We start from the raw sequence: 55,799 nt of genomic DNA on the forward strand, positions 1-55,799 counted from the left end.
GCTCACGTGTTACTCACCCGTTCGCCGCTCGAGTACCCCCGAAGGGGCCTTTCCGCTCGACTTGCATGTGTTAAGCACGCCGCCAGCGTTCGTCCTGAGCCAGGATCAAACTCTCCATTAAGGTCCATCGCGACGACCCCAGGGGGCGAACCCCGGAACCGCCAAACCTTGAAAGGATCGAAATCCCAGCAAATGCGACCACCGATATGGTGGCCGACTTGCCTCAAAGAAATCCCCACCGACACCCGAAAGCGTCGGCACGGGGTGATCGAGTCTGTGCTCGATCGTTAAAGGCACTGGCTTTTAACACGCTGTTGAGTTCTCAAGAAACGGACACCCACCGCGCCTGTTCCGCTTACGCGGCCCCAGGCTCCGGGGCAACCCTTCTAACTTACCTGCTTCACCGTGCTTGTCAAGTCGATCTACTAGAGATCGTTTCGACGATGACGGTTCGACCGGTTCCCACGACTCTGCGGCCGGCACGGCCTGACGGCCATCGGCTGAGATTCGTTGGGAGCGCCCTCCGGGCCGGCCGCCTTGCGGCGTCCTGCATCCCGTCTCGGGCTGACCTGACCATCGTACAACAGTCCGAGTGAAGCTCGGTCCGTTTTCTGGTCGGTCTCCCCCGGAGGCCGGCCGCCTCGTCGGCGTCCCGCATCCCCTTGGGGCATCGAGAACATTAGGGGCGGTCTCGAAGAGCGTCAAATCGGGAGCACCCGGTTCCCAGGGGCCGCGGCCGGGGTCTCCGTTTCCCTTGCCAGAAGGGCATAGCGGCACAGAAGGCGTGCTACGTGCCTCAGCTCACATTGCGGTACGGTTCGCACCAGTCGCGTCCCACCATGCACGGACGAGGTGATCTCGCCTCGTCGGGACGCCGGCCGTGGACCGCCCGGATCGATGCCGGGCGAGGTCAGGAGAGGACGCCTCGTGAGCGCATCGGTGACCGGGCATTCGGCGGAGCGGCTGGTCGTGGCGGGGACCATCGGCCCGGCGATCCATGACGTGCACGCCTGGCGTTTCAAGGTGGTGTCCGGGGCGATCGAGGTGCACGCCGATCCGGCGAGGTTCCAGGCGCCGCACGATCCGGCCGGGCGCGGTCTGCATCTGAGCTGCGGCGCCGCGCTGGTCAATCTGCGCCTGGCCGCCGCGCTGCTCGGGCGCGGGGCCGTGGTGCGGCTGCTGCCCGACCCGTCCCGTCCGACCGTGCTGGCCGCCGTGCGGCTGGCGGGGCGGCACCGGGTCAGCCGGTCCGAGCGGCTGCTCTACGCCGCGACGCTGCGTCCCTTCCCCCCGCGCATGACGGCTGCGGGAGACGCTCCGCCCCTTCCCGTCGTGAACGAGCTCGCCGAGGCCGCCCGGCTGGAGGGTGCGACGCTGCACCGGCTTCCCGGGGAGGGTGTCCAGAAGGCGGTGCTGACGACCAGGGGCAACTCCCCCGCCGAGTGGCTGCGGGCGGGCCAGGCGCTGCAGCGGGTGCTCCTCGCCGGCACGATCCGCTCGGTCGCCACGTCGTTCCTGTACGAGCTGGTCGACGTCCCCGGGATCGGGAGGCTGTTCGAGGCCGGTGACGTGCCGCAGGTGATGCTGGAACTGTGCCAGGCGCCGCGGCCGCTAGCGGTAGACCGACAGCACGAAGGACAGCGGCACCGGGAACGGGTCGGGTAGCTTCGCGATCCGCCGCCGCAGTTCGTCCGGCGGTACGTGGTGCGCGCTCGGTCCCATGCCGACGAGTGTCTCGATCTCCTCGTGGCCGAGCGGCGCCTCGGTCTCCAGGTCGTGCCTGCGGTCCAGGGTGAAGTGCCCGGCGAGGGCCTTGTCGGTGCGTTCGGTCTTCTGCCCGTCCACGGAGATGAGCCCGAGTTCGCCGATGAGCGGGCCGAAGTGGCGCGGTGAGGGCGTCACCGTGTAGAGCGCGCCGCCCGGGGACAGCACCCGGCGGTATTCGGCGGGGTTACGCGGCGCGAAGACGTTCAGGATCGCGTCCATCGCACCGCTGCGCACCGGCAGGGGGCGCCACAGGTCCGCGACGACGGCGCCGATGCGCGGGTGGGCGCGGGCGGCGCGGCGCGCGGCGTGCTTGGAGATGTCCAGGGCGAGGCCGGTGGCGTCCGGGGCGGCGTCGAGCACGGCCTTCAGGTAGTGGCCGGTGCCCGCGCCGGCGTCCAGGACGTGGGTCCGGTCCGCCAGGGTCTCGGCGATGAGGCCGGTCAGCGCGGCGAAGCGGCCGGCGCCGAGGAAGCGGTCGCGGGCCGCGACCATCTCGGGGGTGTCGGCCGTGCCGGGCCTTGCATCGCCCGGCAGGAGGTTGGCGTACCCCTGCCGGGCGATGTCGAAGGCGTGGCCGGCCGGGCAGCGCAGGCCGCGGCCGGTGAGCGCGAGGTCCCCGGTGCAGACCGGGCACACCAGGTGGTCGACGACGTCGGACAGCATCGGTCCATCATCGGCCATCGGCGGGACGGGTCAGGACTTCTTCATCCGGCGCCGCACGTCGTCCATGTCCAGCTCGCGGACCTGGCCGATGACGTTCTCCAGGACGGCCTCGGGCAGCGCGCCCGGCTCGGCGAAGACGATCACGCCGTCGCGGACGGCCATCAGCGTCGGGATCGAGGAGATCCCGAAGCGCTCGGACAGCTCCGGCTCGGCCTCGGTGTCGACCTTGCCGAACACGATGTCCTCGTGCTTCTGCGAGGACTGCTCGAAGACGGGGGCGAACCGGCGGCACGGGCCGCACCACTCGGCCCAGAAGTCCACCAGGACGATGCCGCCGCTCTTGGCGACCTCGTCGAAGTTCTCCGTGGTCAGTGTGACCGTCGCCATGTCGTTTTCTCCTCGGTGTGGGTATCAGGTCGGTAGAGCCGCTTCGGAGGCCGCAGTATTCCCGAACCGGGAATCACAGAGGGGTAATTAGCGTTGTCGTCTTAGGGAGATCGCACCGGAGAAGGGTCAGGATGGCTGCAACCCGTACCAAGGGCACCAGGATCGACACGCCGGACAAGGATCTCGTCGGGGCGTACCTCGACCGGATCGGCCGTTCCCCTCTGCTGGACGCGGAGGAGGAGGTCGATCTGGCGAAGGCGATCGAGGGGGGCCTGTATGCCGAACAGTTGCTGGAGGAGGGCCGGCTCCCCGCAGGGGCCACCCGGGACGAGCTTGAAGAGGTCATGGCGGCGGGGCTGCGCGCCAAGCAGCGTTTCGTCGAGGCCAACCTGCGGCTCGTCGTCTCCATAGCCCGTAAGTACCCAACCGATTCGCTTCCACTGATCGACCTCATTCAGGAGGGGAATCTGGGGTTGATGCGGGCGGTGGAGAAGTTCGACTACCGCCGTGGTTTCAAGTTCTCGACCTATGCGACGTGGTGGATCCGCCAGGCGATCGGGCGTGGGCTCAGCCACACGGCCCGCACGATCCGGTTGCCGGTCCATGTGGAAGAGGAACTGTCGCGGTTGCGCCGTGCCGAGCGGCAGCTGAGCCGTGAGCTCGGCCGGGAGCCGAGCCGCGAGGAGCTGGCCGAGGTCGTGGGCGCCGCGCCCGAGCATGTGGACGAGCTGCTGCGCTGGCGGCGCGACCCGGCGAGCCTGGACGCGACGGTCGACGACGCCGGTGAGACGCCGATGGGCGACCTGCTGGAGGATCCCGACGCGGTGACGCCGGAGGCGGAGATCCTGGCGCTGGACGATCTGGAGGGTCTCGGCCGGCTGCTGCAGCGCCTGCCCGACCGTGAGGCGGCGATCCTGCGCGCCCGGTTCGGGATGGACAGCGGGCAGCCCCTGTCGTACGCGCAGATCGGCGCCCGGTACGGGCTGAGCCACAACCGGGTGCGGCAGATCACCGACCGGTCGCTGCGGCGGTTGCGCCAGCTGGCGGCCGAGACCGACCTGTCCGGCCGGTGGACGCTGGCCGCGGCCGAGCCGCTGGAGCCGGCGGCCCGTGAGACGGCCGGGCGCCGGGCGGCGTAGCCGGCGGTGGTGCCCGGACGGCCGGGCGGTCCTCCCGAGGGGCCGCCCGGCCGTCGCATGCCGGGCGTCCCGTGTTCTTCCGGGCGCTTTGGAACGGACCCGAGCCGATGGGTCACACCCGGGTGCCGTCGGCCGCACAGTGCCATAGCCTTGGGAACCGTGAGTACTTCAAGCGTCACGGGGGCGCTCGACGCCTGGCGCGACCTCCCCGCCGTTCAGCAGCCAGACTGGGAAGACCCCGCCGAGGTGCGGGCCGCGGTGAGCGAGCTGGCCAAGCAGCCGCCGCTGGTGTTCGCCGGCGAGTGCGACCAGCTCAAGGAGCGGCTCGCCGAGGTGGCCCGCGGTGAGGCCTTCGTGCTTCAGGGCGGCGACTGCGCGGAGACCTTCGAGGGGTCCAACGCCGACGCGGTCAAGAACAAGCTGAAGACCCTGCTGCAGATGGCGGTCGTGCTCACCTACGCGGCCAGCGTCCCGGTGGTGAAGATCGGCCGGATGGCGGGGCAGTTCGCCAAGCCGCGGTCCAAGCCGACCGAGACGCGCGGCGGCGTGGAGCTGCCCGCCTACCGCGGCGACGCGGTGAACGGCTTCGACTTCGACGCGGGGTCGCGGCGCAACGACCCGCGCCGGCTGCTGCAGGCCTACCACTGCTCGGCGGTCACGCTGAACCTGTGCCGGGCGTTCACCAAGGGCGGCTACGCCGACCTGCGGCAGGTGCACGCCTGGAACCAGGACTTCGTGGCGCAGTCGCCGGCGGGCCGCCGCTACGAGCAGCTGGCCGGGGAGATCGACCGGGCGCTGACGTTCATGAAGGCGTGCGGCGCCAACCCCGACGAGTTCCACGGGGTGGAGTTCTACTCCAGCCACGAGGCGCTGCTGCTGGAGTACGAGCGGGCGCTGACCCGGATCGACAGCCTGAGCGGGCTGCCCTACGACGTGTCGGCGCACTTCCTGTGGATCGGCGAGCGCACCCGGCAGATCGACGGCGCGCACGTGGACTTCCTCAGCCGGATCCGCAACCCGATCGGGGTGAAGCTCGGCCCGACGACGACCGCCGACGACGCGCTGGCGCTGATCGACAAGCTGAACCCGGCCGGTGAGCCGGGCCGGCTGACGTTCGTCACCCGGATGGGCGCGGACAAGATCCGGGACGCGCTGCCGCCGCTGATCGAGAAGGTGCACCGCAGCGGCGCGCCGGTCGCGTGGATCTGCGACCCGATGCACGGCAACACCTTCGAGGCGCCGAGCGGGCACAAGACGCGCCGGGTCGACGACGTGCTGGACGAGGTGGCCGGGTTCTTCGAGGTGCACCGCTCCCTCGGCACCCACCCGGGCGGCATCCACATCGAGTTCACCGGCGACGACGTGACCGAGTGCGTCGGCGGCGGGCACGAGATCGTCGAGGGCGACCTGCACCAGCGCTACGAGACCGCGTGCGACCCGCGGCTGAACCGGGGCCAGTCCCTGGACCTGGCGTTCATGGTCGCCGAGCTGTACCGCAAGAACGGCTGACGGCACGCCGCAGGGGCCCCGCGCGATCGCGCGGGGCCCTTCGCGTGTGCGCGCCGGCGGGCGGCGCGCGTCAGATGCTGACCTCGGCCCAGACGACCTTGCCGCCGGTCACCGGGTCGGCGCCCCACCGGGAGGCGAACCGGTCGACGATGAACAGGCCGCGGTGCGACTCGTCCAGCGGGCCGGGGACGGTGAGCCGGGGCATCTGCGCGGCGCGATCACGGACCTCGACCCGGATCCGCCCGGCGCCGCGCAGCAGGCGCAGCTCCAGCGCGGTGCCGGCGTGCCGGACCGCGTTGGCGACGAGCTCGGCGACGATCGCGGTCACCAGCTCCTCCCGGTCCAGCAGGGACCAGGTGCGCATGGTGCGGGCCGCGAGCCGGCGCGCGTACTCGACCGCCTCGGTCTGGGGGGCCGCGCGGAGCGTGGTCTCGGTCATCGGATCGGTCACCAGGCTGCGCGGGGTCGCGGCCCCGCGTGTGCGTCGGTCATGTTCCCACCCCTTCTCCGGCTGCGCCTCCGATGAGGAAGCGGTCGAGCCCGGTGGTGCGCAGTACGTTCTCGACCCGGCCGTAAGCCCCGGTGACGGTGAGCGTCGCGTTCTGTGCCCGTGCGTGCTTGTAGGCGCGCACGAGGACGTTCAAGCCGGAGGAGTCGCAGAAGTCGACCGCGGTGAGGTCGACGACCACCTCCCGCTCGCCCGCGTCCACCAGCTCGGTGAGCCGCGACCGCAGCTCGTCCGAGGAGTGCAGGTCAATGGAACCGCGCGCGGCTATCGTCGCGCGGCCGTCCTGTCGTGTCGTGTGCAAGGCCAGCCCCACGCCACCCCACCTTACCGATTGTTGAGCTTCATCATGACGCCCGTAGAACGATGAGGGCAACGTCGTCGTTCGAGGGTTCGGGCCCGAAGTCGCGCACGGCCCGCTGGACGCGGGCGGCGACCGCGCCGGCCGACAGGCCGGTGCAGTCGGCCAGGATGCTCTCCAGGCCGTGCCCGTCACCGAGCAGCCGGGCACCGGCTCTCCGCTCGGTGACGCCGTCGGTCACGCACAGCATCACCTGTCCGCGCCGCAGTTCAAGGGTGTCGGTGTGGAACTGCACACCGTCGAAGACGCCGAGGAGGGGCTGCGGGGTCGCGGCCTCGTGCACCTCGCCGTCGGGGTCCAGGACCAGCGGCAGGGGGTGCCCCGCGCTGGTGAGCTCGATGGTCACGCCGTCGCGGCGGGGCCGCGTGGTGATCTCGCCGTGCAGCAGGGTGAGCAGGCGGGCCCGCTCCCCCTCGGCGAGGATGAGGCGGTTCAGCCGGTTCAGCACGTCCGGGACGGACATGTCCTCGGCGGCCAGGATGCGCAGCGCGTGCCGGGCGAGGCCGGTGACGGCGGCGGCCTGGGGGCCGGTGCCGCACACGTCGCCGATGGCGAACCGCCAGCGGGAGGAGCCGGTGGGGGTGTTCGCGCCGGCGCTGGCGAAGACGTCGTAGAAGTCGCCGCCGACCTCGCTGCCCTCGCCGGCCGGCTCGTACACCACCGCGACCTCCAGGCCGGGGATGTCGGGGATGGCGGGCGGCAGCAGGCTGCGCTGCAGGGCGCTGCTCATCGTGGTCTGCGCGGAGTACAGGCGGGCGTTGTCGACGGCGAGCGCGGCGCGGCGGCTCAGCTCCTCGGCGAGCTCGATCGCGCTGCGCGGGAAGCGGTCGCCCTCGGGGCGGCCGATGATCAGGGAGCCGATGCGCCGGCCGCGGGCGATCAGCGGGAAGGCGTAGGCCTGGTCGGCGGCGGTGTCGCCGGCCGCGGCGCGCACGTCGCCGGGGGCGGCGGCGAGGCCGCCCCAGGGGCCGGGGGCCTCGGTGGGCGGGACGGCGCCGGCGCGCTCCAGCAGGTCGCGCAGCGCGTCGGCGCGGTTCTCGTCGGCGTGCCAGACGTAGGCCAGGCGGGCGCTGTCGCCCTCGCCGTCGGTGTAGACGGCGCACCAGGTCGCCAGGCGCGGCACGACGAGCTGGGCGACCAGCGCCATCGTGCGCTCCTGGTCCAGGGTGCCGGCGAGCAGGTCGCTGGCCTCGGCGACGAAGCTCAGCCAGCCGCGCCAGGAGCGTTCCAGCTCGCCGATGCGGGCCTTCTCCAGCGACAGCGACATCTCGTCGGCGAGCCGGCCGAGGCGGGCGCCGTCGGCCTCCTCGAAGCGGCCGGGCACCGCGGCGACCGCGACGACCAGGCCGGTGAGCCGGCCCTGGGCCTCCAGCGGCGCGGCGGCCAGGGAGCGGGCGTGCAGCGCGGCGGCGACGGGGTCGGAGGAGTCGGAGGACACCCAGGGCACGCCGGCGCGGGCGTCAGGGCCGAGGCTCACCACCGACAGGTCGCCGAGCGGCAGGCCCTCGGGCAGCCCGGCCGACGCGCCGAGGACGAGCCGGCCGTCGCGTTCGGTGAGGAGCACGGCGGCGGCGTCGGCCTCCAGCAGGTCCCGGGCGGTGGTGACGGTGTTCTGCAGGGTCTCGCGGGCGGCGGGCGAGCGCAGCAGCCGGTCGCCCGTCGCGGGGACGGCGGCGTCGGCGGCGGGGACGGCGGGCGCGGCGCGGGCGCCGGCCGGGGCGGCGGCCGGCTCGTCGTCGTGGACGCGGCCGGTGGTGTCGCCGGGGCGCGGCAGGCGGAACCACACGCCCTTGGCGCCGTGCTCGTAGGTGATGCCCCAGGACGCGGCGAGCCGGGCGACCGACGGCAGGCCCCGGCCGCTGGAGGCGTACATGCCGGGCATCGCGATGGCGCGGGTCGGGTGCAGGTCGCGGACCTCGATCTGGACCTCGCCGTCGGCCAGGTGGCAGACGACCTCGAAGGAGGTCCCGGCATAGGTGACCGCGTTGGTGGCCAGCTCACTGGTGGCCAGCACCGCGTCGTCGGTGCAGGCCTCCATGTCCCAGTCGGCCAGGACGCGCCGGACGAAGCGGCGCGCCTCCGCCACCGAGGACGCGGCGGACGGGAAGGTGCCCGACACCGTCTGCCGATCCAACAGTCTTTCCCTCGTTCGATGCTTCAACTACCGGGCCTGGCTATCGTGACAGACGGGGCTGACGTTCTGCCACGCAGGGCATGACCGCGCGTGGGCCGGTCCGGGGTGGGGCCTGCTCGCGGCGCCCGCAGTGGCGCGCGGGCGGTTCCGCTGCCATGTCACGACCGACCGTAACACGAAGGCTACCGAGGACGGACTACAGAGAACGGACCGCATGCGCGTACCACCGGGTGCCGGTACACCCGGCGACGTAGAGTACTGGTGCGGCCCGAAAGGAGGTGTCCGTCGTTTCCGGGTACCCCGCACCGCGGGCCAGGAGGATGAAGAGCATGCCCCGTACTTCGCCCCGTCCCCGGCCGAGCGCCCGCTCCGCCGATGACGCGGCTCGCAGCACCGTCCCACGCTACAGCGACGCCGACCTGGAGCCGTTGCTGAAGGCGCTCGCGGCAGTCCGCGACGGGCGCCTGCAAGCCCTGGTGGACATGCCCGGCGAGGGTGCGATAGCACGGGCGGCGGAGATCCTGGAGGAGATCCGGGGCAACGGCGATCATCTCGCCGGTGAGCTGGCGCGGGTGCGGCGGCAGATCGGCCGGGAGGGGCAGCTGTTCGGGCGGCTGACGCCGGGCCCGATGCGGGGCTCGTGGGCGGGTGCGGTCGAGGACTCCAACGCCATCCTGGACAAGCTGACCGATCTGGCCACCGGCATGCACCAGGTGGTGGAGGCGGTCGCCAACGGCGACCTGACGCAGCGGGTGGAGCTGCGGGTGAACGGCCGGCCGATGCGCGGCGAGCTGCTGCGGATGGCCAAGTCGGTGAACTCGATGGTGGAGCTGCTGGACCACTTCACCTGGGAGGTCACGCAGTTCTCCCGGGAGGTCGGCACCGAGGGGCGCCTCGGCGGCAAGGCGTCGTCGCGGGGCATGACGGGCCGGTGGCGGGACGTGACCACCGCGGTGAACGTGATGGCGAGCCGGCTCACCTCGCAGGTCCGCGACATCGCCGACGTGACGACGGCGGTGGCGCTCGGCGACCTGACCCGCAAGGTGACGGTGGAGGCGACCGGTGAGCTGCAGGAGCTGAAGCTCACCGTGAACACGATGGTGGACCAGCTGTCGGCGTTCGCCGACGAGGTCACCCGGGTCGCACGCGAGGTCGGCACCGAGGGGCAGCTCGGCGGGCAGGCGAACGTGCGGGGCGTCAGCGGGGTCTGGAAGGACCTCACCGACAACGTCAACGCGATGGCCAACAACCTGACCTACCAGGTGCGCAACATCGCCCAGGTCACCACCGCCGTCGCCGATGGCGACCTCGGCAAGAAGATCACCGTGGACGCCCAAGGCGAGATCCTGCAGCTGAAGCTGACGGTGAACCAGATGGTGGACCAGCTGTCGGCGTTCGCCGACGAGGTCAGCCGCGTCGCGCGCGAGGTCGGCACCGAGGGGCGCCTCGGCGGCCAGGCGCGGGTCCCGGGCGTCAGCGGCGTCTGGAAGGACCTGACCGACAACGTCAACGGCATGGCCTCCAACCTGACCTACCAGGTGCGCAACATCGCCCAGGTCACCACCGCCGTCGCCGACGGTGACCTCGGCAAGAAGATCACCGTGGACGCCCAAGGCGAGATCCTGCAGCTCAAGGACACCGTCAACACGATGGTCGACACCCTGTCGGCGTTCGCCGACGAGGTCAGCCGCGTCGCGCGCGAGGTCGGCACCGAGGGACGCCTCGGCGGCCAGGCGAACGTGCGGGGCGTCAGCGGCGTCTGGAAGGACCTGACCGACAACGTCAACGGCATGGCCAACAACCTGACCACGCAGGTGCGCGGGATCGCGCAGGTCACCACCGCCGTGGCGCAGGGCGACCTGACCAAGAAGATCTCGGTGGACGCGCAGGGCGAGATCCTGCAGCTGAAGGAGACCATCAACACGATGGTCGACACCCTGTCGGCGTTCGCCGACGAGGTCAGCCGCGTCGCCCGCGAGGTCGGCACCGAGGGACGCCTCGGCGGCCAGGCGCGGGTCCCGGGCGCCGGCGGCATGTGGAAGGACCTGACCGACAACGTCAACGGCATGGCCTCCAACCTGACCTACCAGGTCCGCAACATCGCCCAGGTCGCGACGGCCGTCGCGCACGGCGACCTCACCCGCCGCATCGACGTGGACGCCCAGGGCGAGATCCTGGAGCTGAAGACGACGCTGAACACGATGGTGGACACCCTGTCGTCGTTCGCCTCGGAGGTCACCCGGGTGGCGCGCGAGGTCGGCAGCGAGGGCCGGCTCGGCGGGCAGGCCGAGGTCGAGGGCGTGTCGGGCACCTGGAAGCGGCTGACCGAGAGCGTGAACGAGCTCGCCTCCAACCTCACCACGCAGGTCCGCGCGATCGGCGAGGTGGCGAGCGCGGTCGCCACCGGCGACCTCACCCGCAGCGTCACGGTGGAGGCGCGCGGCGAGGTCGCCGAGCTGAAGGACAACGTCAACCTGATGGTCGCCACGCTGCGCGAGAGCACCCGCGCCAACGAGGAGCAGGACTGGCTGAAGACCAACCTGGCCCGGATCGGCGGCCTGATGCAGGGCCACCGCGACCTGATGCAGGTCGCCGAGCTGATCATGCGGGAGCTGACGCCGACCGCCAGCGCCCAGTACGGCGCGTTCTACCTGGCCGAGGAGGCCGACGGGGAGACCGAGCTGGTGCTGCTGGCCGGGTACGGGGTGCGGCGCGGCGCCGGGGCGGTGCGGTTCGCGCTCGGCGAGGGGCTGGTCGGGCAGGCCGCGCAGGAGCGCCGCGCGCTGCTGATCACCGATGCGCCCGACGGCTACGTCAAGATCCGCTCGGGGCTGGGCGAGGCCGCCCCGGTGAACATCATCGTGCTGCCGATCGTGTTCGAGGACAGCGTGCTCGGCGCGATCGAGCTGGCCTCCTTCGGCCGGTTCACCGACGTGCACCTGGCGTTCTTCAGCCAGCTGATCGAGACCATCGGGGTCACCCTCAACGCGATCAGCGCCAACACCCGCACCGAGGCGCTGCTGGCCGAGTCCCAGCGGCTGGCGCAGGAGCTGCAGGAACGGTCCGACGAGCTGCAGCGCCAGCAGGGCGAGCTGCGGCACTCCAACACCGAGCTGGAGGAGAAGGCGGCGCTGCTGGCCCAGCAGAACCGCGCCATCGAGATCCAGAACTTCCAGATCGAGCAGGCCCGCCGCACCCTGCAGGAGCGCGCCGAGCAGCTGGCGATCTCCTCGCGCTACAAGTCCGAGTTCCTGGCCAACATGTCGCACGAGCTGCGCACGCCGCTGAACAGCCTGCTGGTGCTCGCCAAGCTGCTGTCGGAGAACCCCGGCGGCAACCTCACCGACAAGCAGGTGCAGTTCTCGCGCACCATCCACGACTCGGGCACCGACCTGCTGGAGCTGATCAACGACATCCTGGACCTGGCCAAGGTGGAGGCCGGGAAGATGGACGTGCACCCGCAGCGGCTGTCGGTGCGGGCGCTGGTGGAGTACGTGGAGGCGGCGTTCCGGCCGCTGTCGCTGGACAAGGGCCTCGGGTTCGGCGTGGAGGTGGCGCCGGACGTGCCGGCCACCCTGTACACCGACGAGCAGCGGCTCCAGCAGGTGCTGCGCAACCTGTTGTCCAACGCGGTGAAGTTCACCGCCGAGGGCGAGGTGCGCCTGCGCGTCGAGCGGGCCGAGGACATCGACTTCACCCTGCCGGCGCTGTGGAACACCCCCGACGTGATCGCCTTCCGGGTGGTCGACACCGGCATCGGGGTGAGCGCCGACAACCTCCAGGCGATCTTCGAGGCGTTCCAGCAGGCCGACGGGACCACCAGCCGCCGCTACGGCGGCACCGGCCTCGGCCTGACGATCAGCCGCAACATCGCGCGGCTGCTCGGCGGCGAGATCCAGGTCGAGAGCGAGCCCGGCCGCGGCAGCGTGTTCACGCTGTACCTGCCCGCGCACTTCAGCGAGGCCGAGGGGCGGCGGCGCGCGGCGCTGCCGCTGGAGGAGTCCGACGTCCCGGTCACCGCGTCCCTGGTGGAGGGGCTGCCGCCCGGCGACCCGGCGGGCGGCGAGCGCGCCGCCGAGCCCGAGCAGGTGCTGGCCGGGCTGCCGGCCGACCCGCCCGCCGAGTTCCTGGACACCGCGCTGTCGGGCCGCAAGGTGCTGATCGTCGACGACGACGTGCGCAACGTGTTCGCGCTGACCAGCGTGCTGGAGGGCTACGGCATGGAGGTGCTGTACGCCGAGGACGGGCAGGCCGGCATCGACCTGCTGCACCGCAACCCCGACGTGTCGCTGGTGCTGATGGACGTGATGATGCCGGGCCTGGACGGGTACGCGACCACGGCGGCGATCCGGGAGATGCCGCAGTTCGCCGAGTTGCCGATCATCGTGATCACCGCCAAGGTCATGAAGGGCGACCGGGAGAAGAGCCTGGAGGCGGGGGCGTCGGACTATGTGCCCAAGCCCGTCGACGTGGACCATCTCCTGGAGGTCATGCGCGACTGGCTGAAGCCGTCCGCCGTGGGTTAGGCGGCGGGCCGCGGCGGAGGCCGGCACGGACGGGGACAGGGAGCGGAAAGGGCGCGCGTGGACGACAAGGCGAAGATCCTGCTCGTGGACGATCGCGAGGAGAACCTCATCGCGTTGGAGGCGATCCTCAGCTCGCTCGACCAGGACCTGGTCCGGGCCAGGTCCGGTGAGGAGGCGCTGAAGGCGCTGCTCACCGACGAGTACGCGGTCATCCTGCTGGACGTCGTCATGCCCGGGATGGACGGGTTCGAGACGGCCCGCGACGTCAAGCGGCGCAAGAAGACCCGCGACCTGCCGATCATCTTCCTGACGGCGGTGGACAGCGATCCCGACTACGCCTTCCGCGGGTACGCGGCGGGCGCGGTGGACTTCATCTCCAAGCCGTTCGACCCGTGGGTGCTGCGCGCCAAGGTGTCGGTGTTCGTGGAGCTGCACAAGAAGAACAAGCAGCTGCGCGACCAGACGGCGCTCCTCACCCAGCAGGCCGCTCTGCTGCGCGAGCAGGCGGCGCTGCTGCAGGCGCGGTCCGGTGCGGACGGCGAGGCGTCCGCGAGCGTCCTGGAGCGGCTGAGCGCCGTGGAGGAGCAACTGGACGTGGTGGGCAAGCGGATCCAGCCCGGGGTGGAGGACGACTTCGCCGAGCTGGACCGCCGGATGTCCGCGCTGCGGGCGGCGCTGACCAGCGACGAGGGGTCGCAGGAGTGACCGCCATGCCCTCGCGGGCGTGATCGGCAGGGCGATGCGGTGACGTCCTGCTCACCTCCGGTGACGCTTGGCGTCCGGCGTGGCCGGAAACGGTCTCGCTGCGGAGGTGGGGCCATGGACGCCGCCGGGCTGCTGGCCGCCGGTGCCGGCGCCGGATTGCTGGCCGGGGCCACGTCGTGCGCGGCCGTGCAGCTGGGCCTGCTCACCGGGGCGGTGCGGGGCGCGTCCCGCCCGGGGGCGCCGGTCGCGGCGTTCCTGTCGGCCAGGCTCGCCGTGCACGCCGCCCTCGGCGCGGTGCTCGGGCTGACCGGCGGCGCCGTGCAGCCGGGCCCCCGGGCGCGCGGCGTGCTGCTCGCCCTGGCCGCGGTGGTCCTGGCCCTGTTCGCGCTGGATCTGCTGGGGCTGCGCCCCGCGCGCCGGCTGCTGCGCCGCGGCGCCGATGGCGCCCCGCACTGCGCACCGGCCCCCGCGCCGGATCTTCGGCCGGACCGTGCGCCGCCGCGCGTCCGCCGTCCCGCCGTGCTGGGCGCGGCGACGGTGCTGGTGCCGTGCGGGCTGACGCTGTCGGCGGAGCTGCTGGCGGTGACGTCCCGGTCGCCGCTCGGCGGCGCCGCCGTCATGACGGGGTTCGTCCTCGGCACCGCGCCGCTGTCGGCCCTGGCCGGCGTCGCCCTCGGGCGGACGATGGCGCTGCTGCGCGGCCGGCTGACGGCCCTGCTCGGCGTCGCGCTGCTGGCGGTGTCGGCCTGGACGCTGCTGTCGGGTCTGCGCCTCGGCGGCTGGCTCCCCGACGGGAGCGGCTCGGCGTCGGCGGACGCGGCCCGGTTCGTGCGGACCGACTCCGCGGGCACCCAGGTCGTGACCGTGTGGGCCCTGGACCAGGGCTACCGGCCGTCGCTCGTCGAGGCGCGCGCGGGCCGGCACACGGTGCTGGAGCTGCGCACCCGCGGGACGCGCGGCCACACCCGGGCGTTCACCGTCCCCGCCCGGAACCTGGACGTGGTGCTGCCCGCCGACGGGGTGACCCGGATCGACCTCGGCGCCCCGGGGCCGGGCCGGCTGCGCTTCGTGTGCGCGTCCGGCCACTACCCCGGGGCGATCACTTTCAGGTGAGGCGGGCGCGGGCGGCGGCGAGGCGGGCCAGGGTGCGCTCGCGGCCGAGGATCTCCAGCGACTCGAACAGCGGCAGGCCCACGGTGCGGCCGGTGGTCGCGACGCGGACCGGGGCCTGGGTCTTGCCGAGCTTCAGGCCGCGCTCGGCGCCGACGGCCTCCAGCCGGGTCTTCAGCTCCTCGGTCTCCCACGGGGCGTCGCGGTAGGCCTCCTCGGTGGCGGCCAGGATGTCGGCCGCGCCCTCCTTCATGGCCTTGTTCCAGGACTGCTCGTCGGCGACCGGCTCGTCCAGGAAGGCGAAGTCGATCATGTCCACGATCTCCGACAGCAGCGCGACGCGGGTCTGGGCGAGCGGCGCGAGGCGGTCGAACACCACCATGTCGACCTCGAAGGGCGCCTGCTCCAGGAACGGCAGGCACTCGGCGACGAACTTGGCGGCCGGCAGCGCCCGGATGTAGTCGCCGTTGATCGCGCGCAGCTTCTTGACGTCGAAGAACGCGGGCGAGGAGTTGACGTCCTCGATCCGGAACTCCGCGACCATGTCCTCCCACGGCACGATCTCGCGGTCGCCCGAGGGCGCCCAGCCGAGCAGCATCAGGTAGTTGCGCATCGCCTCGGCCAGGTAGCCCTCGGCGCGGTAGTCCTCCAGCGCGACCTTGTCGCGGCGCTTGGACAGCTTCTGCCGCTTCTCGTTGACGATCACCGGGACGTGCGCCCAGACCGGCGGGGTGCCGCCGAGGGCCTCCCACAGCAGCTGCTGCTTCGGCGCGTTGGACAGGTGCTCCTCGCCGCGCACCACGTGGGTGATGCCCTGGCTCATGTCGTCGACCGCGTTGGCCAGCAGGAACGTCACCGAGCCGTCGGCGCGGGCGATGACGAAGTCCTCCAGCACCGCGTTCTCGAAGGCCGGCTTGCCGCGCAGCAGGTCGACCACGATGGTCTGGCCCTCGTCGGGGGTGCGGAAGCGCAGCGCGCGGCCGGGCCCGGCCTCCAGGCCGCGGTCGCGGCAGAAGCCGTCGTAGCCCTTGTGCTGGTCGCCGGTGCGGGCGATCACGGCGTCGCGGGTGCAGTCGCAGTAGTAGGCGCGGCCCTGCTCGCGCAGGGTGGCGGCGGCCTCGGCGTGCTTGCCGGCGTTGGCGGACTGGAAGTAGGGGCCCTCGTACTCCCCGCCGTCCATGCCGAGCCAGGCGAGGGCGCGGATGATGCCCTCGGTCCACTCGGGGCTGTTGCGCGAGGCGTCGGTGTCCTCGATCCGCAGCACGAGCGTGCCGCCCGACTGCTTGGCCATCACCCAGTTGAACAGGGCGGACCGGGCGCCGCCGACGTGGAACATGCCGGTGGGGGACGGCGCGAATCGTACTCGGATCGAAGACGTGGAAGACATGTTCCAAGCGTAGAGCGCCCCGCCCCCCGCTTGTACCGGATTAAACCCTCAGGCCGCCCGGTGCGGATCGCGTCCCGACAGGCCGAGCAGCCGGTCCAGCAGCGGGGCGTCCGCCGGGACGGGCACCTCGGGCCCGAAGGCGCCGTACTCGCGGGCCATCGCGGCGATGGGGGCGAGCGCGTCGTAGGCGGCCTGGACGAGCTCGGGCGCGAAGTCGTGCGGCTGCCGGGTGGCGACGGCCAGGTCCCAGCCGTGCGTGATCCACTCACCGAAGATCATCCCGCCGATGACGGCGGCGGGCATGCCCGGCCCGGTGCCCGACAGGCTGGTGTCGCCCGTCCAGGCGGCCGGGTCGGCCCACGCCTCGGCGGTGCGCCGGGCCTGCGCGGCGAAGTCCTCGGCCCAGCCGGCGTCCGCGGTGAAGTCGTGGTCCTGCCCCGGTCCGGCGGGGTGCCGCTTGCGGGCGGCGCCCTCACCGCGGCCGGTCCAGTAGACCAGGTGGTTGACCAGGGCGCGCACGTCCCAGTCGGGGCAGGGCGTCGGCCCGTCCAGGGCGTCGCTCGGCACGCTGCGCACGATGCGCGCCGCGGCGTCGGCGGCCTGCGGCATCAGCTCCCTGAGTTCCATGATCTCCCTCCAGCGGGCGTCGGCTCGAATGTGTTTTCGATCTTATGGGGAGAGGCCGCCCCCGTTCTTGAAGAAACGCGACGCGGGCGGCTCCTGAGAGGATGCGGCACATGACCGACCCGCTGCGGGACCTGCCCGCCTTCCGCGAGCTCGCCGCCGCCCGGCTGGCGGCGTTCCCCCGCGCCCGGATCGCCGACTCCCCCGGGACGCGCCGGGCGGGCGTGGTGATCTGCGTGACCGGGCACGAGGGCGAGCTCTCGGTGACCTTGATCAGGCGGGCGTACCGGGGGCGCAACGCGGGCCAGTGGGGGCTGCCGGGCGGACGCGCGGACCCCGGCGAGTCCCCTGAGCAGGCCGCGCTGCGCGAGCTGGAGGAGGAGCTCGGGCTGCGCGCCGGGCCCGCCGAGGTGCTCGGCGGGCTCGACGACTTCCCCGCCTCGTCCGGGTTCTCGATCACCCCGGTCGTGGTGGCCCTGGCCGCGCCGGGGCCGCTGCGCCCGAGCCCCGACGAGGTCCACTCGGTGCACCGCGTGACGCTGCGGCGCCTCGCCGACGACGACACGCCGCGCTGGGTGCCGCAGCTGGACGGCGGCCGCCTGCTGCAGATGCGCCTCCGCCCGGACTGGGTCGTGCACGCCCCGACCGGCGCCATGCTGTGGCAGTTCCGCGAGGTCGTGCTGCTCGGCCGGCACGTGCGGGTGGCCGATTTCCTGCAGCCGGACTGGACCCGTAGCTAGAACGTGCCGCCGTCGATGACGATCCGCTGGTCGGTGACGTAGGAGGCAGCGTCCGAGACCAGGAAGCGCACCACGTCGGCGACCTCCTCGGGTGAGCACACGTGCCCGTAGGGGGACGCCGCGTCCTGCTGCCGGATGTCGTCCACGCCGAGGGTGGCGCGCACCAGGCGCCGTCCCATGTCGGTGTCGACCACGCCGGGCGCGACGATGTTGACGTGCAGGCCGTTGCCGCGCTCCTCCTTGGCCAGGGTGTGCGCGAGCGCCTCCATCGCGGCCTTGCCCATCGCGTAGGGGGCGCTGAACGGCGGGTACATGTCGGTGATCACGCTGGACACGAACACGATGTCGCCGCGTCCGGCCCGCCGCAGCAGCGGCAGCAGCGCCTGGGTGAGCTGGTGCGGCCCGAAGGCGTGTACACCGAGGACGCGGGCGAGCTCGCCCGGATCGGTATCGGCGACGCTCTGCCCGCGGCTGGCGATCCCGGCGCTGTGCACGAGGATGTCCAGCCGGCCGTGCTCGCCGCCGATGCGGGCGGCGAGCGCGCGGCACTGCTCCAGGTCGTCCACCGACGCCTGATAGGCGTGCGCCCGGCCGCCCGCGGCCGCGATGTCGGCGACGGTCTTGCGGGCGGCCTCCTCGTCGCGGCGGTAGGCGATGGCGACCTCGGCGCCGTCGGCGGCCAGGCCGCGCGCGACGGCCCGGCCGATCCCCCGGCCGCCGCCGGTCACGAGGGCGAGACGACCCGCGAGAGAACTCATCGGACACTCCTTGGTGAGGGTTGTGCGGTGCCCGATCATCCTGCCGCGCGCCCCGCCCCGCCGGTAAGTACCCCCTGACGAAGATCAGCGGGGCGTCGCCTCGATCACCCGGTAGCCGGACGGCGGCAAGGGGCCGGTCATCCCGGCGAGGGCGAATCCGGCGCCGGTGAGCAGTTCGGCGAACTCCTGCTCGGAGCGCTCCCGGCCGCCGGTGGCCAGCAGCATGTTGATGTCGCTCATGACGTGCCCGCGGTCCGCGGGGGCGACCACCTCGGGCAGGACGGTCTCCACGAGCAGCAGCCGCGCGTCCGGCGCCATGGCGGCCCGGCAGGCGCGCAGGATCGCCGCGGCCCGCTCGTCGTCCCAGTCGTGGATCACGCTCTTCATGACGTAGGCGTCGGCGCCGCCGGGGACGGACTCGAAGAAGTCGCCGGGCACGATCTCGCAGCGGCCGGCGACGCCCGCCTCGGCCAGCACCCGGTCGGCCGTCTTGAGGCCGGCGGGCAGGTCGAACAGCACGCCGCGGGTCTCCGGTGCGGACCGCAGGATCTCCGCCAGCAGGATGCCCTCGCCGCCGCCGAGGTCGGCGACCGTGCCGAACCGCCCGAAATCGACGGCCCGCGCGACCTCCGGCGCCACCTCCCGGGTGTGCTCGGCCATCGCCCGGTGGAAGGTGGCGCCGAGTTCGGGGTTCTGGTCGAAGAACTCGAACGAGGTCGTGCCGGTCACCTTCTGCCAGGCGGTCTCGCCGGTCCGCAGCGTGGCGGGCAGCTCGCCCCAGGTGCGCCACATCTCGGGGCCGGCGAACAGCAGGATCAGCGCCCGGATCGACCGGGGGTGGTCGGCGCGCAGCCGCCGCCCTTCCGCGGTGAGCGCGAACAGGCCGGGCCCGCGCTGCTCGGCGGCGCCGAGGGTCGTCAGCGCGCCCAGCAGGCGGCGCAGGGACGGCTCGTGCGCGCCGGTCCGCTCGGCGAGGTCGGCGCTGGTGTGCGCGCCGTCGCCGAACGCGTCGGCCAGCCCCAGCTCGGCCGCCGTGTAGACGATCTGGGCGGGCATGTAGCCATAGGTCATGTCCAGCAGTGGCGATTGCGCCATGGTCGGCTCCTTTCGTCCTGAGGCGACGCTAGGAGCCGGGCGGGGCGGCGGTCTTGGACGAATGGGAACCGGCGGGCGGGTCAGCGGCCGAGCGCGGCGAACCAGTCCGCGGCGCGCTCGATGTGCCGTTCGGTGAGCCCCTCCAGCGGGTCCACGGCCACCAGCAGGTGCTCGCCGACGCCGGGCTCGGCGGCGATGCACTCGGTGGCGTCGGGCTCGTCCTCGAACCAGACGAACGGCCGCCCGCCGGTCCAGGCGGCCACGTGCCGGGCCTTCCACGCGCCGAGGGTGCGGCCCTGCTCGATGCCGGGGAACCCCGGGATCGGCACGAACGGCAGCTCGGGCAGCCCGACGCGCGGCGCGATCCACTCGTTGGCGCTGTCGCACCAGTAGCTGGCCCAGGCGATCTCGGCGCCGGCGGCCTCGGCCAGGTCGAGCAGCAGGCGGCCGTGTCCGGGGTTCAGCCAGAGCTTGTAGGTGACGCCGTTGGGCGAACAACGGTGGCGCTGGAAACCGCGGTGCGGGCGCTCGAACGGATTGAGCACGCCGTCGACGTCGAGCAGTACCAGCGGCGACCCCATGAAGCGGACGGTACGTCATGAAGAGGCCCCGCAGAAGACCCAGCGTCCGTCGGGCGGCCGGGCCTGCGCCTTTCCCGCCCGTTACCTGCGCAACTCGAGGTGACAAAGAACACCGGCGTTACAAAGAGATGTTTCTGGGCAGCGTTTTGACACCTTTGGGATAGATGACCGAAACTGCATCGGCTCTTGACCCGAACGAACCGTAGAGAGGCGGTAACGAGGCGTGAGCGAAGAGCAGCTCAGGACGGCGACGCCGCCGGCCGGATCCGCCCATGTCGACACCGGCGACCAGGGGTACGCCAAGTCCCTGAAGTCCCGGCACGTCAACATGATCGCCATCGGCGGGGCCATCGGCACCGGCCTGTTCCTCGGCGCCGGCGGGCGCCTGGCCAAGGCGGGCCCGTCCCTGGCGATCGCCTACGCGGTGTGCGGCCTGTTCGCCTTCCTGGTGGTGCGGGCCCTCGGCGAACTGGTCCTGCACCGGCCGTCCTCGGGCTCGTTCGTGTCCTACTCGCGCGAGTTCATGGGCGAGAAGGGCGCCTACGTCGCCGGCTGGATGCACTTCCTCAACTGGTCGACGACCGGGATCGTGGACATCACCGCGATCGCGCTGTACGTCCACTACTGGAAGATGTTCACCGACATCCCGCAGTGGACGCTGGCGCTGATCGCGCTGGCGGTGGTGCTGGCGGTCAACCTGATCTCGGTGAAGATCTTCGGCGAGCTGGAGTTCTGGTTCTCCATCGTCAAGGTCGGCGCGCTGGTGGCGTTCATGTGCGTCGGGATCTTCCTGCTGGTCACCGGCCACCGCGTCGGCGGCGGGACGCCGAGCCCGATGCTGATGTTCGAGCACGGCGGGATCTTCCCGCACGGCGCGCTGCCGATGCTGCTGGTCGTGCAGGGCGTGGTGTTCGCCTACGCCTCCACCGAGCTGGTCGGCGTCGCGGCCGGCGAGACCGCCGACCCCGAGCGGGTCATGCCGAAGGCCATCAACTCGATCGTCTACCGGATCCTGGTCTTCTACGTCGGCTCGGTCGTGCTGCTCACCATGCTGCTGCCGTGGACGGCCTACAAGGAGGGCGAGAGCCCCTTCGTCACCGTGCTGTCAGGGCTCGGCGTGCCCGCCGCGGGCGACGTGATGAACCTGATCGTGCTCACCGCCGCGCTGTCCAGCCTGAACTCGGGGCTGTACTCCACCGGCCGCATCCTGCGCTCGCTCGGCTCGGCCGGGTCGGCGCCGAGGTTCACCACCCGGATGAGCCGCACCCAGGTCCCCTACGGCGGGATCCTGCTGACCTCGCTGGTCTGCGTGTTCGGCGTCGGGCTGAACGCCGTGGTGCCCGACAAGGCGTTCGAGATCGTGCTGAACCTGGCCGCGATCGGCATCCTCGGCACCTGGACCATGATCATGCTCTCGCACCTGCTGTTCGTCCGCCGCAGCAAGGAGGGCGTGCTCGCCCGGCCGAAGTACCGGCTGCCGCTGTCGCCCTACTCGGAGATCGCCACGCTGCTGTTCCTCGGCGCGGTGGTCGTGCTGATGTGGTTCGACTACGACGGCGAGGGCCACAAGACCGTGCTGGCCGTCCCGGCGATCCTCCTCGCGCTGGTCGTCGGCTGGTTCTGCGTGCGGCGGCGGGTGCGGGCCGTCCAGCAGGCCGGGCCCGACGGCCCGGCGGCGGGCACGCTCGACTGAAACCGGAGCGTTCCGTGACGCGCCGGGGGCTGACGCGCCCCCGGCGCGTTTGCCATGGTGGGGGGATGTGCCGACTCTTCGGGATGACCACCGGCGGGCCCCGTGTACGCGCCACCTTCTGGCTGCTGGACGCGCCGCAGAGCCTGCGCTCGCAGAGCCACCGGATGCCCGACGGCACCGGCCTCGGCTGGTTCTCCCTCGGCGACGAGCCGGTCCGCGACCGCGCGCCCGTCGCGGCGTTCGAGAACGGCGACTTCGACTCCGAGGCCCGCAACGTGGTGTCGCACACCTTCGTGTCGCACGTGCGGTACGCCTCGACCGGCGCGGTCGACGTGCACAACTCCCACCCCTTCGACATGAACGACCGGCTGTTCGCGCACAACGGCGTCGTGCAGGGCCTGGACGTGCTGGACTCCTGGCTGAGCGACGTGGACCGCGCGCTGATGGAGGGCCAGACCGACTCCGAGCTGGTGTTCGCCTACATCACCGCCGAGATCCGCCGGCACGGCGGCGACACCACCGCGGGCCTGGTCGCGGCGGTCCGCCGGATCGCCGCCGAACTGCCGGTCTACGCGCTGAACCTGCTGCTCGCCGAGCCGCGCCGGCTGTGGGCGCTGCGCTACCCCGACCCGAACGAGCTGTGGGTGCTCTCGCCCGACCTCGGCGGGCGCGGCATCCGGCACCTGGGGGCCGGGCACGAGCCCGGCAGCCTGGACGTGGCGTGCGCCGACGGCGACCACGTGCCCGCCTGGGTGATCGCCAGCGAGCCGATGGACGACGACCCCGACTGGCGGCTGCTCGCGCCGGGCGAGCTGCTCGTCGTCGACGGGCTGGAGGCGGTCTCGCTGTTCCCCTTCGAGGCGCCCGCGCACCCCCTCACCACCGCCGACCTGTCCCTGGCCGAGGCCACCTCGCAGGTCTGAACGACCGTCGGTCCCGGCACGTAAAGTGAGCCCAATGGAGACACCCCTGACCCTGATGGCCGTGCACGCCCACCCCGACGACGAGGTCCTCGGCACCGGCGGCCTGTTCGCCCGCTGCGCCGCGGAGGGCGTCCGCACGGTCCTGGTGACCTGTACCAACGGCGAGCAGGGCGACGACCACGGCGGGATCAAGCCCGGCGAGCCCGGGCACGACGCGCAGGGCGTGGCCCGGCGCCGGCTGGCCGAGCTGCGCGAGTCGGCGGGGCTGCTCGGCATCGAGACCGTCGAGCTGCTCGGCTACCGCGACTCCGGCATGGACGGCTGGGAGGGCAACGACGACCCCGAGGCGTTCGCCAACGTGCCGGTGGACGACGCCGCCGCCCGCCTCGCCGAGCTGATCGAGCGGTACCGGCCGCAGGTCGTGGTGACCTACGACGAGAACGGCGGGTACGGGCACCCCGACCACATCCAGGCGCACCGGATCGCGGCCGCCGCCGTCGAGCGGACGGGCATCGCGCGCAAGTTCTACTACACCGCGGTGGCGCGCAGCGGCATCGAGCGGCTGTTCGAGCATGCCAAGGAGGCCGGCATGGACGTCGGCGGCTTCGAGCTGCCCGACGACTTCGGCGTCTCCGACGACAAGATCCACGCCGTGGTGGACGTCGCCTCCTACGCCGACCGCAAGCGCAAGGCGCTGCTGGCGCACGCCAGCCAGGGCGAGAGCATCTTCCTGCTCCAGCTGCCCGAGGAGGTGCAGAACGTCGTGTTCTCCACCGAGAACTTCACCCGCGTCTTCAGCCAGGTCGACGTCCCCGACCACGAGGACGACCTGTTCACCGGGCTGCGGTAGGCCGCTCCGCGGTGCCGCGCCGGGCCTGCGCCCGGTAGTGGTCCAGGACGTCCTGCCGCAGCAGGAATTCGAAGCCCGCGCGCTCCATCCGCAGCCCGAACGCCGCCGCCTCCATCCCGAGCGAGGCGGCGGTGTCGCCGATATGCCAGTCGTGCGCGGCGAGGCGCGTGAGCAGGTATCCGCGCCGCACCTGGGCGTCCGACAGGCGGAAGCTCTTGAGATAGGCGACCCGGGCGTCCGCGCCGACGATGGCCTCGGTGATGTGGTTCTCCTGCCGGAGCTCGAACGAGGGCAGCCCGCGGACCAGCTCGAAGTCCTCCAGATACTGGACGGTCTGGTGCGACCGCTCCCCCGCGAACAGCCCTGCCGCCATGACCTCGTCGTGGAAGTCGGCCCATTCGCGGCTCAGCCGGGCCGCCTGCGCGCGCAGGTCGGCCAGGGACCGCACGGAGGCGTCGTCGATCCGGCCCGACAGGTCGGCGGCCGGCGCGCCCAGTAGCCCGTGCTGGTAGATCAGCTCCCCGAACAGGTCCTCCAGCAGCGTGGCGTGCAGCGCCCGGTAGTCGTCGGGGTGCGGGACGACGAACGCGCTGGCCAGGGCGTCGGCGACGTAGACGAGCACGCCGCACTGCCCCGGATGGATCTCGAAGATCCGCAGCGCGTCCTCCAGCCCGCGCACCTGAAAGCCGAGGTAGGCCTCCTCGCAGCGCGGCGACAGGCCGTGCGCGACGGCCCGCCGCGACCACTCCTCCCACACGATCTCGGGCCCGCCGAAGTGCAGCGCGAGGTAGCCCTCGACGGCCAGGTGCAGCGGCAGGAAGCGCAGCCGGTCCTTGGCCGTCCGGCGGGCCATGCGGCGCGCGGTCCGCACCGGCACGCGCGGCGGCGGCTCCGGCTGCTCGTCCTCCAGGCCGATCAGGCGGGTGCCGTAGGACGCGGCGGGCAGCTGGTCGCCCGACCATGTCGCCACGAAGGCATGCGGGATGTAGGAGACGTAGGCCGACCCGTCGCCGATGTCCACGATCGTGTAGTCGGCGTCGTAGACCTTGCGGTGCAGCCGCAGGCCCGGGACCGGCTCGTCGCGCAGCAGCGGGACCAGGCGGACCGAGCCCCAGGTCTGCGCGGGACCGGTGGTCAGCCCGTCCAGCCGGAACGGCGTCATCGCGGGGCCTCCAGGAAGCGGGCGGTCTGCTCGTCCAGATGGGCGCGCAGCTCGGACAGGCCGACCCGGCCCTCGGCGAAGCGGGCCAGCTCGACCAGGGCGGTGAGGTCCTCGGCGTCGCGGATGCCGGCGGTCGGCACGGTCGGCGCGAGGCGCCGCACGTCGAAGTCGTCGGCGTCGTAGACCGGGTTCAGATGGGTGATCGCCACGGTGCGGCCGGGATCCAGGCGGGTCCGCCAGAGGCGCAGCACGTCCGCGGCGAGGCCGCGCGGGGCGTTGTCCCAGCCGTCCGAGATGATGATCAGGCGGTCGGGGGCGGTGTCCAGCGCGTCCAGCACGCGCTCGCCGAGCGGCGTCGGCCCGTAGGGGTACAGCAGCAGCTCGTCGGCGCGGCCGGAGACCCACAGCGGGGTGTAGCCGCCGGGCGCGGCGAGCGCCTCCAGCAGGTAGCTGGAAGCGAGCGCGACCGCCAGGGGGCGGCGGCGCTTCTGCCCGGACCCGTAGCTGGAGTGGCTGTCGTCCAGGACGGCGGTGACCTTCCCCCACCGGCCCGCCGACGCGCCCGCCAGCCGGAGCGCGGCGGTGCGCAGCGCGCCGGTCAGCTCGGCGCGGCGCGCGGCGCGGTCGTCCAGGGACAGGCCGAGGACGTAGGAGGCGAGCCGGGTCAGCCCGGCCCCGGCGAGGTCGGCGCGCTCGTTGACCGAGGTGACCTTCTTCATCACGCGGGCGCTCTCCTGGAGGCGCAGCCGCTCCAGCCGGGTCATCCGCGGCTCGATGCGCTCCAGGAACACCTCGCGGGGGACGCCGTGCTTGGCGGCGAAGCCCTCGGCGACGGTGTAGGGCAGCTCGTAGATCGAGGCATGCTCGTAGTGGGCGCGCCGCCACGTCTCGAAGATCGGGGTCTCGAAGTCCTTCCGGCTCATCGGGCGGAACAGGAAGTCGCCGAGCTCGTCGTCGAGGGGGATGTGGGCGTGCCGCACGGCGGCCTTCACCGCGCTGCGGTACTTGACGGCGTCGAACGCCTGGTCGCGGCGCGCGGCGTGCCACTGGCGCATGATCGCGCGGGTGCGCCGGTTGTTGACCTTGGCGCGGCGCAGGTCGCGGAACAGCCGGTACACCCGGTGCTGCGGGAGCAGCTCCAGACGGCGGGCGATCAGCGCGCCCTCGGCGCGGCGGCGGTGCAGCGGGACGTCGGCGGCGTGCCGCAGCAGCCCGCTGATGATCATAGCCGCGTTGTGGTCGTTGATGTTCAGCGCGAGCGCCGCCGCGTACAGCTCCCGGTAGTTCTCCCGCATGTACTCGTGCAGGAACTCCAGGGACAGGCGCTGGTCGCCGTAGTAGTGGTGGAACTCGCGCTGGCCCGTGCTGGTGATCGCGGCGTTGACGAACATCAGCACGTCCTCGCAGGCGATGAGGTCCGCGAACGTCTCGGTCATCTCGGTCCAGCGGTCGGAGGGAAGTAAGGTGCCGGCCGGGGAGAGGTGAACGCGAACGGCGAATCATCGCATTACAGGCGGGTTCCGGAAGTCGCGCCGAAGTCCCGCGGCCGGCTCTCGCACGGTAGCACCGGTGATCGTCGCGTTTCCTCCGATTATCGGGCGTTCCACGGCGGCCGGTCCCCTCGCGCCTGCCGCCCGTGGCGGCTTCCCGGGCAGGTTCCCCCACCTGAGTATTTGACGCGGCCACCGCACTGTTACTGTCCGGAACAGACCTGTATCTGAGGGGGGACCCGCCGTGCCGCAGCCCGCATCGATCGACCCGGCGCTCGTGGACTTCGACGCGCTCACCGCGTGGATGGACCGGGAGGGCCTGCCCGGTGGCCCGTTCGAGGACGTCGCGCCGCTCGCCGGCGGCACCCAGAACGTGCTGGTCCGCTTCCGCCGCGGCGGCGTCGACTACGTGCTGCGGCGCGGCCCGCGGCACCTGCGCACCCGCACCAACGACGTGCTGCGCCGCGAGGCCCGGGTGCTCGCCGCGCTGGACGGCACCGACGTGCCCGCGCCGCGGATCATCGCCGCCTGCCCCGACGAGGAGGTCATGCACGGCGCGGTGTTCTACCTGATGACCCCCATCAACGGCTTCAACGCCACGGTCACCCTGCCCGAGCCGCACGCCTCCGACCCGGTGCTGCGCCGCTCGATGGGCCTGCACGCCGCCACCGCGCTGTCGGCGCTCGGCGCGGTCGACCACGAGGCCGCCGGGCTGGCCGACTTCGGCAAGCCCGAGGGGTTCCTGGAGCGGCAGGTCGGCCGCTGGACGTCCGAACTGGAGTCCTACAACGCCCTGGAGGGCTACCCCGGCCCCGATATCCCGGGCCTGGACAAGGTCGCGGGCTGGCTGGAGGACAACCGCCCGGCGACCTGGCGGCCCGGCGTCATGCACGGCGACTACCACCTGGCCAACCTGATGTACTCCTTCGACGGCCCGCAGGTCGCCGCGATCGTCGACTGGGAGATGTGCACGATCGGCGACCCCCTGCTCGACCTCGGCTGGCTGCTGGCCACCTGGCCGGGCGAGGACGCCGAGAGCTCGATGCTCGCCGGGCCGCTCGGCACCGCCGGGAACCTGCCGCCCGCCGGCGACCTCGTCCGCGCCTACGCCGAGCGGCCCGAGGCCGTCGCGGGCCGCGACCTGTCGGCGATCGACTGGTACGCGGTGCTCGCCTGTTTCAAGCTCGGCATCGTGCTGGAGGGCACGCACGCCCGCGCCTGCGCGGGCAAGGCGCCGAAGGAGACCGGCGACCTGCTGCACACCATCACCCTCGGCCTGTTCCAGCGCGCCCTCGCCTTCATCGCCGCCTGACCCTGCCCCGTCCCGCATCTCTACGGGATTTCCCGGATGTGCCGGGGCACCCGTGACGCCATCATCTAAGGACGTCGCGCCGCGGGTGCGTGGAAGGGCAGTGATGGACGGCAGGGCGGTACGGCTTCGCAGGGCGGCGCAGGCGTGCGTGGCCGCGGGCGCGGCGCTGCTGCTCGCCCTGTCCGGCTTCGGGGTGGAGGCCGGCGCGTCCGGCCGGCGCCCGGCGGCCGCGCACCACGACCCCGCACAGGCGCGGCGCCCGCTGGCCTACCCGCTCGCCGGGACGCTCACCGCGCGGCGGATCGGGCCGGACGCCGGATGCGATCACGGCACCTGGCTGAACGGCCGCGGCCCGCTCGGCGACCCGTCCCTGGCCGGGGCCCGCTCGGTCCGCCGCTACCACTGCCTCCAGGACGAGGGTGCGGCCGCGCCCGACGACGAGCCGCAGGCGCTCTTCCTCACCTTCCGCGGCGCCGCGCAGGCGCGCGCCTACGTCAGGGCGCAGACCAGCCAGGCGTGGCAGGCCGCCGGCTACCTGCAGGACGGGCCGTACGTCCTGGAGATCGATGAGGGCCGGCCGCGCCTGGACCGGCCGGCCCTGCTGCGCGACGCCCAGGCCGCCTGCGGCGGCTGCGGCGCCCTCACCCTGACCTGGCAGGCGGCGGGCGAGGGCCGCGGCAGCCTCGACGGCTGACCGGCTACGGCAGCAGCCGCAGCGCCGCCGGGGCGTTCGCCGGGACGGCCGGGGCCTTCGGCGCGACCGGCTGCAGCCGCTGGTAGGCCTCGCCGAGCGCGGGCCGGGCGTCCGGCTCGCCGAGGTTCGGCCAGAACGACATGGCGCGCTCGGCCTGCGCGGTGATGGTCAGCGACGGGTTGACGCCGAGGTTGGCGGTGACCGCCGAGCCGTCCACGATGTGCAGGCCGGGGTGCCCGTACACGCGGTGGTAGGGGTCGATGACGCCGGTCCGCGGGGAGTCGCCGATCACGCAGCCGCCGAGGAAGTGCGCGGTGGTCGGGATGTCGAACAGGTCGAACCAGGTGCCGCCGGGCGTGGCGTCCAGCTCCTCGGCGAGCATCCGCACCGCGTCGTGCGCGACCGGGATCCAGGTCGGGTTCGGCTCGCCCTCGCCCGGCGCGGCGGTCAGCCGCTTGCCGAACAGGCCGCGCTTGCGGCGCACCGTGATGGAGTTGTCGGCGGTCTGCATGACCAGCGCGATGACGGTGCGCTTGGCCCAGTCGCGCAGCGACAGCCCGCGCAGGATGATCGTGGGGTGCTTGGCCGACTCCACCAGGAACTTGGCCCACCGGGGCGCGCCGCCGCCGTCGATGAGCAGGGTGCGGATCATGCCCATCGTGTTGTTGCCGGCGCCGTAGCGGGTCGGCTCGATGTGGGTCTTCTCGTCGGGGTGGAAGGAGGAGGTGATGGCGAGGCCGGTGCTGTGGTCCACGTCGCCCTTGCGGTGCCAGCCGGTCATCCGCTCCACGCCGAGCAGCGCCTCGGAGTTGGTGCGGGTCAGCTCGCCGAGACGCGGCGAGAGCCGGTCCAGGCGGCCCGATTCGCGCATGTCGTGCAGCAGCTGCTGGGTGCCGTAGGTCCCGGCGGCCAGCACGACCTGCCCGGCGCTGAACCGGCGCCGGCGGCGGCGCAGCCAGGCCCCGGGGCGGACGGTGTCGACGTCGTAGCCGCCGTCCGCGCGGGGCGTGAGCCCGGTGACGGTGGTGTCGGGGATCACCTGCACCCCGGCCTGCTCGGCCAGGTAGAGGTAGTTCTTGGTGAGGGTGTTCTTCGCGCCGACCTTGCAGCCGATCATGCAGGAGCCGCAGGCGGTGCACGTCGTGCGCCGCGGCCCGGCGCCGCCGAAGAACGGGTCCTCGGTGTCGGTGCCGCGCGAGCCGTCGCCGAAGAAGACCCCGACCGGGGTGGCGTGGTAGGTGTCGCCGACGCCCATCCGGTCGGCGACCTTCTTCATCGCCTCGTCGGCCGGGGTGACCAGCGGGTTGACGGTGACGCCGAGCATCCGCTTGGCCTGGGCGTAGAACGGGGCCAGCTCGTCCTGCCAGTCGGTGATGTGGCCCCACTGCCGGTCGGTGAAGAACGGGCGCGGTGGCACGTACAGGGTGTTGGCGTAGACGAGGGACCCGCCGCCGACGCCCGCGCCCGCGAGCACCAGCACGCCCGCCTTGCCGCGTACCAGGTGGATCCGCTGGATGCCGCGCAGGCCGAGGCGCGGCGCCCAGACGTACTTGCGCAACCGCCACGAGGTCTTCGGCAGGGTCTCCTCGGTGAACCGCCGCCCGGCCTCCAGTACCGCGACCCGGTACCCCTTCTCCGCCAGGCGGAGCGCCGAGACGCTTCCGCCGAATCCCGAACCGACCACGATCACATCGAAGTCGTGGGCCTCGCTACCGGCCATCCGGCCACCTCCACCTCACCGCCGCGGGGAACCGACGATGGGCGCAAGCCCTCGGAGCGGGCAATGCGTTCAAGCGAGCACTTACGCACACCGATTGTCATCCGGTTCACAACGGCGCGCGAACCCGCAGGTCAGACGGCCATGGGCGGGCGCGCGGCGACGGGGCGGGCGGGCCGGTCGTAGGCCCGCCACGCCTCGGCCAGGCGGCGGACGGCCTCGGTGAGCCGTTCGGGCGGCGCGAGGAAGTGCAGGCGCAGCCGGTCGGTGCTGCCGCCGGTCACGTCCAGGCCGCCGCCGGCGATGACGGCGACGCCGTGCCGCAGGGCCGCCTGCGCGAACGAGGCGCCGTCGCCGTGCGGCAGCCGCACCCACAGGGTGTTCCCGCCGCGGACCGGCGGCGCCTCCCAGTCCGGCAGGTGCCGGGCCAGTTCGGCGCGCAGATGGTCGTGGCAGGCCCGCCGCTCCCCCAGCCGCCGGCGCAGGCCGTCCACCTGGGGCACCAGTTCGGCCGCGGCGAGCTGGGCGGGCACGTCGCCGCCGAGGTCGTGGACGACGCGCAGCCGGGCCAGCCGCGCGGCGAGCGGGAGCGGCGCGCGCACCCAGCCGATCCGCAGGCCGCCCCAGGCCAGCTTGCTGAGCGAGCCGACCGAGACGACCCGGTCGCTGTAGCGGGCCAGCGGCGGCGGGACGTCCTCGCCGGGGAAGCCGAGGTCGGCCAGGACCTCGTCGTCGATCAGCGGCACCCCGGCCGCGGCGGCCGTCTCGGCGAGGCGCCGCCGGGCGAGCGGCGGCATGACGGCACCGGTCGGGTTGTGGAAGGAGGGCACCGCGTAGGCCAGCACGGGCCGGTGCTCGCGGACCGCGGCCGCGAACCCCTCCAGCCCGCGCGGCAGCCCGACCAGCTTGGCCGACTCCTCGTGGAACGCCTCCAGCGCGCCCGGATAGGTCGGCGCCTCCACCAGCACCCGCTCCCCCGGCCGGACGAACGCGCGGGCCAGCAGCGACAGCGCCTGCTGCCCGCCGTTGGTGACGACGATCTGGTCCGGATCGGTCGGCGCGCCGCGCCGGGTGTAGCGGTCGGCGACCGCGCGGCGCAGCGCGGGGTGGCCGGCCGGGTGGTAGCCGATGTCGCCGCTGATCCCGGCGAGCGCCGGCGCCACGCGCGCGTAGGCCGCGGCGAGCTCGGGCGGCGGGGCGCCGGGGGCCGCGCAGGCGAGCATGATCACATCGTCGATCGGCTCCATCAGGTGCAGGAACACCGGCGCGCCGGTGACGCCCGGCCCGGCGGCGGCCGTCCCGGCGACGCGGGTGCCGCTGCCCTGGCGGCGGACGATCCGCCCCTCGTCGCCCAGCAGGGCGTAGGCGGCCACGACGGTACCCCGGCCGACCGCGAGCGCGGCGGCGAGCGCCCGGTCGGGCGGCAGCCGCAGGCCGGGCGGCAGCTCACCGTCGTCGATCATGCGGCGCAGCCGGGCGGCGAGCAGCACGTACAGCGGGCCGCGCCCGGACGACCAGCGGCCGATCCGCTCGGCCAGTTCGATTGGCTCCATATGCGGACCAATTCTGCCCGATTGGCTCTGTGCCCGGCTCCGGGCCCGGAGCAAGATCGACCGCATGACGACCCGCAACGCGACCGGCAAGGTGTCGGTCACCGAGACCATCGCCGCGCTGCCCGGCCCCTGGCAGCCCCGTGACCTGGCGTTCCCGAACGACACCGTCGTCCGCGCCGCCCGCCTGGAGGGCGAGTTCCCCTGGCACCACCACGACGAGGACGAGCTGTTCCTGTGCTGGGACGGCTCGGTCCGCATCGAACTGGAGGGCCTGGACGACGTCACGCTGGAGGCGGGCGAACTGTTCGTCGTGCCGCGCGGCGTCCGGCACCGGCCGGTGGCCGAGCGGACCGCGCACGTCCTGCTGATCGAGAAGCCCGAGACCGCGCAGTACGGAAACTGAGCGGCGCCCGGCGGAGAACGCGAAGAGGGGCGTTCCGGCCGCTGCCGGAACGCCCCTCTTCACGGGGTCGAACTCAGAAGGTCATCTTTAGAAGGGGGCGGGGTTGCCGCGCTTGCCGGCGCCCGAGCCCCACTGGAGGACCTCCCACTTCACGCCCTGGAGGTGGCCCTCGCCGCCCCCGGCGTTGTACTTGCTGGCCGGCTTCTTGCCGTCGAGCAGGTAACGGAAGGTGTAGGTGTCCAGGTCCAGCATCACACCGCGGTGCGACGGCTCGCCCGGGCCGCGGTCGCCGACGAAGCCGGTGACGCTGCGGCCGTTGTAGGTGACCCGCACCTTGGTGTGCATCGGCCAGCTGGGGCTGGCGAAGAGCCCCTTCTGCATCGGCTTGCCGCCGGCGGGGGCGCCGGTGTCGCCGTTGACGCCGGAGCCGTCGTCCCAGAAGTAGGACGCGGTGGTCTTGCCCGCCAGCAGCGCGGCCTTCTTGGCCGGGGCCTTCTTGGCCTTCTTGTGGGCCGCGTCCTTCTTGGCGGCCGCAGCGGGCTGGTAGGAGGGCATGTTGCGCTTGGGAGCGTCCTCGCTGGAGGCGGCCGCCACACCGGCCACCATGATCCCGGCCAGGGCGGTGCCGGAGGCCGCGGTCAGCATGACGTTCATCGCGCGCTTGTGCATGTAAATCCTTCGTTCGGGGAACAGGGGCTGCCGTTCCGAGCCGGAGGTCTCCGGGCACCGCGGAAAGGCTCCGAGGCATGGGCGCTCGGAATGGCCGTCGTGACAGAACCCGCGCGGAGGTTGCCCACTAGGCAGGGCGGATCGCGTTCACGTCCGGGGGGCGGGGATCGCAGGGGCGATCGCACGCCCGATGGCGTGAACGCGTCAGAGCGGGATGAACGCCGACCGGGGGCTCAAGGGCCCGACCCGGGGCGGCCGATGCATGGTCGGCCGCGTTCGGCGGAGAGGTGGCCCCGCCTGGCGGGCGGGACACGACGGCTCTACAGGAGGCCGGTCAATGGTTCTTTGACCAGGACCTGACGCCGAGTGTATGCGCTTTTACCATGACAATGCCAAATCCCGGCGTTCTTTACCTTTTGAAAGGTAGATCTTTTTAGCGGAAGGCCCCGAAACCCCTATCTCATAAGGGTTACGGGGCTTTACCCAAGGCGCCGGACAAGGGCCGGACATGGCAAAGCCGCGTGGACGACGAAGGTCCACGCGGCGGCGATCAGCAGGTCAGCGGGGGGCGCGAGGGCACGGCGAAGGCCGGAAAGCCCTTACAGGAAAGGGCTTTCCGGCGTCAGCGCCCGGGGAACGGAGCGGGGATCAGTGACTGCGGGCCGGTGTGGCCGACCGGTCCTGTGACATGCGGCATAGGCGGCATGGCCGTCACATGGGGGCCGGAGTCGTAAGGACCGCCACCCGGAACCGGGGGCCGCGGCGGGGGCGGCATCATGCCGCCCGCCGGCCCCGGAGCCGGGGCTGCCGGCGCGGCGCGGTGCCCGCCGAGCACGGCCATGAGGGCCTGCGCGGTCTCGGCGTCCATGCGCATGAGGACGGCGGGCCGTCCGGCAGGGTCGACGAAGGGCGAGACGGAGGGAGCCGCCGCCTGCTGCGGCAGCGCGCGCCGCAGTTCTTCGCGGAGGTCGTGGGCGAGGCGCAGCGCCTGTCGGTCGCTGTCGCTCAGGTGTGCGGTCATCGCGATCTCCGGGGAGTTCACGTGCGGGGAAGGTGCGGGGGTCCCGGCAATCCTGCTAAAGATGTCGTGCAGGTGCAAGAGCCGATGCACGTGCATTTCGAAGAAAGATCCACCGGCATCGGCCCGCACATCGCCCGTTCCACCGCTATTCGGTGTTTTTCGGCCCGAAACCGGACAGGGCACCGGCCGCCAGGACCAGCACGATCAGCGCGACCACCCGGTAACCGACCGTCATCGCGTCGGTGAAGGCGCGGACGACCTGCGCCCGGGCCGCGGCGTCCCCGCCCGCGGCCGCCAGCGCCCCGCCCACCGAGTGCGCGCGCCCGGCGAGGGCGGGCGGCAGCCCGGCGGTCAGCCGGGCGCCGAGGACGGTGCCGAGCGTCGCCACGCCGAGGGCGCTGCCGATCTCGCGGGCCGCGCCGTTCAGCCCGGACCCGAGGCCCGCCCGGCCGGGCGGCAGCGCGCCCATCACCCCGATCGACAGCGTCGGCACGCACAGCCCCATGCCCACCGACACGATCACCAGGAAGAGCGCGTAAAGGGGATAGGGCGTGCCGGCGTCCGCGGTGGAGAGCAGGCCGAGGCCACCGGCGATCAGCAGCAGGCCGGGCGCGAGCACCGCCCGTTCACCGAACCGGCGGGCCGGCGCGACGCTTCTCCTGGACACCAGGACCATCCCGGTGACCAGCGGCAGGATGGCGATCCCGGTGACCAGCGGCGAGCAGCCTTTGGCGTACTGCAGGTACTGGGCGTTGACGAAGAACAGGGCGAACAGCCCGAAGAACGCCGCCGTTACGCCGAGCACCCCGCCGCGCAGCCGGGCGCCGGCGAAGATCCGCGGGTCCAGCAGCGGATGCGCGGCGCGCAGCGCGTGCCAGGTGAACGCGGCGAGCAACAGCGCGGCCCCGGCGAATCCGCCGAGCACCGGGATCGAGCCCCAGCCCCGCTCCGGCCCCTCGATGATGCCGAACAGCAGCGCGAACAGGGCGAGGGTGAGCAGGAGCGCGCCGACCAGGTCCAGGGCGGCGTCGTGGCGTTCGCCGCGCGGGGCCAGGCGCGCCACCAGGGCGGCGAGCAGCAGCGCGGCGGGCGCGCCCGTCAGGAACAGCCCCTGCCAGGGCAGCCACTGCAGGATCACGCCCCCGGCGACGTTGCCGACCGCGCCGGCGACGCCGGTGGCGGCCGTCCAGACGGCGATGGCCTGCGGACGGCGCGCGGGCTCGGTCACCTGGAGCAGCAGCGACAGCGTGGCCGGCATGATCATCGCGGCGGCGGCGCCGGTGACCAGCCGGCCGGCGAGCATGACCGGGACGGCGGGGGCGGCCGCCGACAGCAGGCAGCCGCCCGCGAAGGTCAGCAGGCCCGTCAGCAGCACGCCCTTGCGGCCGTACCGGTCGCCGAGGGCGCCCGCGGGGATCAGCAGGCACCCGAACGTCAGCACATAGGCGTCCACGATCCACAGGAGCCCGGTCGCCGAGGGGTGCAGGTTCCCGGCCGCGAGCTTGGGGACGGCCAGGTTGGTCGCGGCGACCATCGCCACGACGAGCACGACGCACGCCGACATCAGCGGCGTCATCGTGCGTCGCGGCGCCGGGCCCGGGCGGGGCGTCGCGGGTTCACGGACAGCGTTGAGCGTCATGAGGGTTCGACCTCGTTCCACTGGGCTTCAGGAAGGCGGAGGGGGGATCCGGGCCGCGCGCGCCGCCTCCGTGCCCTCAACGTAGGCTGGCCATGACTTGCTTTCAAATGCATCTTTTGCAGCTGAGGAATGCGTTCCATGCAATCCAAACTGGACCTGAACCTGCTGGTCGCGCTGGACGCGCTGCTGGAAGAGGGCAGCGTCACCGGCGCCGCCGACCGGCTGCACCTGTCCGGCCCGGCGATGAGCCGCACTCTCGGCCGGATCCGCAAAGCCCTCGGCGATCCGGTCCTGGTGCGCTCGGGCCGGGCCATGGCGCCGACGCCGCGCGCGCTGGCGATCCGCGCCGAGGTGCACGAGCTCGTCCAGCGCGCGCACGGCCTGTTCGCGTCGGCCGAGGAGCTCGATCCGGCCTCGCTGACCGGTTCGTTCACCCTGCAGGCAGAGGAGGGCACCGTCGCGACGATCGGCGGGCGGCTGCTGGAGTGGGTGTCCCGCGAGGCGCCCGGCGTCACCCTGCGCTTCCTCGGCGAGGGGCCCCTGGACGATCACCGGCTGCGCCGCGACACCGTCGACCTGGAACTCGGGGTGATCGACCGGCGGTCCCCCGAGACGCGGATCGAGCCGCTGCCGGAGGACCGGATGGTGACGGTGGTGCGGCCCGGCCACCCGCTCGCCGAGGGGCGGGCGACGCTTTCGGACTGGGCCGCGTCCTCCCAGCTCGTCTTCTCCCGGCGCGGCCGGCTCACCGGGCCGGTGGACGAACTGCTGGCCGGCCTCGGCCTGTCCCGGCGGACGATCGGGTCGGCGCCGACCGTCACCGCGTCCCTGCTGATCGCCATGGAGACCGATCTGGTGGCGTTCGCCGCCGGGCGGATGCACCGCGGGCTGATCGAGCGGCTCGGGCTGATCGCCCTCCCCGTCCCGCTGGAACTGCCGCCGCTGCGCTACGCGCTCGCCTGGCACGCCCGCTACGACGCCGACGCCGCGCACGCCTGGCTGCGCCGCCTGGTCCGGGAGATCGTGGCCGAGACCGCCGGAGAGCGGGCCGTGCTGGCACAATCCCCGCTAGCCACCGATCCGGAAAGCAGACAGCGCACATGACGGACGTCCTCTCCCTTCGCGACCTCAACCGGGCGACGCTGGCGCGCCAGATGCTGCTGGCTCGCGAGGCCGTCCCCGTCACCGACGCCGTGCGGCGCCTCGCCGGGCTGCAGGCGCAGGAGCCGAAGCCGCCCTTCCTCGGCCTGTGGACGCGGCTGGCGGACTTCGCGGTCCCTGACCTGCACGCCGCGCTGCACGACCGGACGCTCGTCCGGGCGACGATGATGCGCGGCACACTGCACCTGGTGACGGCGGAGGACTACACGGCCCTCCGCAGCGCGCTCCAGCCGGTACTGGACTCTGGCCTGAAAGCCCTCGGCGACCGCGCGAAGGGGCTGGAACGGGACCGGGTGCTGACCGTCGCCCGCGACCTTCTGCTGGAGAAGCCGCGCACCTTCAACGAGCTGCGCGCCCTGCTCCAGGAGGCGTTCCCCGAGGTCAACGAGCGCGCGCTCGGCTTCGTGGTGCGGATGTGCACCCCGCTGGTGATGGTCCCCACGCAGGACCGCTGGGGTTTCCCGCGCACGGCCGAGTTCGCCCTGGCCGACGGCTGGCTCGGCTCGGCCCCGGACCCCGAGAGCCATGTGGACGCGCTGGTGCTGCGCTACCTCGCCGCGTTCGGCCCGGCGACGGCCGCCGACGCGCAGGCGTGGTCGGGGCTTCCGGCGGCCGAGGCGCTGGAGCGGCTGCGACCCGAACTCGCGGTCTTCGCCGACGAGAAGGGCCGGGAGCTGTTCGACCTGCCGGACGCGCCGCGTCCGGGCGGCGACGTCCCGGCTCCGCCGCGGTTCCTGCCCGAGTTCGACAACCTCGTCCTCGCGCACGCCGACCGTAGGCGCGTCATCTCCGACGCGCACCGGCCCGGGCTGACCACCAGGAACCTGCGGGTCCGCGCGACCTTCCTGTGGGACGGGTTCGCCGCCGGCACCTGGGAGACCGAGCGCAAGCGCAAGGTCGCCACGCTCCGGCTGCACCCGTTCGAGGAGCTCCCGGACGCGGCGGTGGCCGGGCTGACCGCCGAGGGCGAGGCGCTGCTGCGCTTCGCCGAGCCGGACGCCGCCGAGTTCGCCGTGCGGATCTGAGGCCATGACTGCGCGCGCGTGATCGGCTCCGAATGGTGATCCATCCGAGACCTGAAGCGATTGAAAGATCCACCAAATCAGCGCAAGCTGTCTCAGACGCCCGCGAAGCCGAGAAATCCGCCGACCGCCGACAGGACACGGACCATGTTCGAGATCTGGGAGACGAGCGACCCCGCCAGGCTGATCAGTGACGCCGGCAGCCTGAAGATCGCGCTGGAGAAGGTCGACACGATGTGCCGGCTGCGGCACGACCAGGCGTCCGCGCACATCGAGTCCCCGGGCGGCGGCTACCACTTCGAGATCCGCGACGAGGGCGGCCGGGCGCTCGCCCGGCTCACCTACGTGCCCGACACCACCCGCGCGTACCGCAGCGTGGTGAACGCCGAACTACGCGGCGAAGTCCGGGCCTGACCCGCCCCTGACGGGCGCATCCGCGACCCACCGCGGCGAGAACATCCCCGGCGACTGCCCCCCTGGCACGAACACCCGCGGCGGAAGCACCCCTGCTGGAGCGCCTGCGACAAGCCCAGCCGTGGCAGGAACGCAGCAGCCAGAGCGCTTGGCGCACACACGCGGCAAGCGCGCTGGGGTGCATGTCCAAGCGCGAACGACCGCCGAGGAACGCTACGAGGAGCCACCTGCGATGAGAACTCCCACGGTGTGATCGTCTGCGGCGCGACATCCCGCCGCAGACGATCATGATGACGAGATCACCCGCAGCGAAGCACTTGCGGTGGCGACGGCCACGCCAAGTGCATCTGCGGTGAAGCCGTGCCAGGAGAGACCGGACACGTGGCGGCATCTGCGGTGAGGCCGGGCACGATGGGGCATCCATGGCAAGGATGTGCGCGGTGACGCCCGGCGCGAGAAGACGGGCACGCACGGGCGTCCTCGGTGGGAACATGCACGCTGGGAACGTCCGGGATGGTCGCGGTCACCGTGGAGGCGGTCGCGCCGAGGACGAGGGTGACCGCCATGGGGAGGCACGGGTGCAGCAGGGATCGGCCGGCGATCTGATCGACGCGGAGCTGCGCTCCCCCGGCCTGGTGACCTCATGGCCCGAAGGCGCCGACCGCGTCGCGATGGGCCGGCTGCGGGCGGCGGTCACGGCGGCGTGGGAGCGCGGCTGGCAACCTGCCGACCTGGTCGCCTACGCCACCCGCCGGCACGGCGCGCGGCACCGTCGTCTGCTCCTGGAAGCGATCGCCGACGAGATCCGTGCCTACGCGACCCTCGACGTCCGCTGGCATGAGCAGCTCGCCGCCCTTGGCGTCGGGACGCGGCGGAACGGCGACCAGCCGCGGGCCTGGGGTGGTTCCGGCCGAACCGCGCTGCTCGCCTGCGCGGTGGATCTGCTGCGCCTGCTCGGGCCGCTCCCCCGGCTGGCCCCGATCGGGCCGCCGCCAGGTGTCGCGGCGCCGGCCGCTGGCGGCGGCGACGTCGACCAGCGGATGCTCGGCAAGGTCAGGGCACTGCTGGCCAAGGCGGAGTCGACCGAGTTCCCCGAGGAGGCCGAGGCGCTCAGCGCGCGAGCGCAGGAGCTGATGTCCCGGCACAGCATCGACCGGGCGCTGCTCGCGGCGCGGTCGGGCGCCGGCGACGCTCCATCGGGTCGCCGGCTGGCCGTGGACAGCCCCTATGAGGCCCCGAAGGCCGTCCTGTTGACGGTGGTGGCCGAGGCGAACCGGTGCCGGGCCGTGTGGCACCGGGAGCTGGGGCTGGTCACCGTCCTCGGGTTCCCCGCCGATCTGGCCGCGGTGGAGATGCTGTTCACCTCGCTGCTCGTCCAGGCCATGGCCGCGATGCTGCGTGCGGGATCACGGCGCGACGCCGTCGGGCGCTCGCGGACCAGGTCGTTCCGGTACGCGTTCCTGAACGCCTACGCGGCGCGCGTCGGGGAGCGGTTGCGGGAGGCCGCGGGAGCCGCCGTCGCCGGGGCCGGCGGGAAGGATCTGCTTCCCGTGCTGGCGCGGCGCGACGAGGCCGTGAGCCGGGCCGTGGACTCGTTGTTCCCGAATCTGGTCAAGGGCCGGGCCAGGGCGGTCTCCAATGGCGAAGGCTGGGCGGCCGGGCGGGCTGCTGCCGACCTCGCCAGCCTGGACGGCCGATCGGCGGTCGCCGGGCCGTCCTAGGGTCCCCCCGGGGGGCGAGGGGGACGCCCTCAGTCCTTCTTCCGGCGCGTGTTGCCGCCGCGGCCGCGCAGCGGGACCCCCGCCTCCTTCAGCACGTTGTAGATGAAGCCGTAGGAGCGCCCGGTCTCGGCGGCCAGGTCCCGGATGCTCTCGCCCGAGGCGTACCGCGGTGCGAGCTCCGCGGCCAGCCGGGTGCGTTCGGCCCCGGTCACCCGGGTGCCCCTCGCCAGTGTGCGGCTCACGTGTACCTCCTGAGGTCGGCCGGGCTGCGGCGATGCCGCAGCTCACAGCGCTGTTGATCTACCCAACGTACACATTGCCCGCAAATACCCCCGCACTACCACGAGAAACGACACAAGATCGGCCGAAGTCGGTCTTTTTCATGGTCTACGGCGTGTCAACACTGGACAGACGGCTCCGATGCTGCAGGGGTCAGCGCGACGGCCTCGGGAAGCGGCTCCACGGCCGTTTCCTGTGAGGCCGCTTCACGTGCGGACAGGTCGGAGCGGCGCAGCGGGAAGCGCGGCGGGTCGAAGGGGAAGAGCGAGGTCTCCTCCAGGCCGTGCACGACCAGCAGTTCGCCGGGCTCCAGGAGCCGCCAGCCGGGATCGCCGTCCATCGGCTCGCTGGCGACCACCACCGCGGGGACCGGGCCGCCGGCGCCCCTGGCCTGCCCCGGCCCGCTGACCCCGCCGCGGCGGGGCGAGAGCACCCACAGCTCGTTGGACTCGGGGTAGCGCAGCGCCCAGAGCCGTCCGGCCTCGGCGATGAGCAGGTTGAGGGCGAACAGCGGCAGTTCCCGCCCGATGCGGCCCACCGCCTCGATGATGCCCCGCGTGGTGTCGCCGGCCCGCCGGATCTCGGCGGTCACGTAGGCGAACACCAGCTCGGAGTCGGTCTCCCCCGCCACGTGGGCCCGGTCGACGTCGGTCAGCCAGGAGCGCACGCTCTCCAGCCCCTTGACGACCCCGTTGTGCGCGAAGAGCCGGTCGTTCATGACGAACGGATGGCAATTATGCACCGTCAGGCCGCCGACCGAGGCGTCCCGCACGTGCGCGACGAAGGTGTGCGACACCACGTTGCGGGCGTGCAGCGAGAAGTCGGGGCTCTGGAAGGCCGCCAGCGGCGCCCGGTCGCGGACCGGCTCACCACCGAGCGAGAACCAGCCGAGGCCCGCCCCGTGCGACATCCGATGGCTCTGCGCCCGCAGGCTCTGCGGCGCGTCCAGCAGCCAGTAGGCCGCACGCACGCGGGGACCCCCGGTGCTCATCCCGAAAAGCCGGCACATGCAGGCCACCTCGCTCGTTCCTTGAAGTCGTATGCCCCGGCCCGGGATCGCGGGAAGGCACCGGGCGCGGGCGGTTCACCGCCGGCGGCCCCGGTCCCGCCACAGGCAGGCGGTCACCCCGCGTTATCGACAACGCGTGATGGGCACTTTACCCACCGTTGCCAACGCTGTCCCGTGCTTTCGTCAGAACCCACCGGGATCGGCTTGCGGATACGGCGTTTCCCCCAGAGCGGGACGAGTGGGCACGGCACCCGGCGCAACTGTGACCAATGTTCAACGCTCCGTAGCCATGATGGCTAGGATCGGCACCCTGACGGTGACCACCGCGATCCCCCCGGGGCGTTGATGAACCCTTATCCCAGGCTCGCCGGCCCGGTCGGCGGCGCCCTTCGCCGTGTGCGCGGAGCGCTGGGCTGCATGGCCATGGCCGGCGCCATGTCGCTCGGCATGATCGACATGGCGGAGGCCGCGCCGGCCCAGCCGGAACCGCGCGGCTCCGTGCCCGCCGCCTGCAGGAAGACCGCCCCTTGGGACGACTGGTACCTGACGCGCGTGTGCGAAGAGGCATGGCGGACGCTGCACGGCGCGCCCGCCCGGGCGGACCGGCGGCACCAGGGCGCGCGCCGCGCCCCCCGCGCCCGGCGCGGCTCCCACGGTGAGCACGGCGGCAAGAGGACGGACCCGCGAAGGCGGCCATCGCCGCGACCGGCGTCCCCCGGGCCGAAGGCGTCACCTTCCGTCGTCCCGCCGACGACCGCATCGCCCGGGCAGGCCGCCCAGTCCCGCGACCCGATGGCCGGGCGCGCCAAGGCCGAGGGGGTCAGCGACCAGACGCGTTCCCTGCAGGCCCTGTTGCTGTTCGGCCTCCTTCCCGCGGCCATCCTCGCCGCCTATCCCTTCCGGCGCCGCATCTTCGCGGTGGCCGGCGCGGCGTCGCTCTCCTCCACCCCGCCCGCCGAGGAGAAGAACGGCGCCGCGCCCTTCGCTCACCGGCCGGCCTTCGACCCGTTCGTCCTCCCCCTCCTCGGCCTGTCGGGCCCTGGAGCGGCCGCGGCGGCGCGCGCGTTCGCCTTGGCGGCCCTGGAGGAGTGCGGCGACAGCGCCCTGGTGGTGATCGCCCGTCCTGACGCGATGGCATTGTTCGAGCTGACCGATGACGAACTGCTCGACGAGGTCGACGGCGGCCTGTTCATCCCCGGCAACATCGACGCGGCGCTCGCCTCCGTCGAGACCGAACTGGCGGCGCGCCACCGGACCGGCGGTGCCCGCACCTGCCGCATCCTGCTGATCGCCGCCTGCCCCTCCGAACCCGTCCAGCCCTCCGGCCCCGCCGGAGAGCCAGGGCGGACCATCCCCTCCAGGGACGCCTCCGCCGCCGGAGATGAGGCCGCCACGGCAGACGCCCCCGCTTCTGGGCGCGCATCCGCTTCCCAGGACACGCCCACCGCCGGCAAGGCACCTACCGCCACAGGTGTGCCTGCTCCACGAAAGGCATCCGTCTTCGAAGACCTACCTGTTTCCGAGGGTGTACTCGCCTCCGCGGATGCGCGCCCCTCACAGCACACGCCTAGCTCGACAGGTGCGCCCACCTCCACGGACGCGCGCTCCTCCGGGGAGACACCCGCCTCGGGATGCGTCCCCCTCCCCGAAAACGTGCATGCCTTGGAGAACGCACCCGCCTCCACAGACGAGCGCTTCTCCGAAGAAACACCTACTTCGGAGGATGCTCCCCTCCCTGCAGACGTACACGCCACGGAGAATGTGCCCACCTTCATGGACGCGCGTCCCTCCGGAGAAACGCCCACTTCAGGAGGCCCCTGCTTCCCTGCAGACGTGCACGCCATGGGGAATGTGCCTGCCTGCACGGACGCGTCCGCCTCTGGGAAGGCGCCCGGGGCGGGGAGCACACCCGCTTCCGCGGGCACGTCTGCCTCCGTGGAGACGCTGTCCGCGGATTCCGATGCCGAGATGGCGGACCGGATCGCCCGGTTGGTCGTGCGGCATCCGAACGACGTCTCGGTGCTCCTGCTGGGCGACCGCCCCGGGGAGCCGGTTCTGGTCGACGCCGAGGGGCGCGTCCAGGCCCCGGCCCCCCTGGGTGGCGGGCTGCCCGGGCGCCTGCCGGTGTTGTCGGGGGCCGAGGCCCTCGATCGCCTGCACAGTGCCCTGGCCCGGCACCGGCCCAAGAAGGCCGGCAGGCGCAGGAGAGCCTGAGCGAGGCGGCACGGTGCCCGCGCACCAGGCGCGGAGGATCCGTGCCGTCCTCTGCCATCGGGGATCACCGGTCGGCCCGAGGCTCGGTCGAGCAGAGTTCCACCTCGGCTCGCGCGGCGGCCAGGGCGCGGAGGGCCCGGCGGCCGACCGCGATGTCGGGCGGTTCGCCGGAGTTCTGCTCCACATAGGCCGTGCAGCCCGCCAGCCATGCGCGCAGGGCCTCCGCGCATCGTTCCTCGCGGTCGCGCGCCTTGCGGACAACGGCGCGGTGCCGCTCGACGCCGATGCGCTCCATGAGCCCGGTGTCGGCGGCCAGCGCGCGGATGTCGCCGAGGGCGTAGCGGCCGAGCCGGTCGGTGGCCAGGGCTCGTTCGGCGGCGATCCGGTCGAACAGCGGCTTCGGCCAGCCGAGGGCGCGTGCCGCGCCGTGCGCGCTGACGCTCTCCATCAGCGGCCCCTTGCGGGCGGCCACGACCTCGGTGACCGTCTCGGGGGCCAGCGCGTCGAGGTCGCGCAGGAGGTAGATGGGGTTGCCCTGGTAGCGGCCGGCCATCGTGAGGTCGTCGCGGGCGACCAGGACCTCGATGTCGGGCTTGTCCACGTCCAGGCCGACCCGCTCGGCCAGCCGGGCGGCCGCCTTCTCCGCGCCCACCGGCGGCCGGGGCCCGAACTCGGCGATGATCTTCTCGGCCTCCCCGGCGCAGCGGCCGGCGAGCTCGCGGGACCAGCGCCCCGGCGCGACGTCGGGGGGCGGCAGCATCTCGTTCTCCCTGGCCAGCCGGAGCTGCCAGGCGGTGATCCCCAGATGTGCGGCGAACTGCCGGGCGCCGTAGGCCTCGCTCATGGTCGCTGTCTCCTTCGGGTCGGGCGGTGACGACCTCGCCAGCATCGGCCGCGGCGCACGGCCCCGAAAGTGGAATCGCGTTCTGTGGAAAACGTCGTCAGGGTGAGGGCATGACGGAACTGGGGCTCGGGCTGGCCGCGCTGGGGCGGCCCGCGTACATCACCGTGGGCCGGGCCGGCGCGCTGCCGGCCGAGCGGAGTGTGGCCGCGATGCGCGCGGCGACCTGGCGGGTGCTCGACGCGGCCTACGCGGCGGGCGTCCGGTGGGTGGACGCCGCCCGTTCCTACGGCCTGTCGGAAGACTTCCTCGCGGGGTGGCTGGCCGAGCGGGGGCACCGGGACGTCACCGTGTCCAGCAAGTGGGGCTACGCCTACGTCGGCGGCTGGCGCATGGACGCCGAGGTCCATGAGGTCAAGGAGCATTCCCTCGCCCGCTATGTGGCCCAGTACGCCGAGAGCCGCGCCCTGCTCGGAAGCCACCTCGCGATCTACCAGGTGCACTCGCTGACCGCCGACAGCCCGCTGTTCGAGGACCGGGCCCTGCAGGCCGCGCTCGCGGAGCAGGAGGTCAGGGCGGGTTTCTCCACCACCGGCCCGCGCCAGGCCGACACGGTGCGCAGGGCCCTGGAGTTGACCGCCGGCGGGCGGCCGCTCTTCGCCAGTGTCCAGGCGACGTGGAACGTGCTGGAACCGTCGGCGGGAGAGGCGCTGGCCGAGGCGCGTGAGGCCGGGCTTCACGTCCTGGTCAAGGAGACGCTGGCCAACGGCCTCCTCGCCGTACGGCCTCCGGCGGAGGTGGCACGGGTCGCCGCACGGCACGGCGTGGGTGCGGACGCGGTCGCCCTGGCCGCCGTGGCGGCCCAGCCGTGGGCCGGCACGGTGCTGGTGGGCGCGGTGGACGAGCGGCAGCTGACCGCCAACCTGGAGGCGACGAAGATCCGCCTGGACGCCGCCGACCTGGCGGAACTGGCGGATGCGGCGGTCCCGGCGGAGCGCTACTGGCCGGCGCGCGGCGCCCTGCCCTGGACCTGAGCCGCGGGCGGTCAGATGCCGATGGCCAGCGAGTCCCAGAAGTCGGTCTCGTAGGCGTGCAGCATCCGTGCGGCGCGAAGGAGGTCGTGCGGGTCGTCCCCCGCCTCCAGTGCCGCCGCGATGACCTCCGTGGCCTGTGCGGCGAACCCGGGCGGCGATTCGGCGAAGAAGCGGAAGAAGGCGACCGCCTTCTCGTCCATGTCGTAGTGGACGCGCAGGGCCTCGGCGGCGCGGCCGCAGTAGGCGCCCCACTCCTCGAGGTTGGCCAGCATCGCCAGCGCCACCTCGCCGGCCCGCCCGAACGCCGCCCGCTGGGCCAGGTAGGCGGGGTAGGTCTGGGCCTGCGGGCGGGGCTCGTAGGCACTGAGATCCTTCTCACTCATTCCGAGGGCGGCCGCGAAGTCCATGAGCAGCACGAGCGCCTGTCCTTCACCGAGCGCGAGGGTGAGGAACATGTCCCCGGCGGGTGCCTCCGGGTAACGAGAGGCGAGAAGGGCGAAGCTGCGCCGGTCGCTGCCGATGATCCGGTATTCCTCCCCGGCCAAGCGGCGTAGGCGCTCCTGCGGCACCTGCCCTGTTTCGAGCAGTTCCAGGAAGCGGTTCCCGGCCGAGGCGGTCGTGGCCTCCGCGCGCGCCCGGGCGACCAGCCCGGCCGCGTCGTGATCGAACTCGTCGTCGAACATGTCACTCAGCGCAACATCTATGGCGCCCGTCGTCAACGGGTAGGCCCGAAACAACCCACATGATCGCCTGGATACGATGAGGGCCGGAACGTCTACGCGACGTGGACGGAGTTGGGAGCGAGCGAGTATGTCCGATTTCGAGCTCAACCACACGGGCGGGCGGATGCCCCTCGAGGTGACTCAGGCGAGCGAGGGCCCATCGGGCCTCGGCATCGCCAAGCTGCTGAAAGAGACGGGGCACGTCACCCTCGACCCGGGCTTCACCAACACCGCGTCCACCACGTCGGCGATCACCTACATCGACGGTGAGGCCGGCATCCTGCGCTACCGCGGGTACCCGATCGAGGAGCTGGCGGAGAAGTCCTCCTTCCTCGAGGTCGCCTACCTGCTGATCTACGGCGAACTGCCCTCCTCCGACGAGCTGTGGCGGTTCAACGACAGGGTCCGCCACCACACGCTGCTGGACGAGAAGTTCAAGGCGTTCTTCTCGGCGTTCCCGCGCCGCGCGCACCCGATGGCGGTGCTGTCCTCGGCCGTCAGCGCCCTGTCGACCTTCTACCAGGACAGCCTGGACCCCTTCGACGCCGAGCAGGTCGACCGCTCCAGCATCCGGCTCATCGCCAAGCTGCCGACGATCGCCGCGTACGCCTACAAGACCTCGATCGGCCAGCCGCTGCTGTACCCCGACAACTCCCTCGGGTACGTGGAGAACTTCCTGCGGATGACCTTCGGGCTGCCCACCCAGCCGTACGAGATCGACCCCGAGATCGTCCGCGTGCTGGACATGCTGTTCATCCTGCACGCCGACCACGAGCAGAACTGCTCCACCTCCACGGTGCGGCTGGTCGGCTCCAGCCAGGCCAACCTGTTCTCCTCGGTGTCGGCGGGCGTGGACGCGCTGTTCGGCCCGCTGCACGGCGGCGCCAACCAGGCCGTCCTGGAGATGCTGGAGGGCATCCACGCCAACGGCGACGACGTCGACTCGTTCGTCAACCGCGTCAAGAACAAGGAGCCCGGCGTCAAGCTGATGGGCTTCGGCCACCGGGTCTACCGCAACTACGACCCGCGCGCCGCCGTGGTGAAGAAGGCCACCGGCAAGGTGCTGGAGGCGCTCGGCAAGTCCGACCCGCTGCTGGACCTTGCCATGCGCCTGGAAGAGGTCGCCCTCAGCGACGACTACTTCGTCGAGCGCAAGCTGTACCCGAACGTCGACTTCTACACCGGCGTCATCTACAAGGCGATGGGCTTCCCGACCAACGCCTTCACCGTGCTGTTCGCGCTCGGCCGGCTGCCCGGCTGGATCGCGCAGTGGCGCGAGATGATGAACGACCCGGCCACCAAGATCGGGCGTCCGCGCCAGGTCTACACCGGCCCGACCGAGCGGCACTACACCGACCTGTCGTCGCGCTGACCGAAGCGTTCGCGAAGGGCCGGGCACCGAACACGGTGCCCGGCCCTCGTGGCTTCACCGGGACCCGCCGGGTTAGCCTGAGGGCCGTCGACGGAGGGCTCCCGCGTGTCGCCGATCGTGGAACCGAGGCTGGCCGACCTGGACTTCTGGGCCCGCCCGCAGGCCGAGCGCGACGAACTGTTCGCCGCGCTGCGCGCCGCGCCCGCCCCGGTGTTCTGCCCGCGGCCGGACGGGCCCGGCTTCTACGCGCTGACCCGTTACGACCAGGTCGCCGAGGCCAGCCGGCATCCCGAGATCTTCAGTTCCGAGCCGACCGCGGTGGGCCTGGACGACCCGCCTCCCTCGTCCGTCCGCCCCGCCGGCTCGATGATCAGCCTGGACGATCCGCGGCACGCCCGGCTGCGCCGGATCGTGTCGCGCTCGTTCACGCCGCGGACCGTCCGGCGGCTCGCCGGGGACGTGGCGGCGCTGGCCGCCGGCATCGTGGACGGCCTCGCCGAGCGCGGCCCCTGCGACTTCGTCGAGCACGTCGCGACGCCGATGCCGCTGCGCGTCATCTGCACCATGATGGGGATCCCCGAGTCCGAGTACGCCGCCGTGGTCGACGCCACCGAGGTGATCCTGGCGCTCGGCGACCCCGGTTACGTCGACGCGGGCGGCAGGGACAGGGCGACCGCGCTGAAGGAGAAGTTCGCCTATCTGCATTCGCTGGTGTCGGAGCTGGCGCGGCTGCGCCGGGTGCGGCCGGCGGACGACCTGGTCACGGCGCTGACGCAGGCCGACGTGGACGGCGAGGCGCTCACCGACGTCGAGCTCGCCCGCTTCTTCGCCCTGCTGGTCGTCGCCGGCAACGAGACGACGCGCAACGCGCTGTCCCACGCGCTGGTCCTGCTCACCGGGCACCCCGATCAGCGCTCGGTCCTGATGTCCGATCTGGAGGGGCGGCTGCCGGGGGCGGTCGAGGAGATCGTCCGCCTCGCCACGCCGGTGATCTGGATGCGCCGCACCCTGGTCCGCGACCACGAGCTCGGCGGCCACCCGTACCGCGCCGGGGACCGGGTGATCATGTACTACGCCTCGGCCAACCGCGACGAGGCCGTGTTCGGCGATCCGTGCGCGTTCGACATCACCCGGACCCCGAACCCCCATGTCGGCTTCGGCGCGCCGGGCCCGCACTTCTGCCTGGGCGCCCATCTGGCCCGCCGGGAGGTCACCGTACTGCTCCGTGAGCTGTTCACCCGGCTGCCGGACCTGCACGCGACCGCTCCCCCGGTCCGGCAGCGCTCGTCCTTCATCAACGGCGTCAGGTCGCTGGCCTGCGCCTTCTGATCCCGGCCGCGAAGTTGTCCACAGAACGCCGTTCCACTTCTGTTCCGCCTCGGCGCGCCGCAGCCTGGACTGCGAACCGCTTCCCGAGGAGGAACCCATGCCGGCCACCGTCAGCTTCATCGTCCCCGAGCAGGTCACGGCGTCCTTCGTGGTCGCGACCGGCCAGCCGGACGTGCCCGCCGCGATCCTGTCGGCGCTCGCCCCCGACCTCGCCGCCGAGGCCGCCCGGCGGCTCGGCACGCCCCGCCTGACGATCACGTCCCACCCGGTGGACCGCTCCCCCTGGTGCCCGCCTCCCGGCGGCGCGGCGGGGACGCTCCGCCACATCGGGGTCGGCGCGACCCTGCCCGCCGGCGACCAGCCGCTCGGCGCCCGTCTGGCCCGCGCCCTGGCCCGCGTGATCGCCGAGCACTCGGCCGGGGTCGCGGTCGACCTCGACAACGCCCGGATCCTGCCGGACCGCCCCGAGCCGCGCCGCTTCGCCCTCGCCGACGGCTGGCTCGGCGCCCGCCGGCCGCCCGGGCGCGGCCCGGAGCACTGCACGGCCGGCGCGGAGGAGGTCGACGGTTGCGCCTGCGTCGAGCTCACCACCCAGGGCCTGCACCGGTTCGGCCTCCCCGAACTGCGCATCTCGGGCGTCGCCTGCGCGCACGACCTCGCCGCCCTGAACATCCTGCGCGCGACGGCGCAGCGGCTGCTGCCGCTCGGCGCCCGCCCCGGCGTCCATGTGATCCCGCGTGAGCTCCCGCTGACCGGCACCGACTTCGCCGCTTACTGGGGCGACCGCGAACCGCTGTGGGACGACGATCCGGTCCCTGTGCGTCTCACCTCGCTGTCACCGCGGCTGCTCAGTGTGTCTTCCCCGTCCCGGTTCCCTGGCACGCTCAACCAGTGGCTGTGGGACGAACTCCCGCCGCCCCTCTATGACACCGGCCCTCAGGACGGCGTCCTCGCCCCGGCGCCGGCCTGACCACCGTCAGCGAGCGGCGCGGGACTCGGCATGGGCCTTGAGCCGCTCCAGGGTGGTGGCGATGTTCGCGGCGTTGTGGCCCGGCCGGTTGATCACACCGGTGACGAGCATGGCGAAGGGGATGAACCACACCGGGACGCGCGCCCAGTTGCTCTCGGTCACGATGCAGGTCCCGTCGCCGGCCGGCTCGATCTTGTACTGCCACCGGGAGATGGGCACCTTGAGGACGGGAACGCTGACGTCGTAGGCGAAGCGGCGCCCTTGCTCCAGGGCGATGATGCGGCAGTGGGTCTGCCAGCGGCGCCACCCGTTGCGGTTGAAGCCGACGAACCTCGCCCCGAGGGCGGCGCGGGTGGCGCCGTCCAGCCAGCGTGCGGCCATGGCCTCCTCGGCGAAGCCCGCCATGGTCACCGGATCGCTGACGAGCTCGAAGAGCTCATCGGCCGGCGCGTCGACCGTGATCGACTTGGCAGCGAAAAGCCTGTTCACAGATACCTCCTGGGGGGGGCTGCGATGCATCGGCGCTCGAACAGGGCGACCGGATACCAGAAAGCCGGGCGTTCACCACCGTGGCGTTCGCCGGGCCGCCGACGGAGCGAAGCGCTGTGGGGGGATGCCGATACGACGGGCGCACCTCGGCCCGCCCCGGGGCGCCAAGGCCCGGAAGCGCCGGCCATGCCAGAAGGCGCCCCTCCCGGAAACCGGTCACAGCGCGCCCTCCCGCACCGCGAAGGCCACGGGCAGCCTGCGGAACAAGGCGGGCAGAGCCATGACACCGACCATCGAACGCTCCTGAGAGAGGCGGCATCGGGCACCTCACAATCCAGAGACAGTACTGTTCCTTGAACTCCTTGGGAACGCCACAGCGGCCTCTCACCGAACGCGCCGGTCACGCCGAGGTGGTGACCGTCCAGCCACCGGCCGGTGACGGCCCGGCCGAGCTTGCCGAGCGCGCCGATGCCATGGCGAAGACGGCCGGGAACCGCGAAGAGGTGCGCTGGTGGCGCAGACCATGGCGGGGTCCACCACGTCGCTGGTGTGCGGGCGCGTGAAGGCAAGGAAGGTCGTCATGCTGAACGCCATGCTCCCCGCGCCCGGGGAGTCACCCGGAGAGCGGTGGGACAACATACGCCGCCCGGAGCACGCCGCCCGGAGCACGCCCAGCGGAACGGCAGGGTGGTCGGATTCGGCTTCTCCGCCGATTTTGTTCATGGCGTTCCCGGGGACGTCTCGGACGGCCTGTCGGCCCAGGGTGGGCAACGGCAGTCGGACACCCCTTTTCGCGGCCCTGTGGTCGCTGGGCGGGTGGCCCAAAGTGGACACAGTCTTCCTGCAGGGGCGCGACGACCGTTTCTTCCCGCTGGAGTTCCAGCGCCGGCTCGTGAGCGAGCGGCTGGGGATCGAGCCGGACGAGATGCCCGGCGGCCAGCTGGCCGCCCTCAGCCTGCCCGCGGAGCCGGCGGACCGGCCGGCCGGTTACGCGTCCGCGCCGATGCGCCGGGCCAGTTCCGGGGAGAGGGGGTAGGGGCGTTCCTTCGGCAGGAAGGTCCTGGCCTTGGCGGCCTGGCCGTCCTGGAGCAGGCGGTGGATCTTGCGGACCAGAGGGGTGCGGTCCTCGATACCGAGGATCCACTCGTCCACGTAGTCGCCGATGACCTGGCGGCTCAGCCCGACCTGGATGCTGCGGTCCGCCAGTTTCTCGCCGCGCAGGGAGCGTTCGGGGTCCCATTGGACGTGGACGGCGGCGTGCCGGAGGGCCGCGCGCCACTCGTCGCTGTCGCGGAAGACGCGGCGGTCCGCGTGGGTCGGTACGGCCTGGGAGAGCGCCCGCTCCCAGCCGGTCCTGCTGATCCGGACGGCCAGCACCCGCTCCTGCCCCGGCTTGCGCGCCCAGCCGCTGCGCGCCATGAGCCAGAGGAAGGACGGCTTGATCCAGGTCATCCGGCCCCGCGAGAACGGCGGCACGAAGCGCCCGGCGGCGAGGGCGGGCTCGGCGATCAGGGGGCTGTAGGCCTGGTAGACGGTGATCGAGTCACGGTCGTGCAGGGCACGGATACGGTAGGTCATCTCGGGGACGATCTTTTCCGGCACCCGCCGGACCGGCAACGGGTTTTCGGGCGGATTCGGAGGAGTTCGGGCAGAGTGTGCCCATGACTCCTCCCTTGATCGGGCGCCGCGCCCTCAACCGGGCCACGCTCGACCGCCAGCTGCTGCTCCGGCGCGCCGGCCTCACCGTGCCCGAAGCCCTGGAACGGCTGGCGGGCCTGCAGGCGCAGAGCACGCACAGCTGGTACCTGGGTCTCTGGTCGCGCCTGGAGGGGTACCGGCCCGAGCCGACGGGCGAGCTGCTGAAGCAGCGCGAGATCGTGCGGATGGCGCTGATGCGCTCGACCATCCACCTGGTGACGGCACGCGACTGCCTGTGGCTGCGGCCGCTGACGCAGCCGGTCATCGAGCGCACGACCCGGTCCAGCTTCGCCCGGGGCATCGTGGGTCTGGACGCCGCCGAGCTGACCGCGGCGGCGCGGCGCCTGATGGCCGAGGGGCCGCTGACGTTCAGCGCGCTCGGCCACCGCCTCGCCGAGCGTTGGCCGGAGCACGACCCGATGTCGATGGCGCAGACCGTCCGGGCGCTCGTCCCGCTGGTGCAGGTCCCGCCGCGCGGCGTCTGGGGCGAGAGCGGTCAGGCCGCGCATGTGCCGGTCGAGGACTGGCTCGGCCGGCCGGTGGATCCCGGCGCGTCGTTGGAGACGCTGGTGCTGCGCTACCTGGCGGCGTTCGGCCCCGCCTCGGTCCGGGACGTGCAGCACTGGTGCGGCCTGACCCGCCTGAACGAGGTCGTGGACGGCCTGCGCCCGCACCTGGAGGTGTTCCGCGACGAGTCTGGCCGTGAGCTGTTCGACCTGCCGGATGCGCCCCGCCCTGACCCGGACACCCCGGCGCCCGCCCGTTATCTGTACGAGTGCGACAACCTGCTGCGTTCGTTCGCCGATGTCAGCCGGGTCACAACGGCGGACTATAGCGCTCAGGGCTTCGGCGGGAAGAACGAGGAGCCCTCGACGATCCTGGTGGACGGCGAGGTCGCCGCGACGTGGCGCATCACGACGACGCGCGGGAGCGCGACGCTACGGATCCGCCCGTTCCGCGAGTTGACCAGCGCCGAGGAGGAGGACGTCCGCACCGAAGGCGCCGCCATGCTGGAGTTCTCCGCCGCCGGAGCCAGGGAGCGCACGCTGGTGGTGGACGCGCCGGTCCCCGGGTGACCGGCGCCTTCCTGGCCCCGGCCATCCCGACCTCGCACCGGTATCCAGGGACTGACGTCTTTTCCGGCCCGGGCCATTCCGGCCTCACGCCGATACTCAGGTAGCCGGGGTCTGGCGTCTTTCTCGGTCCAGGTCACCCCCGGTCTCGCGCCGATATTCAGGTAGCCGGGTCCAGTGCCTTTCCTAATCTGGACCATCCGGCTTCGCACCGGTAGCCAGACAGCCAGGAGCCGACGCCTTCCCGGTCCGGGCCATTCCGGCTTCTCGCCGGTAGCCAGACAGGCAGGGGTCGGCTCCTTTTTCGGGCCGGGTCCTTTCGGTCTCGCGCAGGTTCCGGCCTTGCCCAGATTCCGGCCCTGCACAGGCTCCGGCTCCGCGCGGGTTCCGGGGCGGGCGGGTGCCTTCCGGCACCCGCCCGCCGCTGATCAGGCCGCGCGTACCGCGAGCCGGTCGCGCAGCAGGTCGATGGCCTCGGTCAGGTCCGGCGCCGCGGCCTGGGCGCGCAGGCGCCGGCCGGCGAGCTCGACGACGGCCTGGGCCAGCGCCGGGCGCGGCAGGTCGGCGCCGGTCACCTTGCTGAGGGTGACCCGGACCGAGGTGATCTCGCCCTGCGCGCCGTCCAGCGCACTGCGCACGGCGCGCTCGGCCACCTCACGCTCGGCGTCGCTCACCTGCCCGGAGGTCTGGAAGCCGATGGCGGGAAGGGTGCGGTCGATGGTGTTCATGGTTCCCCCTAACGAATGCGGTGGGTGTGGTTCACCTTGGGGACGGGTTGTCAGGCGGGCGCCGCCACCGCGCGGCGTGACGCCCTACAGACAGGACTGGCGAGGGCGCCCGGGAGTTCACCGGATTCGGGGAGAGGTCCGTCACGAGGCCCGGATCACAGTGCTTTATCACGCCGGACCCCGCCCGCAGCGGATGATCTTTTCAGTCTTCCCAAAACCATGGCGTGATCCTCTAGCATGGACCGTGCCGTTCCGCCCCATGGCGGTCCCACCGACTGGCTGGTGAACCTTGCCCCAGGATGCAGCTGTCCCGACACCTCCGGCCGATGACGAGCCGGACGGCGGTCGGCTCATCGGTTACCCCCGGCGCGGTGGCCCCACCGTGCTGCGCATCCTGCTGGGCGCCCAGCTGCGCCGGCTGCGCGAGCAGCGCGGCATCTCCACCGAGCAGGCCGGCTACGAGATCCGCGGCTCGCACTCCAAGATCAGCCGGATGGAGCTGGGCCGGGTCGGCTTCAAGGAACGCGACGTCAGCGACCTGCTCACGCTGTACGGGGTGACGGGCAACGGCGAGCGCGCGGCGCTGCTGGAGCTCGCCCGCGAGGCCAACACCCCCGGCTGGTGGCACCAGTACGGCGACGTGCTGCCGCAGTGGTTCGAGACCTTCCTCGGCTTGGAGGAGGCGGCCTCGCTGCTGCGCAACTACGAGCTGCAGTTCGTGCCGGGCCTGCTGCAGACCGAGGACTACGCGCGCGCCTGCGTGCGCCTGGGCTTCCCCGACGCCGGGGACGAGGAGGACGTCGAGCGCCGCGTGAGCGTGCGGCTGACCCGCCAGGAGCGGTTCACCTCCCCCGGTGCGCCGACGCTGTGGGCGGTGATCGACGAGGGCGTGGTGCGGCGCCCGCTCGGCGGCCCCGCGGTGATGCGCCGCCAGCTCGAGCACCTGATCGAGATGGCCGAGCTGCCGAACGTGACGCTGCAGATCGTGCCGTTCGGCGCGGGCGGGCACGCCGCGGCGGGCGGTCCGTTCACGATCCTGCGGTTCGCCGAGCCGGGCCTGTCGGACGTGGTGTTCCTGGAGCAGCTGACCAGCGCGCTCTACCTGGACAAGCCGACCGACGTCGACACCTACATGCGGGCGATGAACAACCTGTGCATCACCGCCGCGCGCCCCGACGACACGATCGCGTTCCTGCGCGACATCCTGCGCGAGGACTACTAGCCCGGCAGGACGCGCTCGTCCCTGCTGCGCCCGGTGCCGCGGAACTCGGCGATGACCGCTCCGTCGGCGACCCGCCGCACCGTCACGTCGTAGACGCCACCGCGGCGCATGCGGACGCGTTCGGCGGCGACCGCCTCCAGCACGTCGCCCTCGTGCGCGGGCGCCACGAACACCACGTCGGCCGCCGCGGCCACGGTGACGCTGTCGCGGCTGTTGCAGGCGTAGGCGAAGGCGGTGTCGGCGAGCAGGAACAGGTAGCCGCCGTGCGCCAGCCCGAACCCGTTGACCATGGCGCGGGTCACCGTCATGACGGCCCGGGCCCGTCCCGGCCCGGCATCGGTGATCTCGATGCCCAGGTGCCGGGTTGCGTGGTCGCGTCCGTACATCGTCTCGGCGCATCGCCGCGCCGTCTCCGCCGCATCGCTCACCCGCCCAGCGTATTGATCGCCGGGCGCCGGGGAAGGTCCATCGCAGGACCGCACACCGATGGAGGAAGCATGCTGTTCGGCAAGGAGCACGTCCAGCGCTACCAGGAGACCGGCGGCCGGGAGGGCCACGACTGGCAGGGCACGGTGACGCTGCTGCTCACCACGACCGGCCGCAAGAGCGGCGAGTCCCGCACCACACCGCTGATCTACCAGAAGGCCGGCGACGATTATGTGATCGTGGCGTCCAAGGGCGGGGCCGACGAGCACCCGCTGTGGTACCTGAACCTGCAGGCGGACCCGAACGTGACGGTGCAGGTGCGCGACGAGGTGTTCAAGGCACGGGCCCGCACCGCGACCGCGCAGGAGCGGCCGGAGCTCTGGGCGAAGATGGCGGCCACCTGGCCGCAGTACGACGATTACCAGCGCAAGACCGACCGGGAGATCCCGCTGGTGGTGCTCGAGCGCGTCTGAGCACCCGGCGGGGCTCTTTCGCGGGCGCGCCGCGGGCGGGTAGCGTCGTGTGGGAACATTCGTTCGACGATGTCCGTTCGAGGCCACCGAGGTGCTGAGGTGCCGACGTCACAGAACGCACGCGACACCGAACCGCCCCCGTCCGCGCTGCCCCGGCGCTGGGACCTGGACGGCCCGGCGACGCCGGTCGCCGCGGACGGCTGGCGGGTCGACACCGCCGCCGGGCCGTTCTTCCTGCGGCGGTACCGGGCGCCCGACCGGCGCGGCATCGCGTTCCGGCACACGCTGACCGCCGCGCTCGACGAGGCGGGGCTGCCGGTGCTCGCCCCGGTCCCGGCGCGCTCGGGGCGCACCCTGGTCACCGCGGGCGGGCACGGCTACGCGCTGTACCCGTGGGTGTCGGGCCGCCGGCGCGGCGGGCTGGAGCTCACCTACGGCCAGTGCGAGCGATTAGGAGAGCTGCTCGGGCTGCTGCACGCCGGGCT

52 protein-coding genes and 1 rRNA gene (1 of these 53 running past the window's edge) are annotated in these 55,799 nt (G+C 72.7%); 27 read left to right on the forward strand and 26 right to left on the reverse strand.

All coding sequences use genetic code 11. The annotated features are described in order from the left end of the window. Positions 1-121 (reverse strand): 16S ribosomal RNA (locus ACRB68_RS00005); the annotation flags it as partial. A gap of 806 nt (positions 122-927) precedes the next feature. Here ACRB68_RS00005 and ACRB68_RS00010 point away from each other — a divergent pair. After that, on the forward strand, positions 928-1,665 hold the full coding sequence (locus ACRB68_RS00010; RefSeq protein WP_328593544.1) for a hypothetical protein: 738 nt from the start codon (positions 928-930) through the stop codon (positions 1,663-1,665). Here ACRB68_RS00010 and ACRB68_RS00015 read toward each other — a convergent pair. Both ACRB68_RS00015 and trxA read right to left on the reverse strand, forming a co-directional pair. Beyond that, positions 1,612-2,430, reverse strand: a complete 819-nt coding sequence (locus ACRB68_RS00015; RefSeq protein WP_153530278.1) for a putative RNA methyltransferase — start codon at positions 2,428-2,430, stop codon at positions 1,612-1,614. The genes ACRB68_RS00010 and ACRB68_RS00015 overlap by 54 nt on opposite strands. A gap of 30 nt (positions 2,431-2,460) precedes the next feature. After that, positions 2,461-2,817 carry a thioredoxin gene (trxA, locus tag ACRB68_RS00020; protein ID WP_153530279.1) on the reverse strand — a complete coding sequence of 119 codons (357 nt, stop codon included), beginning with the start codon at positions 2,815-2,817 and terminating at the stop codon, positions 2,461-2,463. Positions 2,818-2,948: 131 nt separating this feature from the next. On the opposite strand from trxA, the gene ACRB68_RS00025 reads away from it, so the two are divergent. Next, positions 2,949-3,956 (forward strand): sigma-70 family RNA polymerase sigma factor, encoded by a 1,008-nt coding sequence (locus ACRB68_RS00025; RefSeq protein ID WP_235958678.1) that lies wholly within the window; start codon positions 2,949-2,951, stop codon positions 3,954-3,956. Between the two features lie 159 nt (positions 3,957-4,115). After that, the gene (locus ACRB68_RS00030; RefSeq protein WP_328593545.1) at positions 4,116-5,465 is read left to right on the forward strand and encodes a class II 3-deoxy-7-phosphoheptulonate synthase; all 1,350 of its coding nucleotides are present in this window, start codon (positions 4,116-4,118) and stop codon (positions 5,463-5,465) included. Positions 5,466-5,535: 70 nt separating this feature from the next. On the opposite strand, the gene ACRB68_RS00035 is transcribed toward ACRB68_RS00030, so the two are convergent. Genes ACRB68_RS00035 through ACRB68_RS00045 form a run of 3 tightly spaced genes read right to left on the reverse strand, consistent with a single transcriptional unit; the run spans position 5,536 to position 8,465 of the window. Continuing rightward, positions 5,536-5,904: an ATP-binding protein gene (locus ACRB68_RS00035; RefSeq protein WP_153530281.1), complete on the reverse strand. Its 369-nt coding sequence runs from the start codon at positions 5,902-5,904 to the stop codon at positions 5,536-5,538. Between the two features lie 49 nt (positions 5,905-5,953). After that, positions 5,954-6,286 carry an STAS domain-containing protein gene (locus ACRB68_RS00040; protein ID WP_328593546.1) on the reverse strand — a complete coding sequence of 111 codons (333 nt, stop codon included), beginning with the start codon at positions 6,284-6,286 and terminating at the stop codon, positions 5,954-5,956. Positions 6,287-6,317: 31 nt separating this feature from the next. Continuing rightward, positions 6,318-8,465: a SpoIIE family protein phosphatase gene (locus ACRB68_RS00045; protein WP_153530283.1), complete on the reverse strand. Its 2,148-nt coding sequence runs from the start codon at positions 8,463-8,465 to the stop codon at positions 6,318-6,320. Positions 8,466-8,785: 320 nt separating this feature from the next. Between ACRB68_RS00045 and ACRB68_RS00050 the strand changes: the two genes are divergently transcribed. From ACRB68_RS00050 to ACRB68_RS00060, 3 genes are all read left to right on the forward strand, one after another. Further along, a complete protein-coding gene (locus ACRB68_RS00050; protein ID WP_153530284.1) occupies positions 8,786-12,991 on the forward strand; it encodes a HAMP domain-containing protein in 4,206 nt (1,401 codons plus the stop codon). A gap of 57 nt (positions 12,992-13,048) precedes the next feature. Further along, complete coding sequence (locus ACRB68_RS00055; protein WP_328593547.1) at positions 13,049-13,696, forward strand: response regulator; 648 nt, start codon at positions 13,049-13,051, stop codon at positions 13,694-13,696. A 114-nt stretch (positions 13,697-13,810) separates the two neighbouring features. Next, entirely contained in the window at positions 13,811-14,809 is a 999-nt protein-coding gene (locus ACRB68_RS00060; protein WP_153530285.1) for an urease accessory protein UreH domain-containing protein, read from the forward strand. On the opposite strand, the gene gltX is transcribed toward ACRB68_RS00060, so the two are convergent. Beyond that, entirely contained in the window at positions 14,802-16,193 is a 1,392-nt protein-coding gene (gltX, locus tag ACRB68_RS00065) for a glutamate--tRNA ligase (RefSeq protein WP_153530286.1), read from the reverse strand. The genes ACRB68_RS00060 and gltX overlap by 8 nt on opposite strands. A 48-nt stretch (positions 16,194-16,241) precedes the next feature. Then, positions 16,242-16,820, reverse strand: coding sequence for a TIGR03086 family metal-binding protein (locus ACRB68_RS00070; RefSeq protein ID WP_153530287.1), 579 nt, complete (start codon positions 16,818-16,820; stop codon positions 16,242-16,244). Between the two features lie 110 nt (positions 16,821-16,930). Between ACRB68_RS00070 and ACRB68_RS00075 the strand changes: the two genes are divergently transcribed. Then, complete coding sequence (locus tag ACRB68_RS00075; protein WP_153530288.1) at positions 16,931-17,557, forward strand: NUDIX hydrolase; 627 nt, start codon at positions 16,931-16,933, stop codon at positions 17,555-17,557. Here the strand turns inward: ACRB68_RS00075 and ACRB68_RS00080 are convergent. From ACRB68_RS00080 to ACRB68_RS00090, 3 genes are all read right to left on the reverse strand, one after another. Then, positions 17,554-18,315, reverse strand: coding sequence for an SDR family NAD(P)-dependent oxidoreductase (locus ACRB68_RS00080; protein WP_153530289.1), 762 nt, complete (start codon positions 18,313-18,315; stop codon positions 17,554-17,556). The genes ACRB68_RS00075 and ACRB68_RS00080 overlap by 4 nt on opposite strands. Before the next feature lie 84 nt (positions 18,316-18,399). Beyond that, positions 18,400-19,410 (reverse strand): methyltransferase, encoded by a 1,011-nt coding sequence (locus ACRB68_RS00085; protein ID WP_153530290.1) that lies wholly within the window; start codon positions 19,408-19,410, stop codon positions 18,400-18,402. An 80-nt stretch (positions 19,411-19,490) separates the two neighbouring features. Beyond that, on the reverse strand, positions 19,491-19,991 hold the full coding sequence (locus tag ACRB68_RS00090) for an HAD domain-containing protein (RefSeq protein ID WP_153530291.1): 501 nt from the start codon (positions 19,989-19,991) through the stop codon (positions 19,491-19,493). Between the two features lie 223 nt (positions 19,992-20,214). On the opposite strand from ACRB68_RS00090, the gene ACRB68_RS00095 reads away from it, so the two are divergent. From ACRB68_RS00095 to ACRB68_RS00105, 3 genes are all read left to right on the forward strand, one after another. Next, positions 20,215-21,684, forward strand: coding sequence for an amino acid permease (locus tag ACRB68_RS00095; RefSeq protein WP_328593548.1), 1,470 nt, complete (start codon positions 20,215-20,217; stop codon positions 21,682-21,684). Positions 21,685-21,749: 65 nt separating this feature from the next. After that, positions 21,750-22,607: a class II glutamine amidotransferase gene (locus ACRB68_RS00100; protein ID WP_153530292.1), complete on the forward strand. Its 858-nt coding sequence runs from the start codon at positions 21,750-21,752 to the stop codon at positions 22,605-22,607. A 34-nt stretch (positions 22,608-22,641) separates the two neighbouring features. Beyond that, positions 22,642-23,457, forward strand: a complete 816-nt coding sequence (locus ACRB68_RS00105) for a PIG-L family deacetylase (RefSeq protein WP_153530293.1) — start codon at positions 22,642-22,644, stop codon at positions 23,455-23,457. Here the strand turns inward: ACRB68_RS00105 and ACRB68_RS00110 are convergent. Beyond that, positions 23,441-24,619, reverse strand: a complete 1,179-nt coding sequence (locus tag ACRB68_RS00110; protein ID WP_153530294.1) for an ARPP-2 domain-containing protein — start codon at positions 24,617-24,619, stop codon at positions 23,441-23,443. The two genes, ACRB68_RS00105 and ACRB68_RS00110, sit on opposite strands and share 17 nt — an antisense overlap. Next, a complete protein-coding gene (locus ACRB68_RS00115; RefSeq protein ID WP_153530295.1) occupies positions 24,616-26,055 on the reverse strand; it encodes a hypothetical protein in 1,440 nt (479 codons plus the stop codon). Before ACRB68_RS00115 ends, ACRB68_RS00110 begins: the two co-directional genes overlap by 4 nt. Positions 26,056-26,353: 298 nt before the next feature. Here ACRB68_RS00115 and ACRB68_RS00120 point away from each other — a divergent pair, with 298 nt between their 5' ends. Next, positions 26,354-27,421, forward strand: a complete 1,068-nt coding sequence (locus tag ACRB68_RS00120) for a phosphotransferase family protein (RefSeq protein ID WP_328593549.1) — start codon at positions 26,354-26,356, stop codon at positions 27,419-27,421. A 103-nt stretch (positions 27,422-27,524) separates the two neighbouring features. Beyond that, a complete protein-coding gene (locus ACRB68_RS00125) occupies positions 27,525-28,115 on the forward strand; it encodes a hypothetical protein (protein ID WP_153530296.1) in 591 nt (196 codons plus the stop codon). 4 nt (positions 28,116-28,119) lie between these two features. On the opposite strand, the gene ACRB68_RS00130 is transcribed toward ACRB68_RS00125, so the two are convergent. Together ACRB68_RS00130 and ACRB68_RS00135 are read right to left on the reverse strand one after the other, a co-directional pair. Beyond that, positions 28,120-29,835, reverse strand: coding sequence for a GMC oxidoreductase (locus ACRB68_RS00130; protein WP_153530297.1), 1,716 nt, complete (start codon positions 29,833-29,835; stop codon positions 28,120-28,122). A gap of 131 nt (positions 29,836-29,966) precedes the next feature. Continuing rightward, the gene (locus tag ACRB68_RS00135; RefSeq protein WP_153530298.1) at positions 29,967-31,385 is read right to left on the reverse strand and encodes an aminotransferase-like domain-containing protein; all 1,419 of its coding nucleotides are present in this window, start codon (positions 31,383-31,385) and stop codon (positions 29,967-29,969) included. 64 nt (positions 31,386-31,449) lie between these two features. On the opposite strand from ACRB68_RS00135, the gene ACRB68_RS00140 reads away from it, so the two are divergent. Continuing rightward, on the forward strand, positions 31,450-31,788 hold the full coding sequence (locus ACRB68_RS00140) for a cupin domain-containing protein (protein WP_153530299.1): 339 nt from the start codon (positions 31,450-31,452) through the stop codon (positions 31,786-31,788). An 87-nt stretch (positions 31,789-31,875) separates the two neighbouring features. Here the strand turns inward: ACRB68_RS00140 and ACRB68_RS00145 are convergent, their stop codons facing one another. From ACRB68_RS00145 to ACRB68_RS00155, 3 genes are all read right to left on the reverse strand, one after another. Continuing rightward, a complete protein-coding gene (locus ACRB68_RS00145; RefSeq protein WP_153530300.1) occupies positions 31,876-32,457 on the reverse strand; it encodes an RlpA-like double-psi beta-barrel domain-containing protein in 582 nt (193 codons plus the stop codon). A gap of 622 nt (positions 32,458-33,079) precedes the next feature. After that, positions 33,080-33,478 (reverse strand): hypothetical protein, encoded by a 399-nt coding sequence (locus ACRB68_RS00150; protein ID WP_153530301.1) that lies wholly within the window; start codon positions 33,476-33,478, stop codon positions 33,080-33,082. A gap of 145 nt (positions 33,479-33,623) precedes the next feature. After that, complete coding sequence (locus ACRB68_RS00155) at positions 33,624-35,117, reverse strand: MFS transporter (protein WP_153530302.1); 1,494 nt, start codon at positions 35,115-35,117, stop codon at positions 33,624-33,626. 138 nt (positions 35,118-35,255) lie between these two features. On the opposite strand from ACRB68_RS00155, the gene ACRB68_RS00160 reads away from it, so the two are divergent. The 4 genes from ACRB68_RS00160 (at position 35,256) to ACRB68_RS00175 (ending at position 39,435) form a co-directional block, all read left to right on the forward strand. Continuing rightward, the gene (locus tag ACRB68_RS00160) at positions 35,256-36,221 is read left to right on the forward strand and encodes a LysR family transcriptional regulator (protein ID WP_207709539.1); all 966 of its coding nucleotides are present in this window, start codon (positions 35,256-35,258) and stop codon (positions 36,219-36,221) included. Continuing rightward, positions 36,218-37,303 (forward strand): winged helix DNA-binding domain-containing protein, encoded by a 1,086-nt coding sequence (locus tag ACRB68_RS00165; protein ID WP_153530304.1) that lies wholly within the window; start codon positions 36,218-36,220, stop codon positions 37,301-37,303. Before ACRB68_RS00160 ends, ACRB68_RS00165 begins: the two co-directional genes overlap by 4 nt. 144 nt (positions 37,304-37,447) lie before the next feature. Continuing rightward, positions 37,448-37,714 (forward strand): hypothetical protein, encoded by a 267-nt coding sequence (locus ACRB68_RS00170; RefSeq protein WP_153530305.1) that lies wholly within the window; start codon positions 37,448-37,450, stop codon positions 37,712-37,714. A 578-nt stretch (positions 37,715-38,292) separates the two neighbouring features. After that, positions 38,293-39,435 (forward strand): DUF2786 domain-containing protein, encoded by a 1,143-nt coding sequence (locus tag ACRB68_RS00175; RefSeq protein WP_328593550.1) that lies wholly within the window; start codon positions 38,293-38,295, stop codon positions 39,433-39,435. A 29-nt stretch (positions 39,436-39,464) separates the two neighbouring features. Here ACRB68_RS00175 and ACRB68_RS00180 read toward each other — a convergent pair whose 3' ends face one another. After that, complete coding sequence (locus ACRB68_RS00180; RefSeq protein WP_328593551.1) at positions 39,465-39,677, reverse strand: helix-turn-helix domain-containing protein; 213 nt, start codon at positions 39,675-39,677, stop codon at positions 39,465-39,467. Between the two features lie 155 nt (positions 39,678-39,832). Continuing rightward, positions 39,833-40,723: a class II glutamine amidotransferase gene (locus ACRB68_RS00185; protein WP_153530307.1), complete on the reverse strand. Its 891-nt coding sequence runs from the start codon at positions 40,721-40,723 to the stop codon at positions 39,833-39,835. A gap of 417 nt (positions 40,724-41,140) precedes the next feature. Between ACRB68_RS00185 and ACRB68_RS00190 the strand changes: the two genes are divergently transcribed. Next, the gene (locus ACRB68_RS00190) at positions 41,141-42,937 is read left to right on the forward strand and encodes a hypothetical protein (RefSeq protein ID WP_153530308.1); all 1,797 of its coding nucleotides are present in this window, start codon (positions 41,141-41,143) and stop codon (positions 42,935-42,937) included. A 64-nt stretch (positions 42,938-43,001) separates the two neighbouring features. Here the strand turns inward: ACRB68_RS00190 and ACRB68_RS00195 are convergent, their stop codons facing one another. Then, entirely contained in the window at positions 43,002-43,781 is a 780-nt protein-coding gene (locus ACRB68_RS00195; protein WP_153530309.1) for a hypothetical protein, read from the reverse strand. Between the two features lie 110 nt (positions 43,782-43,891). Between ACRB68_RS00195 and ACRB68_RS00200 the strand changes: the two genes are divergently transcribed. Continuing rightward, positions 43,892-44,812 (forward strand): aldo/keto reductase, encoded by a 921-nt coding sequence (locus tag ACRB68_RS00200; protein WP_153530310.1) that lies wholly within the window; start codon positions 43,892-43,894, stop codon positions 44,810-44,812. A gap of 11 nt (positions 44,813-44,823) precedes the next feature. Here the strand turns inward: ACRB68_RS00200 and ACRB68_RS00205 are convergent, their stop codons facing one another. Then, on the reverse strand, positions 44,824-45,495 hold the full coding sequence (locus ACRB68_RS00205; protein WP_153530311.1) for a thiaminase II/PqqC family protein: 672 nt from the start codon (positions 45,493-45,495) through the stop codon (positions 44,824-44,826). 127 nt (positions 45,496-45,622) lie between these two features. Here ACRB68_RS00205 and ACRB68_RS00210 point away from each other — a divergent pair, with 127 nt between their 5' ends. The 3 genes from ACRB68_RS00210 (at position 45,623) to ACRB68_RS00220 (ending at position 49,205) form a co-directional block, all read left to right on the forward strand. After that, the gene (locus ACRB68_RS00210; RefSeq protein ID WP_153530312.1) at positions 45,623-46,906 is read left to right on the forward strand and encodes a citrate synthase; all 1,284 of its coding nucleotides are present in this window, start codon (positions 45,623-45,625) and stop codon (positions 46,904-46,906) included. Between the two features lie 105 nt (positions 46,907-47,011). Next, positions 47,012-48,235 carry a cytochrome P450 gene (locus ACRB68_RS00215; protein WP_328593552.1) on the forward strand — a complete coding sequence of 408 codons (1,224 nt, stop codon included), beginning with the start codon at positions 47,012-47,014 and terminating at the stop codon, positions 48,233-48,235. Positions 48,236-48,332: 97 nt separating this feature from the next. Continuing rightward, positions 48,333-49,205, forward strand: coding sequence for a hypothetical protein (locus ACRB68_RS00220; protein WP_153530313.1), 873 nt, complete (start codon positions 48,333-48,335; stop codon positions 49,203-49,205). Between the two features lie 6 nt (positions 49,206-49,211). Here the strand turns inward: ACRB68_RS00220 and ACRB68_RS00225 are convergent, their stop codons facing one another. Continuing rightward, positions 49,212-49,694, reverse strand: coding sequence for an SRPBCC family protein (locus ACRB68_RS00225; protein WP_328593553.1), 483 nt, complete (start codon positions 49,692-49,694; stop codon positions 49,212-49,214). 826 nt (positions 49,695-50,520) lie between these two features. Between ACRB68_RS00225 and ACRB68_RS00230 the strand changes: the two genes are divergently transcribed. Beyond that, the gene (locus ACRB68_RS00230; RefSeq protein ID WP_153530315.1) at positions 50,521-50,730 is read left to right on the forward strand and encodes a hypothetical protein; all 210 of its coding nucleotides are present in this window, start codon (positions 50,521-50,523) and stop codon (positions 50,728-50,730) included. Here the strand turns inward: ACRB68_RS00230 and ACRB68_RS00235 are convergent. Next, complete coding sequence (locus ACRB68_RS00235; RefSeq protein ID WP_153530316.1) at positions 50,682-51,272, reverse strand: DUF4291 domain-containing protein; 591 nt, start codon at positions 51,270-51,272, stop codon at positions 50,682-50,684. The genes ACRB68_RS00230 and ACRB68_RS00235 overlap by 49 nt on opposite strands. An 83-nt stretch (positions 51,273-51,355) precedes the next feature. On the opposite strand from ACRB68_RS00235, the gene ACRB68_RS00240 reads away from it, so the two are divergent. Continuing rightward, positions 51,356-52,468: a winged helix DNA-binding domain-containing protein gene (locus ACRB68_RS00240; RefSeq protein WP_153530317.1), complete on the forward strand. Its 1,113-nt coding sequence runs from the start codon at positions 51,356-51,358 to the stop codon at positions 52,466-52,468. Between the two features lie 425 nt (positions 52,469-52,893). Here the strand turns inward: ACRB68_RS00240 and ACRB68_RS00245 are convergent, their stop codons facing one another. After that, positions 52,894-53,193, reverse strand: coding sequence for an HPF/RaiA family ribosome-associated protein (locus tag ACRB68_RS00245; protein ID WP_153530318.1), 300 nt, complete (start codon positions 53,191-53,193; stop codon positions 52,894-52,896). A 382-nt stretch (positions 53,194-53,575) separates the two neighbouring features. On the opposite strand from ACRB68_RS00245, the gene ACRB68_RS00250 reads away from it, so the two are divergent. Beyond that, entirely contained in the window at positions 53,576-54,415 is an 840-nt protein-coding gene (locus tag ACRB68_RS00250; protein WP_328593554.1) for a helix-turn-helix domain-containing protein, read from the forward strand. Here the strand turns inward: ACRB68_RS00250 and paaI are convergent. Beyond that, positions 54,412-54,843, reverse strand: coding sequence for a hydroxyphenylacetyl-CoA thioesterase PaaI (gene paaI / locus ACRB68_RS00255; RefSeq protein ID WP_407924272.1), 432 nt, complete (start codon positions 54,841-54,843; stop codon positions 54,412-54,414). The genes ACRB68_RS00250 and paaI overlap by 4 nt on opposite strands. 69 nt (positions 54,844-54,912) lie before the next feature. Here paaI and ACRB68_RS00260 point away from each other — a divergent pair, with 69 nt between their 5' ends. Together ACRB68_RS00260 and ACRB68_RS00265 are read left to right on the forward strand one after the other, a co-directional pair. Beyond that, positions 54,913-55,314 carry a nitroreductase family deazaflavin-dependent oxidoreductase gene (locus ACRB68_RS00260; protein WP_153530320.1) on the forward strand — a complete coding sequence of 134 codons (402 nt, stop codon included), beginning with the start codon at positions 54,913-54,915 and terminating at the stop codon, positions 55,312-55,314. A 99-nt stretch (positions 55,315-55,413) separates the two neighbouring features. After that, positions 55,414-55,799 carry the 5' portion of a phosphotransferase enzyme family protein gene (locus tag ACRB68_RS00265; protein ID WP_328593555.1) on the forward strand. Its footprint extends 649 nt past the window's final position, so 386 of the gene's 1,035 nt are visible here — the first part of the coding sequence; it begins with the start codon at positions 55,414-55,416; its stop codon lies beyond the right edge, outside the window.

It is taken from the genome of Actinomadura macrotermitis, assembly GCF_009604375.1.
In the GTDB taxonomy this organism is placed as follows: Bacteria; Actinomycetota; Actinomycetes; order Streptosporangiales; family Streptosporangiaceae; genus Spirillospora; species Spirillospora macrotermitis.

Bases quoted from the DNA above. Each gene is read 5' to 3' on its own strand.
- ACRB68_RS00235 (WP_153530316.1), bottom strand. From the start codon at position 51,272: ATGACCTACCGTATCCGTGCCCTGCACGACCGTGACTCGATCACCGTC.
- ACRB68_RS00220 (WP_153530313.1), top strand. From the start codon at position 48,333: ATGCCGGCCACCGTCAGCTTCATCGTCCCCGAGCAGGTCACGGCGTCC.
- ACRB68_RS00240 (WP_153530317.1), top strand. From the start codon at position 51,356: ATGACTCCTCCCTTGATCGGGCGCCGCGCCCTCAACCGGGCCACGCTC.
- ACRB68_RS00190 (WP_153530308.1), top strand. From the start codon at position 41,141: ATGGCCATGGCCGGCGCCATGTCGCTCGGCATGATCGACATGGCGGAG.
- ACRB68_RS00145 (WP_153530300.1), bottom strand. From the start codon at position 32,457: ATGCACAAGCGCGCGATGAACGTCATGCTGACCGCGGCCTCCGGCACC.
- ACRB68_RS00090 (WP_153530291.1), bottom strand. From the start codon at position 19,991: ATGGGGTCGCCGCTGGTACTGCTCGACGTCGACGGCGTGCTCAATCCG.
- ACRB68_RS00155 (WP_153530302.1), bottom strand. From the start codon at position 35,117: ATGACGCTCAACGCTGTCCGTGAACCCGCGACGCCCCGCCCGGGCCCG.
- ACRB68_RS00115 (WP_153530295.1), bottom strand. From the start codon at position 26,055: ATGACCGAGACGTTCGCGGACCTCATCGCCTGCGAGGACGTGCTGATG.
- ACRB68_RS00205 (WP_153530311.1), bottom strand. From the start codon at position 45,495: ATGTTCGACGACGAGTTCGATCACGACGCGGCCGGGCTGGTCGCCCGG.
- ACRB68_RS00260 (WP_153530320.1), top strand. From the start codon at position 54,913: ATGCTGTTCGGCAAGGAGCACGTCCAGCGCTACCAGGAGACCGGCGGC.
- ACRB68_RS00075 (WP_153530288.1), top strand. From the start codon at position 16,931: ATGACCGACCCGCTGCGGGACCTGCCCGCCTTCCGCGAGCTCGCCGCC.
- ACRB68_RS00025 (WP_235958678.1), top strand. From the start codon at position 2,949: ATGGCTGCAACCCGTACCAAGGGCACCAGGATCGACACGCCGGACAAG.
- ACRB68_RS00110 (WP_153530294.1), bottom strand. From the start codon at position 24,619: ATGACGCCGTTCCGGCTGGACGGGCTGACCACCGGTCCCGCGCAGACC.
- trxA (WP_153530279.1), bottom strand. From the start codon at position 2,817: ATGGCGACGGTCACACTGACCACGGAGAACTTCGACGAGGTCGCCAAG.
- ACRB68_RS00140 (WP_153530299.1), top strand. From the start codon at position 31,450: ATGACGACCCGCAACGCGACCGGCAAGGTGTCGGTCACCGAGACCATC.
- ACRB68_RS00160 (WP_207709539.1), top strand. From the start codon at position 35,256: ATGCAATCCAAACTGGACCTGAACCTGCTGGTCGCGCTGGACGCGCTG.
- ACRB68_RS00170 (WP_153530305.1), top strand. From the start codon at position 37,448: ATGTTCGAGATCTGGGAGACGAGCGACCCCGCCAGGCTGATCAGTGAC.
- ACRB68_RS00100 (WP_153530292.1), top strand. From the start codon at position 21,750: ATGTGCCGACTCTTCGGGATGACCACCGGCGGGCCCCGTGTACGCGCC.
- ACRB68_RS00080 (WP_153530289.1), bottom strand. From the start codon at position 18,315: ATGAGTTCTCTCGCGGGTCGTCTCGCCCTCGTGACCGGCGGCGGCCGG.
- ACRB68_RS00150 (WP_153530301.1), bottom strand. From the start codon at position 33,478: ATGACCGCACACCTGAGCGACAGCGACCGACAGGCGCTGCGCCTCGCC.
- ACRB68_RS00085 (WP_153530290.1), bottom strand. From the start codon at position 19,410: ATGGCGCAATCGCCACTGCTGGACATGACCTATGGCTACATGCCCGCC.
- ACRB68_RS00130 (WP_153530297.1), bottom strand. From the start codon at position 29,835: ATGGCCGGTAGCGAGGCCCACGACTTCGATGTGATCGTGGTCGGTTCG.
- ACRB68_RS00035 (WP_153530281.1), bottom strand. From the start codon at position 5,904: ATGACCGAGACCACGCTCCGCGCGGCCCCCCAGACCGAGGCGGTCGAG.
- ACRB68_RS00185 (WP_153530307.1), bottom strand. From the start codon at position 40,723: ATGTGCCGGCTTTTCGGGATGAGCACCGGGGGTCCCCGCGTGCGTGCG.
- ACRB68_RS00210 (WP_153530312.1), top strand. From the start codon at position 45,623: ATGTCCGATTTCGAGCTCAACCACACGGGCGGGCGGATGCCCCTCGAG.
- ACRB68_RS00200 (WP_153530310.1), top strand. From the start codon at position 43,892: ATGACGGAACTGGGGCTCGGGCTGGCCGCGCTGGGGCGGCCCGCGTAC.
- ACRB68_RS00105 (WP_153530293.1), top strand. From the start codon at position 22,642: ATGGAGACACCCCTGACCCTGATGGCCGTGCACGCCCACCCCGACGAC.
- ACRB68_RS00195 (WP_153530309.1), bottom strand. From the start codon at position 43,781: ATGAGCGAGGCCTACGGCGCCCGGCAGTTCGCCGCACATCTGGGGATC.
- ACRB68_RS00060 (WP_153530285.1), top strand. From the start codon at position 13,811: ATGGACGCCGCCGGGCTGCTGGCCGCCGGTGCCGGCGCCGGATTGCTG.
- ACRB68_RS00125 (WP_153530296.1), top strand. From the start codon at position 27,525: ATGGACGGCAGGGCGGTACGGCTTCGCAGGGCGGCGCAGGCGTGCGTG.
- ACRB68_RS00135 (WP_153530298.1), bottom strand. From the start codon at position 31,385: ATGGAGCCAATCGAACTGGCCGAGCGGATCGGCCGCTGGTCGTCCGGG.
- ACRB68_RS00070 (WP_153530287.1), bottom strand. From the start codon at position 16,820: ATGGAACTCAGGGAGCTGATGCCGCAGGCCGCCGACGCCGCGGCGCGC.
- ACRB68_RS00050 (WP_153530284.1), top strand. From the start codon at position 8,786: ATGAAGAGCATGCCCCGTACTTCGCCCCGTCCCCGGCCGAGCGCCCGC.
- gltX (WP_153530286.1), bottom strand. From the start codon at position 16,193: ATGTCTTCCACGTCTTCGATCCGAGTACGATTCGCGCCGTCCCCCACC.
- ACRB68_RS00015 (WP_153530278.1), bottom strand. From the start codon at position 2,430: ATGCTGTCCGACGTCGTCGACCACCTGGTGTGCCCGGTCTGCACCGGG.
- ACRB68_RS00165 (WP_153530304.1), top strand. From the start codon at position 36,218: ATGACGGACGTCCTCTCCCTTCGCGACCTCAACCGGGCGACGCTGGCG.
- ACRB68_RS00245 (WP_153530318.1), bottom strand. From the start codon at position 53,193: ATGAACACCATCGACCGCACCCTTCCCGCCATCGGCTTCCAGACCTCC.